The following is a 57,671-nucleotide window of genomic DNA, read 5'->3' on the forward strand; positions in this document are numbered from 1 at the left end:
CGAATGGTTCACCCTCACGTTCATCATGGGTGCCTTCTTCGTTGCCGGCCAGGCAACCGAATACGCCATGCTCGTCTCGGAGCATGTGTCGCTCTCGTCGAACGCGTATGGCTCAGCCTTCTACATGACCACCGGCTTCCACGGCCTGCACGTCATCGGCGGCCTCATCGCCTTCCTCTTTATCATCGGCCGTTCGTTCGCCGCCAAGAAGTTTGGTCACTTCGAAGCTACGTCCGCGATTGTCACCTCGTACTACTGGCACTTCGTCGACGTCGTGTGGATCGGCCTCTTCCTGGTCATCTACGTCCTCAGGTAGCCCCGACTTGACTCTTTTTCTACAAGAGGCAGAATTTCAAGAAGCGGCTCCCGGAGCCGACGCAGGATCGAAAAAAGGAACCACCACGTGAAGGCACTCTCGCAGAAGCGACGTCACCCACTGGCAGCCATTGCGCTGCTGCTGATGGGCCTCCTCCTCACTGGTGGGCTGTACGCCGTTGCCACCACCGTCAACGAGGCCAAGGCTTCCACCACCAGCTTCAGTGCCAATGACACTGAAGAGGGCGGGAAGCTTTTCGCCGCCAACTGCGCAACATGCCACGGCATGGGTGCGAGCGGAACCAAGGACGGACCCTCACTTGTGGGCGTCGGTGCTGCCGCCGTTGACTTCCAGGTAGGCACGGGGCGCATGCCCATGCAGATGAATGGCCCGCAGGCCTACAAAAAGCCCGCACAGTTCAACGACGAACAGACCCACCAGCTGTCCGCTTACGTCGCTTCGCTCGGGCCCGGCCCGTCCATCCCCGAAGAAGGCCTCCTGGACGCGCAGGGCAATGCTGCCGAAGGTGGCGAGCTCTTCCGCGTCAACTGCGCCATGTGCCACAACGCAGCGGCCGCCGGCGGTGCGCTCACCCGCGGCAAGTTCGCTCCGGCCCTCGCAGACGTCTCCGAGAAGCACATCTACGAGGCCATGGTCACCGGACCGCAGAACATGCCGGTCTTCAACGATGCCAACGTCTCCCCCGAAGGCAAGCGTGACATCATCACCTTCCTCAAGCAGATCGAAGCTAACGGTTCACCCGGCGGAGCCGATCTCGGCGCACTGGGCCCGGTTTCTGAAGGTTTGTTTGTCTGGATCGCCGGCCTGGGCGTCATCATCGCCTTCACCATCTGGCTGACGTCCCGGACGTCCTAGCGCGTCCGCAACTGTAAGAACTCCTGCTGACAAGTCAGCAGTATGGAATTGAAAACTAACCCGGCACAGGCCGGGACGAGAGAAGGATGAGGCGAATTATGGGCAACCATAGTGACGGCAGTCCGAACCACTCGGGCACCGTAGCTACGGCTGGTCAGAATGAGGTGGAGAAGTTCCAGGATCCTGGAATTCCCCCGCATCGTTTGCGCCTGGCTGACACGGACCCGAAGGCCGCAAAGCGTGCAGAACGGCAGGTTGCCATTCTCTTCGGCAGCTCGGTCGTGGGCACCGTGATCTTCCTGGTGGCGTACTTCGCCATCGATCTTGGACCCGACTCCACGATCGCCACCATCCGGCTGCAGAATGCCCTGCTGGGCATCGGCACCGCCTTTGCCATGCTCGGCATCGGCACCGGCATCGTCCACTGGGCCAAGGCCCTCATGCCGGACCACGAAGTCTCCGAAGAACGCCATGCCATCCGCACCGAGGAGGACCGCCAGGCGGCAGTCCGCATCGTTGATGACATTGTCGAAGAAACGGGCATCAAGCGCCGGCCGCTGATCCGCAACACCCTCCTCGGCGCCGTAGCGCTGGCTCCGTTGCCTGCACTGGCCGTCTTCGGTGACCTTGGTCCCCGCCCGGACGACAAGCTGGCACACACCATGTGGGCCCCGCAGGAAGGCAAGCTCAAGCGCCTCACCCGGGACCCCGATGGCACGCCCATCAAGGCCTCTGACGTCACCATCGGCTCTGCTTTCCACGTGATTCCGGAAGGCCTGAACGAACTGCATGAAGGCAAGCTGAACGAAAAAGCCAAGGCTGTCGTCCTGCTCATGCGCCTTAACCCCGAGTCCCTCAAGCCCTCCGCGGGCCGCGAGGACTGGAGCTACAACGGCATTGTTGCCTACTCGAAGATCTGCACCCACGTTGGTTGCCCTGTTGCCCTGTACGAGCAGCAGACCCACCACCTGCTGTGCCCGTGCCACCAGTCAACCTTTGACCTGACCCAGGAATGCAAGGTTATCTTTGGCCCGGCCAGCCGGCCTCTCCCCCAGCTGCCCATCGCAGTTGACGCCGAGGGCTACCTGGTCGCTACGAGCGACTTCAAAGAACCCGTAGGACCGAGTTACTGGGAGCGTGATGAGCATGAGCGCAACATCAACAGCTAATGCCCCCGCCTTCGTCGCCAAAACCAAGGGCGGCCGCATTACCGACTTTGTTGACCAGCGCGTTGGCGGTTCGGGAATTCTCCGCGAATTCGGCCGGAAGGTCTTCCCGGACCACTGGTCGTTCATGTTCGGCGAAGTTGCCCTGTACTCCTTCGTCATCCTGCTGCTCTCGGGCACCTTCCTGACGTTCTTCTTCGATCCCTCCATGGCGGAGACGCACTACGACGGCTCCTACACGCCGCTGAAGAACGTCGAAATGTCCGTCGCATACAGCTCTTCGCTGGATATCTCCTTCGACGTCCGCGGCGGCCTCTTCATGCGTCAGGTGCACCACTGGGCCGCACTGCTGTTTGTGGCTTCCGTTTCCGTGCACATGCTGCGCGTGTTCTTCACCGGCGCGTTCCGCAAGCCCCGCGAACTGAACTGGGTGGTGGGCGGCGTCCTGCTCATCCTCTCCATGGCGGCAGGCTTCACCGGCTACTCGCTCCCCGATGACCTGCTCTCCGGCAACGGCCTGCGCATCATCGACGGCGTTATCAAGTCGATTCCGGTGATCGGCACCTACATCTCGTTCTTCCTCTTCGGCGGCGAGTTCCCGGGTACGGTCATCATCAGCCGGCTCTACATGCTGCACATCCTCCTGGTACCGGCACTGATCCTGCTGATGATCGTGATCCACCTCTTCATGGTGGTTGTTCACAAGCACACCCAGTACCCGGGCCCGGGCCGCAACGACGGCAACGTCGTCGGCTACCCCCTTGGCCCGGTATACGCGGCCAAGGCCGGCGGCTTCTTCTTCATCGTGTTCGGTGTAATCGCCCTCATGGCGGCGTTCTTCACCATCAACCCGATCTGGAACTACGGCCCCTACGACCCCTCCCCGGTTTCCGCAGGCACGCAGCCTGACTGGTACATCGGCTGGGTTGACGGCGCCCTGCGCCTCATGCCCGGTGTTATCGGCGACTTCCACTTCGAGTACGTCATCTTCGGCCAGGTGCTGACCCTGAACGTGCTGCTCCCGGCCTTGGTGCCTGCCGGCCTCGTTTTCACGATCCTCTTCATGTACCCGTGGATCGAACGCTGGATCACCAAGGACGACCGCGAGCACCACGTCCTGGACCGCCCGCGCAACGCTCCCACCCGGACCGCGATCGGCATGGCCGGCTTCACGTTCTACTGTGTGATGTGGGCCGCTGCGAGCTCGGACCTCATTGCAACGCACTTCCACGTTGCCCTGAACGATGTCACCTACTGGCTGCGCGCACTGTTCTTCATCGGCCCGGTCATCGCTTTCATCGTGACCAAGCGCGTCGCCCTGGCTCTTCAGCGCAAGGACCGCGAAATCGCCCTGCACGGCCGCGAAACCGGCCGTATCGTCCGCTTGCCGCATGGTGAGTTCATCGAGGTCCACGCCCCGCTGGACGACTACAAGCGCTACAAGCTGGTGGGCTTTGAGTCACCGGTGCCCCTGCCTGCGGTTCCGAACGAACACGGCGTAGTTACCCGCAAGGAAAAGCGCCGCGCGGCGCTCTCGCGCTGGTTCTTCGAGGACAGGGTTGCTCCTGCCTCGCCGGCTGAGCTCGAGGCTGCCCACGGGCACCACGGCCAGCACGAAGCGGTCGAGTCGGCCGAGGGACAGAAAACCCTCAGCCACTAGCTAACGGTTTGACAGCACCACAGAAGAGGCCCGGTCCGAATGGACCGGGCCTCTTCTGCATCCCCTATGGATTCCGGTAGCCGGAGGCGTAGTTGCGCGTAGGACGGACGCCGGGTCGCTGCAGCGGAACCCACAGCTTGTAGCGGTCTGCACGGTAGTAGGAAACGGAGTAGTCCACCATCGAGCGTGCGACAAAGGCGTGCCTCTGGATCTTGAGCAAAGGCGAACCGACCTCAACGTTGAGCAGCCTCGCTGTGGACGGCGACGCTGCCGTGGCCTCGATCATGTCCTCCCCCCACTCCATGACCAGGCCAAAGCGCTCGCTCAGCACGTTGTACAGCGAGGTGGGGGGTTCGCCGTCGAGCAGGCCAGGCACCCGGTGCGCGGGAATGAAGTTCTCATCCACGCTCATGGGTTCATTGTCAGCCAGCAGGAGGCGCCTGAAGCGAACCAGGGGGGTTCCCTCGTCCAGCTGGAGCTCCCGGGCCAGGAACGCGCTCGCACCGATCTGTTCGAAGCTGAGGACCTTGGCCGCAGGTACCATGCCCCGGCGCTGCATTTCCTCACTGTAAGACGTCAGCTTTACCTGCAAATCGAGTTTGGGTTTCCGGACGAAAGTCCCCAGACCCACTACCCGTTCAATGACTTCCTCGCCCACCAGGGCGTCAATGGCTTGCCGGACCGTCATGCGGGCCAGGCCGAATCTCTCGGCAAGGTCACGTTCCGAGGGCAGCGAAGACCCGGGAGGGCAGGAAGCCGTGATGTGCGTGCGGAGGAGCTCCCGCAGCTGGACGTAGATGGGCGTCCCGCTGTCACGGTCGATCTCCCCTACCATTCTGCTCGCGTCAGACGCCGCCATGGCCACGTTCCAGATCTAGATTCATGCTTTAAGGGTAGAGCAACAACGAGGCAGGTCTAGACCACCCGTATCGCGGTTTCAGCCACCGGACACCCCGGCACTACGCTTGTTCAGGAATGCAGTCGTGACGGCCGAGTCCCGTCGGAACAAAGGAGTCCTGTTGCCAGTGCGCAAGGCAATCGTTCAATCACCCATAGGCCTGCACGCGCGGCCGGCCGCTGTCTTTGTGCGGGCCGTGACGGAGTCCGGCCTGCCGGTCAGGATCGGCAAGGCGGGAATCGCGCCGGTCGACGCACGGTCCTTACTCGAGGTCATGACTGCCGACTTCTACTGTGGCTGCGAAGTGGAACTCTCGGTTGATCCGGAGGCCCTTCCCGCCCGCCACAGCGTTGAATCCGCAGAAGCGGCACTGGAAGGCCTGACCCTTTTGCTTGAGGCTGGAGCGGCCGCCTGACGGCTCCCAGGCGCCGACCGGCCACTCAGCGTCCGCTCGTGGAAGGACGCGGTCCCGGCTTTTTTGATTGAATGACAAAACCACGGCGGGCCCCACCATTTGGTGGGGCCCGCCGTCGTTGATTTTGCTGCTAGTGCGCGTGGTCGCCGCGGCTGTATTCGTAGACCCAGCCGACCAGGGCGATGACGGCCAGTCCGCCGGCGATGAACGTGACCCAGAATCCTACGGCCAGGCCGAGGAATCCGCCTGCGCAAGACAGGCCCAGGACCAGGGGCCACCAGCTCCAGGGGCTGAAGTGGCCCTGTTCACCGGAACCCTCGTGGATCTCGGCGTCGTTACGGTCCTCGGGACGCATGCCCACGCGCTTGGCGGTGAACCCGAGGTACGCGCCGATCATGCCGGCGAGTCCGCCCACGAGCAGGACACCGAGGATACCGACCCATTCAGTCCAGTTGGTCAGGAATCCGTAAACCACGGAGACCGGTACGAAGAAGAAGACTCCGGCTCCAAAAATCCATGATTCGATCTTCACTTGGCGGTGTCCTTCTGATCTGCGTTGCCGAGCACGGACGCTGCCGGTGCCGGTGACTCAACGGTGTGCGACTGTGCGAGTTCCGGGTGGTGGAGGTCCAGGGCCGGACGCTCCGAACGGATACGGGGCAGCGACGTGAAGTTGTGCCGCGGCGGCGGGCAGGATGTGGCCCACTCGAGCGAAGCGCCGAAGCCCCAGGGATCGTCCACCTCAACCTTTTCGTTGCTGCGCCAGGTGATGTAAACGTTCCAGAAGAACGGGATCAGCGAAGCGCCCAGCACGAACGAGGAGATCGTGGAGAACTGGTTCATCCAGGTGAAGTTGTCCTGCGGCATGTAGTCCGCGTAACGGCGGGGCATGCCTTCAACACCCAGCCAGTGCTGGATCAGGAAGGTTCCGTGGAAACCGAGGAACAGGAGCCAGAAGTGGATCTTGCCCAGGCGCTCGTTGAGCATCTTGCCCGTCCACTTCGGCCACCAGAAGTAGAAGCCGGCGAACATTGCGAACACCACGGTGCCGAACACCACGTAGTGGAAGTGCGCCACCACGAAGTAGGAATCCGAGACGTGGAAGTCAAGCGGCGGCGAGGCCAGGATGATGCCCGTCAGACCACCGAACAGGAACGTGGCCAGGAAGCCGATGCTCCAGAGCATGGGCGTTTCGAAGGTGATGGAACCCCGCCACATGGTGCCAATCCAGTTGAAGAACTTCACGCCGGTAGGTACGGCGATCAGCATCGTCATGAAGGAGAAGAACGGCAGCAGCACCGATCCGGTGACGTACATGTGGTGTGCCCACACGGTGACGGACAGAGCCGCGATGGCAATCGTCGCGTACACGAGGCCCTTGTAGCCGAAGATCGGCTTGCGGCTGAAGACCGGGAAGATTTCCGAGACAATGCCGAAGAACGGCAGCGCGATGATGTACACCTCGGGGTGGCCAAAGAACCAGAACAGGTGCTGCCAGAGGACGGCGCCGCCGTTCTCGGGATCAAAGATGTGTGCACCGAAGCGGCGGTCGGCGCCGAGGGCGAACAGGGCTGCTGCCAGCGGCGGGAAGGCCATCAGGACCAGGATCGCCGTCACCAGGGTGTTCCAGGTGAAGATCGGCATGCGCCACATGGTCATGCCCGGGGCGCGCATGCAGATGATGGTGGTGATGAAGTTGACCGCACCGAGGATGGTGCCGAAGCCGGAGAGCGCAAGGCCGAAGACCCAGAGGTCACCGCCAACGCCGGGGCTGAAGGTGGTGTTGGACAGCGGCGCGTAAGCGAACCAGCCAAACGACGCCGCACCCTGCGGGGTGATGAAGCCGGAGACGGCGATCGTGGAGCCGAAGAGGAAGAACCAGAAGGCCAGTGCGTTCAGGCGCGGGAAGGCGACGTCGGGTGCACCGATCTGCAGCGGCATGATGACGTTCGCAAAGCCCGCGAACAGCGGGGTTGCAAACATCAGCAGCATGACGGTGCCGTGCATGGTGAACAGCTGGTTGTACTGCTCTTTGGTCTGCAGGATCTGCATGCCGGGTTCGAACAGCTCGGCGCGGATCAGCAGCGCCATGACGCCGCCGAAGCAGAAGAACACGAAGGACGCGATCAGGTACATGTACCCGATGGTCTTGTGGTCGGTCGAGGTGATCCAGTTGACGACGATGCGTCCCTTGGACTTCGGGACAACGGGCGCCCCAAGGGCCCCGGCAGGTGCGGATTGAGTGTATGTAGCCACGTCGCTCCCCTTACTTAATTTCGTTCAGGTTCGGGTTGCGGTCGTACTCTTCGCCGAGCAGGCCGGTGTTGCCGTCCTGGCGCAGCTGGTCCATGTGCGCCTGGAACTCCGTTTCGGAGACAACCTTTACGCGGAACAGCATTTCGGAATGGTATTCGCCGCAGAGTTCGGCACATTTGCCGTCGTAGGTGCCCTCTTTGGTGGGGGTAAACCTGATGTAGTTCGTCTTGCCCGGGATCATGTCGCGCTTCTGCAGGAAGGCCGGGACCCAGAAAGAGTGGATGACGTCGCGCGAGTTGAGCTCCAGGTCAACGGACTTGTTGACGGGGAGGTACAGGGTGGGCAGCTTTTCCTTGTCCACTTCGGCACCCGTAAGGTGCGCCTGGACTCCGGCTTCGTGGACGTCGGCGTTGATGACGTCGCCCTGCTTGTAGTTGAAGTCCCATGCCCACTGCTTGCCACGGACGTCAACGACGACGTCGGCCGGCTCGGAGCGGTTGTCAATGGCCTGCTGGTCCCGGTCGGTGAAGTAGAAAAACACCAGCACCATGAACAGCGGGATGGTCAGGTAGAACACCTCAAGGGGGAGGTTGAAGCTGGTCTGCCGCGGGAATCCAACGGTGCCCTTGCGGCGGCGGTAGGCGACGATGCACCAGACCATGAGTCCCCAGGTAATGATGCCGACGACCAATGCGGCAATCCATGAGTTGACCCAGAGGTCCATGATGCGGTCAGTGTGATTGGTGGTGCCACGCTCGGTGGGCAACCAGCCTTTCTGTACCTCTGGTGAACATCCAGTCAAAGCCAACGCGCCGGCTAGTGCCAAGCCAGTGATCGTAGTGATCTGTTTGCGTCGGCTGCCGGTTCGGTTCTGCGAACTCACAGACGGCCCTTCCTACTTGTTGCTGTTGCCCGGGCCGAAGATGGCTCCCCGGGCACACTAAAAGTTTTACTACTCGATGTAGAGCTTACCGCTCCCCGGGGGTTTTCGCTCACATGTCGGCACCGTGCGTCGGCACCGGTTTAAACCGGTGCCGAAAGCAAGCTGTCATGAGGCAAAAGAGCCAGGTTAGTGGAAAGAATCTCCACAGGCGCAGGATCCGCCGGCGTTGGGGTTGTCAATGGTGAACCCCTGCTTCGAGATGGTGTCCTCAAAGTCGATGCTGGCGCCGCTGAGGTAAGGGACGCTCATCTTGTCGACAACAACCTCAACGCCGTCGTAGTCACGTACGGCGTCTCCGTCGAGCAGCCGCTCATCGAAGTAGAGCTGGTAGATCAAGCCGGAGCAACCGCCCGGCTGGACAGCAACGCGCAGGCGAAGGTCGGTGCGGCCTTCCTGCTCCAGCAGGCTGCGGACCTTGCCCGCAGCGACGTCGGTCAGCTTGACCTCGTGCGTGGGCAGCTCTTCGCTGGCGGTGCCGGTGGCTGCGGCGCTGTTTTCATTGGTTGTAGTGCTCATTGGCCTACCTTCTTACGACGGTGGTGGCGACTCGGCTTGCGCGTTGCCCGCCCCTACGGAAACGGTATGGGCTATAGCTACATGCTACGTCGATCCTGCGTGTAGCTCTAACTCCTGACGTAACCGTGGCCATACGCTGAATGTTCCCTGACGGCTCCGAAACAGAACCGCCAGGAAACCTTCACGCCAGCGTGCTTCCGGTGCTGGCGTCAGGCGAGACCCTCATGGTTGAGCCGTGCCAGCAGCAGGGCTTCGGCCACGACGGCGTTGCGAAAGTCCTCCAGGTGTAGCGACTCGTTGGCACTGTGGGCCCTGGAATCGGGATCCTCGACGCCGGTTACCAGGATCTGCACTTCGGGGTAGACCTCCGTGAGGTCCGCAATGAAGGGAATCGAACCCCCGATGCCCATTTCCACCGCGGGAACGCCCCACGCTTCCCCCAGCGCCCACATCGCCATGCCGGCGGCAGCGGAACCCGTGTCAGTCAGGAAGGAGCTGCCGCTCTCCCCCGGCGTGAATACCACCTTCGCGCCGAACGGCGCATTCGACTCGACGTGGTTCTGCACTGCGGCCATGGCGTCGGCCGGGTCCTGGCCCGGGGCCAGCCGCAGGCTGAACTTTGCCCGCGCCCGCGGCAGCAGGGTGTTGGAGGCCACGTCCACGGCGGGAGCATCGAAGCCGATGATCGACAGCGCCGGTTTGGTCCATAGCCGGGAGGCGATCGTTCCGCTGCCGGCGAGGCGGACGCCGTCCAAAACGGACGCGTCGGCTCGGTACTCCGCTTCCGTCAGGTCGACCGAGACGTCGTCCCGGCTGACCAGGCCCTTCACGGCGACGTTCCCTTCGTCGTCGTGCAGGGTGGCGATCAGGCGGGAGAGCAGGGTGGGTGCATCGAGGACGGCCCCGCCGAACATTCCGGAATGGACGGCGTGTTCCAGTACCTGCACCTCAATGGTTCCGTCCACTAGGCCGCGCAGGCTGGTGGTCAGGGCCGGTACGCCAACCTTCCAGTTGCTGGAATCCGCCACCACAATGACGTCGGCGCGCAGCAATTCGCGGTGGGTTTCCAGGAACGTGCGGAACGTGGGCGATCCGGCTTCCTCCTCGCCCTCAATGAAGAACGTCACGCCGAGTCCCAACTCATCGGCCAATACTTCGGTAACGGCGGCATAGGCGGCAATATGTGCCATGATGCCGGCTTTATCGTCGGCCGCACCCCGGCCGTACAGCCGGCCGTCGCGTTCGACAGCGGTAAACGGTTCGGTCTCCCACAGCGCCAGATCGCCGGTCGGCTGGACGTCGTGGTGGGCATACAGCAGAATGGTGGGCTTTCCCTCGGCGGCGGTTCGTCGCGCCACCACAGCGGGACCGCCCGGCGTGCTGTCCTCTTTGTTGCAGCGCAGGATCCGCACGTCGTCGATGCCTGCGGCCCGCACCAGTTCCGCCACAGCCTCCGCGCTGCGGTCCAGCGGGGCAGGATCGAAGCTGGGCCAGGCAATGCCCGGAAGCTTCACAAGGTCTGTCAGCTGCCCAACGGTGGTGTCAAAGGACGCGTGTACGGCCCGGCGCAGGGCATCGACGTCGATCCCGTCGATTCCTGCACTGATTTCTTGCGGGGTCCCCGCCGGTGATGAAGTCATGGCCAAAACCCTACCTGTGTCCGTAACCACAGGAAACACTCCGGAACCGCCGGCGGCCTCCCCCGGTTCCGTCGCTGCGGGGCCCGCGCGACACATGACTTTCCGCCTGCGCGTGCAAGGTATTCTTTAGGAGTGTTTGGACGTAAAAAGGAAGCGCCGTTGGCGCAGGACGTAGTTGACCAGCAGGCAGCCGAGGCGTTGGCCCGGCAGGACGCAGCCCTCGGCAAGGGTGCGCCCACGCCCAAGCGCAAAGCACAGGAAGCGGCGCGGAAGCGCCCCCTGGTGCCGGAGGACCGAAAGGCCTCCAAAGCAGCGGAGCGGGCAGCCGTGCAGGAGCAGCGGATCAAGATGCGCCAGGCACTGGACACGGGTGACGAAAAGTTCCTTCCCCTTCGGGACAAGGGTCCGCAGAAGCGCTATGCCCGCGATTACGTTGATGCCCGCTTCAGCCTCGGCGAGTACCTCATGTTCGGCGCCCTGCTGTTCGTGATTATCTCCCTGCTGGTTCCCTCCACCAGCGAATCAATGATCTATGTTTTGGGTGGCTTCTGGGTGATGTTCCTGGCCGTCTTCGTCGACGTGTTTATCCTGTCCCGGAAGCTCCGGAAGCGCCTCACGGAAAAGTTCGGCGAGGTGGAACGCGGCACTGTCTGGTACGGATCCATGCGTTCCCTCCAGTTCCGCCGTCTGCGCCTTCCCAAGCCGCTCGTCAAGCGCGGAGAGTTTCCCGCCTGATCCAGGCACGAAGAAGCCCCCGGCGGTCTCCCGACTGCCGGGGGCTTCTTCTTTCGACGGCGCTTATGGCCGGGGTTCCGCCTAGGCGTTGGCCCGGCGGCGGCTGGGGTGCTTGGCCAGCTGGCGGTTAATCCGAGCCGCCCAGAAGGGGCCCTCATACAGGAACGCCGTGTAGCCCTGCACCAGGGTGGCGCCGGCGTCGAGCCTTTCCTGGACATCTTTCGCCGTCTCCACGCCGCCGACGGAAACCAGTGTGAGGGTGGTGCCGGCTGCTTTCCTGAGGCGGCGCAGCACTTCCAGCGACCGTGCCTTCAGCGGGGCGCCGGACAGCCCGCCGGGCCCGCAGTCCCGGATTTTTTCGGGGTCGGAGGTGAGCCCCTCCCGGCCGATCGTGGTGTTGGTGGCGATAATACCGTCCAGCTTGAGGTCCAGGGCGAGCTGCGCGACGTCGTCGATGTCCTCGTCGCTAAGGTCCGGCGCGATCTTCACCAAGAGCGGGACGTGCCTTCCGGCGGACTTGTCCGCTTCCTCGCCCACTGCTTTGAGCAGCGGGCGGAGGGTTTCGACGTTCTGAAGCAGCCGGAGACCCGGCGTGTTGGGAGAGCTGACGTTGACCACGAGGTAATCGGCTGCGGGGGCCAGGTTCCGGGCGCTGATGAGATAGTCACCCACTGCGTCCTCGAGTTCCACCACCTTGCTCTTGCCGATGTTAACGCCGATCACCGGACGGACGCCAGGGTGGCGCCGCTGCAGGGCAGCCCGGGCGGACTTAAGCCGGGGCGCAACGGCGGTGGCGCCGTCGTTGTTGAATCCCATCCGGTTGATGACTGCCTTGTCCTCGACAAGGCGGAACAGTCGCGGCTTTTCGTTCCCGGGCTGGGCCTGCCCGGTGATGGTACCCACCTCCACGTGGCCGAACCCCAGCTCGGTCAGAGCTTCAATTCCGTGCCCTTCCTTGTCAAAGCCGGCAGCGAGCCCGAAGGGTGAAGGGAAAGTGATGCCGAAGGCAGTGGTCTGGAGCGACGGCGCCGGGGCCGTGAATTTCGCGAGCACCCTGCCCGCCCCTGAGCTGTGGGCCAGCCTGATGGCTCGAAACCCGATCTTGTGGGCGCGTTCGGCGTCCATCCATGAAAAGGCAAGGCGAAAGAAGGTGGGATATACGCGCATATATCCAGTTTTCCGCTTCAGGCTCCGCAGACCAAACCGGCGCGCATGCTGTCCCGCGGTGTGACGCGCTTGGGAGGCACCGAGGGTTTGTTCGCTGCTGAAGCAGCCGTTGTCTAGGCTAATCAAATGGAGTGGCACACAGATATCCTGGGGGACGATTTCGAAGCCTGTTCGTACCAGGCCACGGGCGCCGACGGCGTCGAGCGTACGGCTACCCTTGTGCGCCACGTGCCCCAAGGCGAAGCCCGCGGGACAGGCACCTCAGGACCCGCGCCCCTCCCCCGCCGGGCTGTCCTCTTCCTGCACGGCTGGAGCGATTATTTCTTCAACGTGGAGCTCGCCGAGTTCTGGACAGGTAAGGGATTTGAGTTCTTTGCCCTGGACATGCACAACCACGGGCGGAGCCTTCAGCCTGATACGCATGGCGGCTACGTGGCCGACCTCGACGACTACGACGCCGAAATCAGTAAGGCCATCGGGATCATCGGCTCCCTCTGGCCGGAACACGGCATCAAGCCCTCCCTGACCCTGATGGGCCACTCAACGGGAGGCCTGATCGCCGCCCTGTGGGTCAGCCGGCATCCTGGCGTGGCTTCCCAGTTGGTCCTGAACAGCCCGTGGCTGGAAATGCACGGCAGTTCACTGGTCCGGCGCGCCGCCAGGTCCATGGTGGGGCCGCTGGCACGATACCGGCCGGAGGCCGTGCTGCGGCTGCCGGAGCGCGGCTTCTATTGGCGAAGCATCAGCAGCGAGGCCGAGGGTGAATGGACCCTGGACAACAAGTACCGGCCGCCCCTCGCGTTCCCCGTGCGGGCCGGCTGGCTTAGTGCGGTCCTGGCCGGGCATTCCCGGGTGGCCCGCGGGCTGCGGATCGACGTCCCCATCCTGGTCCTCCTGTCCGGGGCCAGCGAGAACGGCATGTTCTGGACGGAGGCCATGCGACGGACGGACGCCGTGCTCGATGTGAATACCATTGCTATCCGGGCCATGGCCCTTGGCCGGACGGTCACCCTGGAACGGATCGACGGCGCCCTCCACGACGTCTTCCTGTCTCCGCCGCATGTCCGGGCGGATGCGTACGCCCGGCTGAACCGCTGGATCCGGGGCTACGTCCTCGACGACGGCGGCGAGGAGTGAAAGCGGCGGCGCCGGAGGCATCTCCGTGGCAGCCCGATCAGCTCGGGGACGGATTCGAGTCCTTGGAGCTGCCCCTGCCCGACGACGACGAAGGCGCGGTGTGTGCCACGCTGGTCCGGTACCTGCCGGCGGGTCCGCCTGATTTCCTTGCGGGGCTGCGCAGCACGGTCTTCCGGCCGTTGGCGTGGCCGGCCGGGGACGCCCGGGCGCAGAACGGTTTTGTACGCCCTGGAGCAGTCCTGTACCTTCACGGCTGGGCGGACTACTTCCTGCAATCCGAATTGGCCAGGTACGTTGGCGCGCGCGGCTTGCACTTCTACGCGCTGGACCTTCGCAAGTATGGCCGCAGCCTGCGGACCTGGCAGACGCCCGGCTACACCACTGACCTGGAAGTCTACGACGCGGACATTGCCGCCGCGCTCGCCATGATCAGGACGGATGTGGCAGCGCGCACCGGCGTGGATCCGGAACCCGCTGTCCACATGCTGGCACATTCACTGGGCGGCCTGATCGGGGCGCTGTGGGCCGACCGCCACCCGGGCGCGCTCGAAACGCTGGTCCTCAACGCACCATGGTTGGAGCTTCAGGGCAGCAGCCTGATCCGGAACATCGCCATGCACCTCGTCGAACCCATTGCGCGCGCGGATCCGCGACGGCCGTTCCATTTTCCGGAAATGCCCGGCTATTGGGAGAGCGTCAGCGACCAGGCCCACGGCGAGTGGTTCCTGGATCCGCAGTGGCGCCCGACGGCGTCGTTCCCGATCCGTGCCGGATGGACCCGGGCGGTCCTTGCCGGACATGCGGCCGTGGAACGGCGCCTGGACATCGCGGCTCCCGTCCTGGTGATGCTCTCGGACCGAACCAAAATCCAGGCCGAGTGGTCCGAGGAGTTGATGAGCGCGGACGCCGTGATCGACGTGGAGCAGACAGCGCACCGGGCGCTGGGCCTGGGACGCCGGACAGCCGTCTTCCGCTACCCCGGGGCGATCCACGATGTGTTCCTCTCACGCCGGGAGGTCCGCCAGGAAGCGTACCGTGACCTGGTCGCCTGGCTGCATTCGCATCCGGGCTGACCGGTGGTCAGGGCTGCCCGGACTCCGCGGGTTGCGGTTCCTCGGGGCGGCGGTCCGGCCGGGCCGCATCCACGGCGCCGCCGTACCTGCGGTCCCGCCGGGCATAGATTTCGACGGCGTCCCACAGGGTGCGGCGGTCCACGTCGGGCCACAGCGTGTCCATGAAGACGAACTCCGCGTAGGCCGACTGCCACAGCATGAAGTTGGAGAGCCGCTGCTCACCGGAGCTTCGGAGAAAGAGGTCGACGTCGGGAAGGTCCGGTTCGTCCAGGTACTTCTGGATGGTCCGTTCAGTGATGGCACCAGGCTTCAGCCGGCCGGCCGCGACGTCTTCGGCGATGGCCGAGACCGCATCCGCGATTTCCGCACGGCCGCCGTAATTAACACACATGGTCAACGTGCAGGTGCTGTTGCCCTGGGTGTATTCCTCCGCCTCTTCCAGTTCCCGGATCACCGATCCCCAGAGCCTGGGCCGGCGTCCCGACCAGCGGATCCGGACGCCCCACTCGTCCAACTGGTTCCGCTGGCGTCTTAGCACGTCCTTGTTAAATCCCATCAGGAAGCGGACTTCCTCCGGGGAACGCCGCCAGTTCTCCGTGGAAAAGGCGTACACCGTGACGTACTTGATGCCGAGTTCAATGGCTCCCGCGACGACGTCCAGCAGCGCAGGCTCCCCCGCCTTGTGGCCCTCGATCCGCGGCAGCCCGCGCTGGTTCGCCCAGCGGCCGTTGCCGTCCATGACGATTGCCACGTGTTGCGGGATAAATTCCCCGGGAATCGATGGCGGCACGGCCCCGGAACTGTGCGGATACGGCGCCGTCACCGGTGCGGTCCGCTGCCGGACGGGAGTCTTTTTCTTTCCAAGGGCCACTGTCAGCTACGCTCCACATGTTTGAGTGATTTCAGCACCCGTTCAAGATGCCATTGCAGATAGGTGGCCACCAAACCGGCCGCCTCGCGCCGGTGCAGGGCCAGGGACGCATCCGCCGTCGTCCAGTCCCCCGTCAGCAGTGCACCCAGCAGGAACACTGTTTCCGCCGCGGGTGCGGGCGACCCAGGCGGACGGCAAGTGCTGCACACCATGCCGCCCAGCGGCGCCGAAAAGGCCGTATGCGGGCCGGGTGCGCCGCAGCGGGCGCACACCGTGAAGCTGGGAGCCCACCCGCCGGTAGCCAGGGCGCGCAAAAGGTATGAGTCGAGGATGAGCTCCGGGGTGTGTTCTCCCCGGCTCAGCGAGGCGAGGGCCCCCACCAGCAGGTTGTATTGCGCGGTGCCGGCCTCGCCGTCCACGTCCGTCAGCTTTTCGGCCGTCTCGGTCATGGCCGCCGCCACCGTGTAGCGGCCGTAGTCGGCCGCGATGCTGCCGCCGTAGGCTCCCTTGGCCACCGCCTGGGTGACGATGTCCAGTGTCCGTCCGGAAATCAGCTGCAGGTCCGCCACCATGAACGGTTCCAGGCGGGCGCCGAAGCGGCTGCTGGTGCGGCGCACTCCCTTGGCGACCGCCCGCACCTGGCCGTGGTGTTTTGTCAGGAGCGTGATGATCCGGTCTGCTTCACCCAGTTTGTGGGTGCGCAGCACCACGGCGTCGTCACGGTAGGCGCGGGCGGAGAAGGAGGATTGTTGGGCCACGGTTAATCTTCGCACTGACCTTCGGGAAAACGCGGCTGCTGCGCCTCCGGAGTGGTCCGGGGGCGCAGCAGGTCAGCGGTTCGAATGATTGGCCTAGGCCTGTGCGTCCCGGATGGCGCGGTTGACGGCCGAAATGACGGCCTTCAGCGAGGAGGTGGTGGTGTTGGAGTCAATGCCAACGCCCCACAGCACCCGTTCGCCGACTGCGCATTCAACATACGCCGCGGCACGGGCATTGCCGCCTTCAGAGAGCGCGTGCTCGCTGTAGTCCAGGACCCGTACGTCCACGCCGTCCTGGCCGAGGATCGCCAGGAGCGCGGCGATCGGGCCGTTGCCGGTGCCGGTGCGGCGGACCTGGGCGCCGTCGACGGTGACCGTGGCGTGCAAGGTCATGGCGCCGTCGTCGTCCGTTTCCGTGCTGAAGGACCCCAGCGAATAGCGTCCCCACTGGCCGTCCTCCTTGCTGGAGGGCAGGTACTCGTCCTGGAAGATCTGCCAGAGCTGGGCGCCGCTGACTTCGCCGCCCACGGTGTCGGTCCGCTTCTGGATGACGCCGGAGAATTCGATCTGGGCGCGGCGCGGCAGGTCCAGGCTGTGCTCGTTCTTCAGCAGGTAGGCCACGCCGCCCTTGCCGGACTGCGAGTTGACCCGGATGACAGCCTCGTAGCTGCGTCCCAGGTCCTTGGGGTCGACCGGCAGGTACGGAACCTGCCAGGTGTACTCGCCCACGTCCTTGCCGGCGGCCGCCGCGTCACGCTCGAGGGCTTCGAAGCCCTTCTTGATGGCATCCTGGTGCGAGCCGGAGAACGCGGTGAAGACGAGGTCGCCGCCGTAGGGGGAACGCTCGGCCACCGGCAGCTGGTTGCAGTACTCAACGGTGCGGCGGATGTCGTCGATATTGGAGAAATCGATCATGGGGTCGACGCCCTGGACGAACATGTTCAAGCCCAGCGTGACCAGGTCCACGTTGCCGGTCCGCTCACCGTTTCCGAACAGGCAGCCTTCAATGCGGTCCGCCCCGGCGAGGTAGCCGAGCTCGGCGGCGGCAACACCGGTGCCGCGGTCGTTGTGCGGGTGCAGCGAGAGGATGATTCCCTCGCGGGGGTGCAGGTGGCGGCTCATCCACTCGATGGAATCGGCATAGACGTTGGGGGTGGCCATTTCCACCGTAGCCGGCAGGTTGATGATGACCTGGCTGTCAGCCGAGGCCTCGAAGACGTCAGCCACGGCGTTGCAGACGCGGACGGCGTATTCGAGCTCCGTACCGGTAAACGATTCCGGTGAGTACTCGTAGGTGATGTGGGTGTCAGCCAGCGTTTCTTCGTACTTCTTGCACAGGCGGGCGCCCTGGAGGGCGATATCCAGGATGCCGTCCTCGTCCTGGTTGAACACGACGCGGCGCTGCAGGACCGACGTCGAGTTGTAGAGGTGGACGATGGCCTGCTTGGCGCCAACCAGGGACTCGTAGGTCCGCTCAATCAGGTGCTCGCGGGCCTGCGTCAGCACCTGGATGGTGACGTCGTCGGGGATGTGGTTGCCTTCAATCAGCTGACGGACGAAGTCGAAGTCAGTCTGCGAGGCGGAGGGGAAGCCCACCTCGATTTCCTTGTAACCCATGCGGACCAGCAGGTCGAACATTTTCATTTTGCGGGCCGGGCTCATGGGGTCGATCAGCGCTTGGTTGCCGTCCCTGAGGTCCACGGCACACCAGCGCGGGGCTTGGGTGATGACTTTGTCCGGCCAGGTCCGGTCAGGCAGTTCAACGGTGATCTGGTCCTGGAACGGCAGGTAGCGGTGAACGGGCATTCCGGAGGGCTTCTGTGCGTTTCGCATTACTATCGGGGCCTTTTCTGTGGTTCCTGTGTGAAAGGTGGCCGGGCAACACTAACTCCGCGACGAGGATTGGCCTTGCGCTAGATCGCGTCTGAGGCCTCGCCGCGGCAGCTAAGAAGAAGCAGTTCTGCGCGCACCATTTCACAGTAACACGGGTGCGTAAGATGAAGGAGCATCACCTCCAGCAACGTCCACTATGCAGACGCTGCCACCGGGGCCAGCGCCGGCGGCAGCCTTCACCTGAAGGAGCACTTGTGCCAAACTCGGGGATCGACCTGTCCAACATCGACCACACCGTGCGGCCGCAGGATGACCTGTACCAGCACATCAACGGCGCGTGGCTGAAGAGCACCACCATCCCGGATGACCGGCCCCTTGAAGGCACCTTCACGGCCTTGCGGGACGGGTCCGAGCTGGCGGTCAGGGAAATCATCGAAGAGGCCGCCGGGCGCGGCGAAGAAGCCACCGGCATCGAACAGAAGGTCGGGGACCTTTACAACAGCTTCATGGATGAAGCCACTGTCGAGGCCAAAGGTATGGAACCCATCCGGGAACGGCTCGCCTCGGTGTATGCCACGAAGTCCGCGGCGGACGTCATCGAACTGGCCGGAAGGCTCTTCCGTTCCGATGTATCCGGGCTCTTCTACATCTACCCGGCGCCTGACGCGGGAAACCCGGACCGAATCCTGCTGTACACCGGGCAAGGCGGCCTCGGCCTGCCGGATGAGTCGTATTACCGCGAAGAGAAGTTCGCTCCCATGGTGGCGGCCTACCGCGGGCACGTCGGGAACATGCTCGGCCTCGCCCGTAACCCGGACCCGGAAGACGCCGCGGAACGCGTGGTCCGTCTGGAGACAGCTTTGGCCGCCCACCACTGGGACAACGTGACCCTGCGGGATCCGCAAAAGACGTACAACCTGAAATCCGCCGCGGAGGCCCGGGAGCTTTTCCCGCTGATGGATGCCTGGTTCGAGGCCGCCGGAATCGTGCCGGACAAGCGGCAGGAGATGGTGGTCAGCACGCCCGATTTCTTCTCCGGGGCAGCGAGCCTGCTCGAATCCGAGCCTGTGGAGGCCTGGCAGGACTGGCTGGCCATGCGCGTTGTCAGCTCAGCAGCCCCCTACCTCTCGGCAGAATTCGTGGATGCGAACTTCGCGTTCTACGGCACCACCATTAGCGGCACACCCCGTAACAAAGACCGCTGGAAGCGCGGCGTCGCCGTCGTCGAAGCAGCCCTCGGCGAAGCGGTGGGCCAGATTTACGTCTCACGGCACTTTCCCGAAACCCACAAGGCCCGCATGCAGTCGCTCGTGGCCAATCTCATCGAGGCCTACCGGCAGAGCATCACCGGGCTCGCCTGGATGGGCGAGGACACCAAGCTCGAAGCCCTCAAGAAGCTTGAAGCATTCCGGGCCAAAATCGGCTACCCGGACGAGTGGATCGACTACTCCGCGGTGGAGATTGACCCCGCCGACCTCCTCGGAAACGTGGAGCGGGCCCACAATGCCGACGTCGACCGGCACCTGGACGAGGTGGGCAAGCCCGTTGACAAGAACAAGTGGCTCATGACGCCCCAGACCGTCAACGCGTATTACCACCCGCTGCTGAACGAAATCGTGTTCCCGGCGGCCATCCTGCAGGCTCCGTTCTTCACCGCGGACGCCGACGACGCCGTCAACTACGGCGGCATCGGCGCCGTTATCGGACACGAGATCGGGCACGGTTTCGATGACCAGGGCTCACAGTTCGACGGCGGCGGCGCCCTCCGGAACTGGTGGACCGAGGATGACCGGACCGCTTTCGAGGCCCTGACGTCCAAGCTGGTGGCCCAGTTCGATGCATTGTCGCCCACCGCGGCCCCTGGCCACCACGTCAACGGCAAGCTCACCCTGGGCGAAAACATCGGCGACCTCGGCGGCCTCACCATTGCCTACAAGGCCTACCTGATCAGCCTTGACGGAGCGGAACCGCCGGTGCTGGACGGCCTGACGGGTCCGCAGCGGTTCTTCGCGTCCTGGGCTGCCGGTTGGCGGCAGGTGATCCGGAACGAGGAGGCCATTCGCCGGCTTGCGACGGACCCGCACTCCCCCAACGAGTTCCGTACCAACGCCATCGCCAGGAACCTGGATGCCTTCCATGAAGCATTCGATGTGGCAGAACAGGACGGCATGTGGATGCCTGCGGCGGAACGCGTCAGCATCTGGTGACCGACACGTCTCGATGAGGAAAGCGGGGCCGGCCACAGAACGTGGCCGGCCCCGCTTTTCTCTTGCTATCGACCGCTGCTAGCGAACAATCAGTTCAGGGTTCGCCTGCTGGCAGACCGTGTCGCCGGCCGTCTGGTTGACAATGTCGGACGGAAGCGGCGCCGAGTCCATTTTTGTTCCGGACATGAAATCGGCGCCGAGGTAGACCTGAACTCCGCTGACGCCGGCTGCCGGGAGAACCTGCGTGGCCGGTATTTCCAGCAACGCCGCGACGTCCGCGGCCACGTCCTCGAAACCGGGTGCGTAGTAGACCGCCGTCTTCTCGACCGGCTGCGCCGCCAGCGGGGCCACCTGGGTGAAGCCGCCGGCAATAATGGCCTGGGTGATTTCCTGGGTCCGTGCCGGAACTCCCGTTCCGTTCGCCACCGTGACCGGCTGCAGCGCCTTGTTATATGCAGGCGGCGGTGTTTCGGCAGGCGTGGACGGTGAAGGGGCGGGAGCCGACTCGGTCGGTTCCGCCGTGGGACTAGGGGTGGCTGTCGGGTCGGTCAGGTCGACGTCCTTGCGCAGCGCGGCGAAAAGCTGTGACGCAGCCGGCTCAGCAACGGTGAGTCGGTTGGGATCGGTGGGCGCGGGCGTGGTGGGCACGGCCACGAACGCCACCTTGCTGATGTCGATGTTCTTGAGCCGGTTACCGATGGTCAGCAGCGACGGCACGGACGCCAGTCCATCATCCACCGTAAGGTTCCGGGTTACGACGTCGGCAATCTTGAGCATCTTCTGGGGGTCCGACAGCGTGCCGTCATCCTTGATCTTGCGGGTAAGGGATGACAGGAAGCCCTGCTGCGCCTTGATGCGGCCCAGGTCACCGCCGTCCGCGAAGGCATGCCTGGTCCGGAGGTAGGCCAGCGCCTGCTCGCCCTGCACCTGCGAGTTTCCCGCGGGGAGGCGCAGGCGGGAGTCGGGGTCGTAGACGGCGTCACTGACGCAGACTTCCACGCCGCCCACGGCGTTGGAAAGTTCCTTGACCGCGTTGAAATCCGCCATCATGAAGTGGTCGATTTCCAGTCCCGTGATTTTGTTTACGGTATCCACGGCACAGCCAATGCCGGCCTCTTTCATGGCTTCGTTGATCATCACGCCGCTTCGGGCCGGAAAAACCTGCTTGGTCTTCTGGTCCGTGCATTCGGGAATGTCCACCAGCAGGTCCCGCGGGAAGCTAATGACGCTGACACGCTTGTTGTCCGCCGAGATGTCCATCATCATCATGACGTCCGACTGGCCGTAGCCGGTGGAGTCCTCGGCCGTTCCGTAGTCGGAGTTTTTGCCATCCCGGGTGTCAGAGCCCAGGATCAGGATCTGCATCCGGTCCTTGGAGTCGTTGACGGGATCTTCGGTACGGCTGCTGCCGGCACCGAGCGGGGCTTTGCTGATGTTCATCTGCAAACGGATGACCCAGAAGGCGGCGAAAGCCACAGCGCCCACAAGAACGAGGGCCACAACGGCAGTAGTCACCTTGAACCACACCGGCTTTCCGCGCATTGCGCCGAGGTGCCGGGCGGGGCCCATGTCCTTCGTGTCCGAATGCCTGGCAGCGGCGTCGGACGCTGGCGAACCAATGCCTTGTCCGGGAGTGTCTCGGCGTCGCACCACGTGGTGTTACCTTCCTCTATAAAACGGGGTTCGGTCCATTTTAGTGGTCCTGGCTGGGAAAACACCCGATGGGCGGGCGCAGCGGGACAGCCGGGAGCGGCCGTCCGGTCCGGCACCCGCGTCGAACCGCCAGGCAGCCGGGTGGCTCGATGCAGTCTAGAAACCGAGCTTGACCAGCTGCTTTGGATCCCGCTGCCAGTCCTTGGCCACCTTGACGTGCAGGTCCAGGTAGATCCGCGTTCCGAGCAGCGCTTCGATGCCCTTGCGGGCATTGGTGCCCACTTCCCGCAACCGGGCGCCGCCCTTGCCGATGATGATGGCCTTCTGGGAAGGCCGCTCCACGTAAAGGTTGACCCTGACGTCAAGGAACGGGCTGTCCTCGGGCCGGCCCTCGCGGGGAACGATCTCCTCAACCACAACGGCCAGGGAGTGCGGAAGCTCGTCCCGGACCCCTTCCAGCGCGGCTTCGCGAATGAGCTCCGCGACCATGACGGCTTCGGGCTCGTCCGTCAGGTGCCCGTCCGGATAGAGCGGCTGCGACGGCGGCATGTGGCTGATGAGGACATCCGCCACGGTGTTCACCTGGAACCCGTCCGTTGCCGATACCGGCACAATGTCCTTCCACCCGTCTTCGCCGAGGACTTCGCGCCCCAGCGCGGCAACGGCAAGCAACTGCTCAGTCAGTGCCTGCCGGTCCACCAGGTCGGCCTTGGTGACGATCGCAATGATGGGCTTTTTGCCGACCGCGGCCAGCTGCGCGGCGATAAAGCGGTCGCCGGGGCCGATCTTTTCGTTGGCCGGAAGGCAGAAGCCAATGGCGTCCACTTCGGAGAGGGTGTCTGCCACCAGGTCGTTGAGGCGCTTGCCCAGCAGTGTCCGCGGCCGGTGCAGGCCGGGAGTGTCGACGAGGATGAGCTGGGCGTCTTCGCGGTGGACGATGCCACGGATCGTGTGGCGCGTCGTCTGCGGCTTGGCAGAGGTGATGGCCACCTTCTTGCCCACCAGTGCGTTCGTCAGCGTGGACTTGCCGGCATTAGGCCTACCCACGAGGATCGAAAATCCGGCGCGGAAGCCGCCAAAGGCCTCGCCGCCGTCCGCTTTATTCTGCTTGCTCACGTGGAACTCCCTGTTGCGTTGTTTCGGCCTCGTCGAGTAGGTCTTCAAGGTCAGTCTGTTCTGGAAAGGCGCCCTTTGCAACGGGCGCCGCGATGATGTGGCTGACCCTGTTGCGGCGGCCTTCCAGGCGTTCTGCCCGCAGCGAGATCCCGTCCACCTCGACGGTGCTGCCGACAATGGGAACCCTGCCGAGGGCCTTGGCCAGCAGGCCGCCCACGGTGTCCACTTCGTCGTCGTCGAGTTCCACATCAAAAAGCTCACCGAGGTCGTCGATGCCCATCCGCGCACTGACGCGGTAGCTCCCGTCGCCCAGTGCCACGGCCTCCGCGCTCTCGGTGTCGTATTCGTCCACAATCTCGCCGACGATTTCCTCGATCAGGTCCTCCAAGGTGACCAGTCCGGCCGTTCCGCCGTACTCATCGATCACGATCGCCACGTGGGTGGATTCCTTCTGCAGTTCGCGGAGCAGGTCGCTGACCTGCTTGGACTCCGGAACGTAGCGGACTTCGCGGGCAAGGTCGTCGACGATGGGGGGTTCTTCGTCCGGGCCCAGGCTGTGCAGCGCGGCGGCGACATCCTTGAGGTAGATGATGCCCAGGATCTGGTCCGTGTTGTCCCGGATGACGGGGATCCGCGAGTATCCCGACCGCAGGAAGAGGGACATGGCCCGGTGCAGGCTCGAGCCGGCGTCGATGCTGAGGATGTCCGTGCGGGGCACCATCACGGCCCGGACCAGGGTGTCGCCGAAGTCGAACACGGACTGGATCAGTTCGGCCTCGTTGTCCTCGATCATGTCCGACTCGGTGGCGCGGTCCACCAGTTCGCGGAACTCCTCCTCGCTGAAGGAAGCCTCATCGCCGCCGCGTGCAGCAGGTGCCACGGCGCTGCCCAGGGCGACAAGCCAGCCGGGGATGGGGCCCAGTACCCAGCACAGGAACCGGATGATCGGCGCGCTGAACCGGACGACGCCGCCCGCGTGGGCACGGCCAAGCTGCCGCGGTGAAACCCCGACGATCACGAAGCCTACGAGGGCCATGATTCCGGTGGCGGCCAACCCTGCAAGCCATACACTGTCCAACAAGCTGTGCAGAAGGACCGCCACTGCCACTGCCGAGGCCATTTCGAACCAGATCCGCCAGAACCTCAGGGAGCGCATGTGCGCCACCGGTTGGTCCAGGATGCGTTTGAGGGCCTGGCCGTTGCTTCGAAGCACTGCCTCTTCGGCGTCGTGGCGGGGCAGGAAATTAAACGCGGACTCGGCCGCTGTCAGCAGGGCGGCGAAGCTGAGGAAAACCAGCGCCATGCCAACGAGGATCAGTGGGGTCACTGCATCGTCTCTGACGGGGCTTCTTTACCGGTGAATCCCTCAAGCAGTTCCCGCTGCAGGCCGAACATCTCTTCTTTTTCCTCGGGATCGGCGTGGTCGTATCCCAGCAGGTGCAGGATGCCGTGGGTGGTGAGCAACAGCATCTCGTCCTGGGTCGAATGACCGGCGTTGCGTGCCTGGACTTCCGCCACCTGCGGGCACACGGCAATGTCCCCGAGCATGCCCTGGGGTGTCGGCTTGTCAGGTGTGCCCGGGGTCAATTCGTCCATGGGAACGGACAGGACGTCGGTGGCACCGGGCTCATCCATGAGTTCCAGGTGCAGCTTTTCCATGGCGGTTTCGTCCACCAGGAGGATGGACAGTTCAGCCTGGGGGTGGATGTACAGGCGTTCGAAAACGAACCGCGCCAGGGCAACCAGCTGGGCTTCGTCCACCGTGACGCCGGATTCGTTGTTTACCTCGATGCTCATGCGTGCTCTCCCCGCTTCTCCCGGCTCACGGAATGCTTTACCCGGTTCCTCTGTGCCTCGTCCCAGACGCCGTACGCATTGACAATGTCTCCCACCAGCCGGTGGCGGACCACGTCCGAGGCGTCGAGCACGCTGAAGTTCACGTCCTCGATGCCCTGCAGGATCTCTTCCACGATCCGGAGCCCGGAACGCGTGCCGAAGGGCAGATCCACCTGGGTGACGTCCCCGGTGACCACCATTTTGGAGCCGAATCCCAGCCGGGTCAGGAACATCTTCATCTGCTCGGGCGTGGTGTTCTGGGCCTCGTCGAGGATGATGAACGCATCATTGAGGGTTCGGCCGCGCATGTAAGCCAGCGGAGCCACTTCAATCGTGCCGGCCGCCATCAGGCGGGGAATGGATTCAGGGTCCATCATGTCGTGCAGGGCATCGTACAGCGGACGCAGGTAGGGGTCGATCTTGTCGCTGAGCGTCCCCGGAAGGAACCCCAGCCGTTCACCGGCCTCCACCGCGGGCCTGGTAAGAATGATGCGGCTGACTTCCTTCTGCTGCAGTGCCTGGACGGCCTTCGCCATGGCGAGGAAGGTCTTGCCGGTACCGGCCGGTCCGATGCCGAAGATCACCGTGTTGGCGTCAATGGCATCGACGTAATTCTTCTGGTTCAGCGTCTTGGGCCGGATCGTCTTGCCGCGGCTGGAGAGGATGTTGTACGTCAGCACCTCGACCGGGTTTTGGAGCGACTGGCTCCGGAGCAGGGCGGCGAGCTGCTGGAGCACTGCCGGTGTAATGACGGTTCCCCGGTCAACGAGCCCGCGCACTTCGTGGAGCAACCGCATGATCCGTGGAACATCGGCGGCGGGGCCGCTGATGGCCAGTTCGTTGCCGCGTACGTGGAAGTCCACAGCCGGGAACTGTTCCTCGATGAAGCGGAGCGCCTCATCATGGCTGCCAAGGGACTGAACCATCTGTTCGGAGTTGTCAAAGATGACCACCTCCGTCCTGACACCGGGAAGACTATGGGGAAATTCACCTGTGGTGCGCTCTCCGGCGCTGAACCGGGGCCTTCCGTTTGTTGCTTCAGTCATGGTGCCGGCCTGCGGGCCTCTGGTCCCCTCCAGTTAGGAAATGTGTCTCTCTGGCCGGTCAGTTCGCCGTTGCTGCTTTAGCGTCGGGCTCCGCGCCCGGCCGAGTCCTTACATCTTACGCCAGTACGCTGTCCGGGAGCCGCGGACTGCGGGCGCCCGCCGTGCGGATGCAGCCTTTTCGTTGCAGGTTCCCGTCATTAGGTATCAACTTCGTATCGGCCGCATATCGTTCCCGTTGCAGTTCGGGCGACCGCCTGCAAACGCCGCTGGGGGCCGCGCACTCTATGTAATGCTGGAATTCGCTGGCGTTGCGCCGGCCAAAAGACGACTTCACCACCAACGGTGGCAGGGACAGGGCGGGGTACCCGGGAGCACTATGGAGATCAGGAATCCACGACGCCGGAAGGCAGCAGGAGGCGGGCGGACGCGTTCCGCCGTGATGCTTCTTGTGCTGCCCGCCGCCATGGTGCTTTCCGGCTGCGTAGCCACTCCCCAGCCTTCCGCAACCACCGCGGACAGCACGCCTCAGTCGGTGACCGGATCCGCCACCGCCGGAGTGCCCAGCACGAGTGCACCGCTGGAAACCACACAGGCTTCCAATAAAGCTCCGGTGTATTGGATCGGCCGGAGCAACGAGAACGTCTTCCTTTACCGTGAGTTCCGGGACGTCCCCGAAGAGGAAAATCCCGTCACCAGGGCGCTGCGCTCGATGATGTCGGACAAGCCCCTCGATCCCGACTTCTTCACCCCGTGGCAGAATCCGAAGAAGCTCGCCACCTCAATCTCCGGCAAGAATGTGATCACGGTGGACGTCTCACCGGATGCCTTCAACAGCAACCTCGACGAAGACATGGCCAAGCGCGCCATCCAGCAGCTGGTGTACACCGCAACGGCCGCAGGGGCCAGTTCGGGGCTGGTGGACTCCGGCCAGCAGATCCAGGTGGTCATCCTCGTCGACGGACACACGGATTACCTCGCTTTCAACCACGTGAAGCTGGGTGCTCCCACTCCCCGCAGTGCGGGCATGGTGGCCCCGGTCTGGATCATTGATCCACAGGAAGGCGTGGGCGTTGCGCACGGGAGCGTCAAGATCAGCGGCCGAAGCACTCTCCCCGGCGGCAAGCTCCGGTGGAAGATCCTGAAAGTTGAAGGCAGCAGCGACAAGGCGGCCTACTTGAGCGGCGACGTCACCGCATCAGCCGAACCGGCACAATCCGGACTTTTCGCGCTGAACGTGAACCTGGCCCCGGGGAACTATGAAGTGCGGGTGTCACAGATCGATCCGGGTAAACCGGACCGGGAAATGAATGTGGACACCCGCGGCTTCAAGGTCGAATAGCTCCGCCTTTAGCGTCGAATAGCAGCTACCAGCGTCCAAGGATGTCGCTGGCAAGCACGGTGGCGGCCGGCCCTGCCGTGGAGGACCTGAGCACATGGTGGCCCAGCAAGGCCGTCACGGCACCGGCGCCGCAGAGTTTGGTGACCTCACGCGGACTGATTCCGCCCTCCGGTCCCACAATAAGGAGGATCTCGCGCGGCCCCGGCCCCGGTGTGCCGCCGCCGTCGCCGTCGCCGTCGCGCCACTTCTCCAGTACGGCGCGCAGCGGTCGGACGGCATCCTCGTGGAGGATGATGGCGAGGTCCGCCGCGGAGACGGCGGACTGCAGCCCGGCACCGTCCACGGCGGCGCGGACCTCCGGAATCCATGCCCGCCGTGCCTGCTTGGCCGCCGCGGTCACCACGGACTGCCATTTGGCATGCGCCTTGGCGGCACGCTCGCCTTTCCATCGGACGATGGAGCGTTCCGACTGCCACGGAATGATGGCGTCGATCCCCAGTTCAGTCGCGGTTTCGGCAGCCAGTTCGTCGCGGTCACCTTTGGCCAGCGCCTGGACCAGGACCAGGCGGAGGTCCGGGCGCTCCTCGGATTCCAGGGCCGAACACTCCACGGTCAGTTCACCCGGCGCGACGGCGGCGACGGTACCGGAAAGCCGCTTGCCCGCGCCGTCGGCTATGTCAACGGACTCCCCCACGGCGATCCGCTTGACGGTGACCGCGTGCCGGGCCTCGGGACCCTGCAGCACGAAGTGCGAACCGGGAACCTGCTGGTCCAGGGCTCCGGGGGTTGCAAAAAAGACCGGGTTGCTCACCGCTACAGGTTACCGAGCCTGTCCCGGAGCTTTGCGAAGACACCGCCGCTGGCGGCAAGTTTGCCCTCGGTATACTGCTCGCCGCGCAACTTGGCCAGCTGCCGCAGCAGGTCTTCCTGCGCGGCATCAAGCTTCGCCGGGGTTTCGACCTGCAGGTGGACCTTCAGGTCGCCGCGGCCGTAGCCCCGGAGGTGGGTGACGCCAAGCCCGCGCAGGGTGATGATCTCCCCCGACTGGGTGCCGGCCTTGACGTCGATTTCCTGCTGCCCGTCGAAGGTGTCCAGGCTGAGCTCAGTGCCAAGGGCGGCGGCGGTCATCGGGATGTTCAGGGTGGCATGGAGGTCGTCACCGTCACGCACGTATGTGGCGTCGTTGTTGACGCGGATCTCGACGTACAGGTCACCGGAGGGGCCTCCGGCAGGACCGGCCTCGCCCTGGCCGCCCAGCTGGATGCGGGTTCCGGTGGCTACACCGGCGGGTACCTTGACCGTCAGCGAGCGGCGGCTGCGGATGCGGCCCTGGCCGTTGCACTCGTTGCAGGGATCCTTGATGACCGTTCCGAAGCCTTCGCAGGAGCCGCAGGGGGCGGCCGTCATGACCTGGCCCAGGATGGAGCGGACGGCCCGCTGGACCTGGCCGCTGCCGCCGCAGATGTCGCAGCGCTCAGGGTGGGCGCCGGGCTGGCAGCACGACCCCTCGCAGGTGGGGCACGTTACGGCGGTGTCGACCTCGAGTTTCTTGTTGACGCCGAATACGGCGTCGCGAAGGTCGATCCGGACGCTGATGAGGGCGTCCTGCCCGCGGCGGACGCGCGAGGCCGGCCCGGAGGAACCGCCGGCGCCGAAGAAGGTGTCGAAAATGTCCTGGAAGGCGAAGCCCTGTCCCGAATAGCCGGTGCCGCCGAAGCCGTTGTCCGTGCCGTTTTCGTTACCGGTGGTGTCGTAGACACGGCGCTTCTGCGGGTCGGACAGTACTTCATAGGCGTGGGTGACAGCCTTGAAGCGGTCCGAGGCATCCTCACCGGGGTTGACGTCCGGGTGCAGGGTGCGCGCAAGCTTTCGGTAGGCCTTCTTGATCTCTTCGCCCGTCGCTTCGGGTGAGACTCCAAGAACGTCGTAGTGGCTGCTCAAAGTTCGTATCTCTTCCTGGTTGTACTGCCTGTAATGCCTTGGGTGTCCATGATGCTGCTGCCGCGTCCCGGAAGCCGGGACTCGGAGGCCTGGTTGGCTGATGAAGGACCGGTCATGGTCCAAGGATCCTGGAAAGGTAGCGTGCCACGGCGCGGACCGCGGCCATGGTGGTGGGATAGTCCATCCGGGTGGGCCCGAGGACGCCCACCTTGGCGCTGGAGCCCGGGCCGTAGCCCGTGGCCACCACCGAGGCTTCCGCGAGCCCGTCGTAGGGATTCTCCCGGCCAATGCTGACGGTGACGCCGCGGGGGTCCTGCGCCATTTCACTGAGCAGGCGCAGCATGACCACCTGTTCCTCGAGTGCCTCAAGGACCGGGCCGATGCTCAGCGGGAAGTCAACGTTGGACCGCGCCAGATTGGCGGTACCGGCCATGACCATCCGCTCCTCCCGTGTGCTGCTGGCAAGGGCATCCAGTCCACGGGCCAGCGCCTGCGCGGCCTGCCGGCGCGAGGGTTCACAACCGGCGACGACGGCGGGCAGCGCCTGCGGGAGCAGGCTCAGCGGAGTCCCCGCCAGGCTCTTCAGGAACCGTGCGCGGAGGCCGGCGAGGGCCTCATCGCCGAGTTCCTGACCGACGTCGATGACCCGCTGCTCGACCTTGCCGGTGTCCGCGATCAGTACGAGAAGCACCTGCCGCGGCGCCAGCAGCACGAACTCAATGTGCCGCACCATGGCACGGCTGAGGTGCGGGTACTGCACAACGGCCACCTGGTTGGTCAGCTGCGACAGCAGCCGCACGGTGCGCTCCAGGACATCGTCCAGGTCCTCCGACCCTTCCAGAAGCGTCTGGATGGCTCGGCGTTCAGCCTGCGACAGCGGCTTGACGGCGGATATCTGGTCGACGAAAAGCCTGTAGCCCTTGTCCGTGGGGATTCGACCGGCGCTGGTGTGCGGGGCGGTGATCAGTCCCTCATCTTCCAGCGCCGCCATGTCATTGCGGATGGTGGCACTGGAGACCCCGAGATGGTGCCTTTCCACCAAGGCCTTGGAGCCCACGGGTTCGCGGGAATGGACGTAGTCCTCCACGATGGCCCGCAATACTTCAAGCTTGCGTGGCTCGCTCATTCTCCACCTCCGATCGGCTTTCCCGGGCCCGCGGCCCGGCATTGCGCCAAGCGCATGCCCCGTCACGCGTTAGCACTCGTCATGTCTAAGTGCTAACCAGTCTAATATGAGTCGCCGCGTTGTTAGCATTGGTACCGCTCCGGGCGAAACCCGGAGCGGGACGGGACAAGCAACTCCGCGAAGCCGCGGCCGTCCCGTTTCACTTTTCTCTAGCGCAAGGCTGTGTCTATCCGATGTCGTACCAGAACTGGGGCCCGCAGGACATCACTGCTCCGAAGAAATCCGAGCTGCCCGAGGTGCCGGTCGAACGAGGGATGGTGCTGGAGGACGTACAGTCCGGCTGGGTTGGCGCTGTCACCAGGGTGGAAAAGTCCGGCGGCATGCACGTTGTGGCACTTGAGGACCGGCGCGGTAAGTCGCGCACGTTCCGTCTCGGCTTCGGGTTCCTCCTGGAGGGCCTGCCGATCCGGCTGATGCCCCCGGCGCCCCGTCCGCAGGCAGCCGCCGCCGCGTCCGCCAGGACCGCCTCCGGTTCCGTGCGTGTGGCAGGCCAGCGCGCGCAGGTGGCCAAGGCCAGCCGCATCTGGGTGGAAGGCAAGCACGACGCCGAACTCGTGGAAAAGGTCTGGGGTGACGACCTCCGGGTGGAGGGCATCGTCGTCGAACCCCTGCACGGCATTGATGACCTCGCCGCGGCGGTAGCCGCGTTCCGCCCCGGCCCGGCCCGGCGGCTTGGCGTGCTGGTGGACCACCTGGTTGCCGATTCCAAGGAGTCCCGGATCGCCGACGCCGTGATGGCCTCCCCCGGCGCCGCCGGCAACGTCCTGATTGTGGGCCACCCGTATGTGGATGTATGGCAGGCCATCAGGCCCGCCGTCCTCGGCATTGACGCGTGGCCGGTCATTCCCCGGGGCATCGACTGGAAGACCGGCATCCTGACGGCCTTCGGATGGCCGCACGAGACCAAGGAGGACATCGGCCTGGGCTGGCAGAAGCTGCTGGGAGCCGTCCGCAGTTACGCGGACCTGGAACCGTCGCTGCTGGGTCGTGTAGAAGAGGTCATCGACTTCCTCACGGTCCCGTAGGGCGGAGCGGACAACGCCGCAGGCCGAAGTACACGCCACGGAAGGCGCCTGTTGAACTCTTCGAATGCACGCCTGACCCAGTATTCTTGATACGGCGGTTGTTGCTGTTCAAGCAGTGCCCGCTTATCCGGGTACCACCGCACCACTGCAATCCGAAGGACGAGACCGTGGCAGAGAACGCACGTGAACAAAGGGACAACCAGGCCGGCCATGGCCAGCCCCAGTATCATGGCGTCCCCGCCAACGCCCTGCCGCTGACGGCCAACGAAGACCGGCAGTGGGCAACGCTCGCGCACTTCGGCGGCATCCTCGGATGCGTCCCGTCCCTTTTGATTTACCTGATTTTCAAGGACCGCGGACCGTTCACCGCGCAGGAGTCCAAAGAAGCCCTGAATTTCACGCTGCCTCCCACGATCGCCGCGGTCATCTGCAACATCCTGGTGATGCTGCCGGTGGTCGGCAACATCTTCGCAGTGCTGGCCACGCTGATTTGGATCGCTGTGACGTGCTTCTCCGTGGCGGCCGGGATCCACGTGAACCGCGGGCAGCCGCACCGCTACGACTACAACCTGCGCTGGATTAAGTAGCACCGGCCAGGCTAACCGCGCAGCCGGTTCGGCCCGTTAGTCGTGCAGGATCCTTCGGACCACGGCGTCGGCGAGGAGCCTGCCTTTCAGGGTGAGGACGAGCCTGCCCTTGAATGCCAGCGCGGGATCCACCAAACCGTCCGCGATCAGTCCGGCGACGGCGTGCCGCCCGGACTCTCCCAGCCCGGACACCCCGAGTCCGCTGCTCAGCCTGGCTTCAAGCATGACCCGCTCAACATTCCGGGTTTCGGCGTCGAGCGTCTCCCGGCCTGCCGCCGGAGACGCCCCGCCGGCAAGCCTCCCGGCGTATGCCGTGGGGTGCTTGACGTTCCACCAGCGGACTCCGCCGACATGTGAGTGCGCGCCCGGCCCGATGCCCCACCAGTCATCGCCGCGCCAATAGGCCAGATTGTGCCGGCAGGCCTGCTGGGGCGTGCGCGACCAGTTGCTGACCTCATACCAGCCAAGGCCTGCCGCGGTGATGAGTTCGTCGGCGAGTTCGTACTTGGCGGCGTGGTCGTCGTCGTCGATGCCGGGGACTTCGCCGCGGCGGATCTGGGCGGCCAGCTTGGTGCCGTCCTCCACGATCAGGGCGTAGGCGCTGATGTGGTCCGGGCCGTAGGAGAGGGCCGTCTCAAGCGAGTACCGCCAGTCCGCCAGCGACTCCCCCGGGGTTCCGTATATCAGGTCCAGGCTGACGGCGAGTCCGGCGTCCCTGGCCCACTGCACCACTTGCGGCACCCGGCTGGGGGTGTGCGTACGGTCAAGGACCTTCAAGACGTGCGGCACGGCCGACTGCATCCCGAAGGAAACACGGGTAAAGCCGGCATCCGCGAGCAGCTGCAGCGACTCGGGCGTGACGGAATCGGGATTGGCTTCGGTAGTGACCTCGGCGCCCGGCTCCAGGCCCCATTCCGCTACCGCCGCTGCCAGGATACGGGCAAGGTCCTCCGCGGGCAGCAGCGTTGGCGTGCCGCCGCCGAAGAAGACCGTGCCCAGCCGGCGCGGGGGCAGTCCGCTGCCTTTCAGCACCCTCGCGGCAAACTCCACCTCGGCAATGGCAGTCGAGGCGTAGGCGTCCTGGGACGCGCCGCCACCGAGCTCAGTGGCGGTGTACGTGTTGAAGTCGCAATAACCGCAGCGGACGGCACAGAAGGGAATGTGGACATACAGTCCGAATCCCCGCTGCGCAGCGCCGTCAGCGGCCTGCGCAGGCAGCAGGCCGTCCGACGGCGCGGGGTCACCCAGGGGCAGGACGCTAGGCATGGGTGCGGCCCCCGGAGGTTCCGGCCACGGTCATCACTACTTCTTGGCCTTGTCCTTGGATTCGTCCGTGGTGAGCGCTGCGATGAAGGCTTCCTGCGGCACTTCCACGCGGCCCACCATCTTCATGCGCTTCTTGCCTTCCTTCTGCTTTTCCAGCAGTTTGCGCTTGCGGGTGATGTCACCGCCGTAGCACTTGGCGAGGACGTCCTTGCGGATGGCGCGGATGCTTTCCCGGGCGATGATGCGGGAGCCGATCGCAGCCTGGATCGGCACCTCGAACTGCTGGCGGGGAATGAGCTCGCGCAGCTTGCCCGTCATCATCACACCGTAGGCATAGGCCTTGTCCCGGTGGGTGATGGCGCTGAAGGCGTCCACCTGTTCGCCCTGGAGCATGATGTCCACCTTGACGAGGTCGGCAACCTGGTCGCCGTCGGCTTTCCAGTCCAGCGAGCCGTAGCCGCGGGTCTTGGACTTGAGGATGTCGAAGAAATCGAAAACGATCTCAGCCAGCGGGAGGCGGTAGCGGATTTCCACCCGGTCCTCGGACAGGTAGTCCATGCCGCCCATCACCCCGCGCCGGCTCTGGCACAGCTCCATGATGGCCCCGACAAACTCATTCGGCGCCAGGATGGTGGCGGACACCATCGGCTCGCGGACTTCGGCGATTTTGCCGGTGGGGTATTCGCTGGGGTTGGTCACATGGACAACCCGCTTGTCCTCCAGGGTCACTTCGTATTCCACGTTGGGGGCTGTGGAAATCAGGTCCAGCTTGTACTCGCGTTCGAGCCGCTCCCGGGTGATTTCCAGGTGCAGCAGGCCCAGGAAGCCAACACGGAAGCCGAAGCCGAGCGCGGCCGAAGTTTCCGGCTGGTACACGAGCGCGGCGTCGTTGAGCATCAGCTTCTCCAGCGCATCGCGGAGCACCGGGTAGTCCGTGCCGTCCAGCGGGTAGAGGCCGGAGAAGACCATGGGTTTGGCGTCCGCATAGCCCGGGAGGGATTCGGAGGCAGGCTTGGCCAGGTTGGTGACGGTGTCGCCCACCTTGGACAGGCGGACGTCCTTCACACCGGTAATGAGGTAGCCCACTTCGCCCACGCCCAGGCCCTTGGAGGGGGTGGGTTCCGGGGAACTGACGCCGATCTCAAGGAGCTCATGCGTGGCGCGGGTGGACATCATCTGGATGCGTTCGCGGGGGTGCAGCATGCCGTCCACCACCCGCACGTACGTGACCACGCCACGGTAGGTGTCGTAGACCGAGTCGAAGATCATGGCGCGGGCAGGAGCATCCGGGTCACCCACGGGGGCAGGCAGGTCGCGGACAATCTTGTCCAGCAGGACTTCGACGCCCATGCCGGTCTTGCCGGAGACACGCAGAACCTCATCGGGGTCGCCGCCGATCAGGTTGGCGAGCTCCTCGGCGTACTTTTCGGGCTGGGCCGCCGGGAGGTCGATCTTGTTGAGGACCGGGATGATGGTGAGGTTGTTCTCCATCGCCAGGTACAGGTTGGCGAGGGTCTGCGCCTCGATGCCCTGGGCCGCGTCCACGAGGAGCACTGCACCTTCGCAGGCGGCCAGCGAACGGGAAACCTCATAGGTGAAGTCAACGTGCCCGGGGGTGTCGATCATGTTCAGCGCGTAGCTGGTGCCGTCAACTTCCCACGGCATGCGGACAGCCTGGGACTTGATGGTGATGCCGCGCTCACGTTCGATATCCATGCGGTCCAGATACTGGGCCTTCATGTCGCGGGACTGAACGACGCCGGTGTACTGCAACATGCGGTCGGCCAGAGTGGATTTACCGTGGTCAATGTGCGCAATGATGCAGAAGTTCCGGATGATGGCCGGATCTGTTGCGGCGGGCACCGGGGCGGTGCGGGCCATGGGAGACACGCAGGGTCCTTACTGTTGGCATTTCCGCGGCTGTGCTCAGGACGGCCGGAGCCGTCGCGGGACCTGCCGCACGTGAACTTATAGTGTCCCACGTCCTGCCGCCACTCGGTGCATTGTTTGCGCACCCGGACGGCGCGGCCGCCAAACGTCCGCCCCGGGCAGTCGAAGTATCGTTGCAGGATGGCATTTAACCTCCGCTCACTCGGCCGGGCTGTCCGCACCGCATTCCGTCTTCTGGAAGGGCGCCCCGGCACGGATCAGCCGGCCCGCCCGGCGCCGTCCCGTTCCAAGCCCGCCCGCTCGACGCCGCCCACCACCGCCGCAGGGGGCATCGGTGGAAAATATCCGGGCGACTTCAAGGGTGCGACGACTATCAAGTACGCACCCTCCCCCAACGGCAAGCCGGAACCGGGCGAAGTTGTGTGGACCTGGGTCCCCTATGAGGAGGACCATTCGCAGGGCAAGGACCGGCCCGTGCTGCTGATCGGCAGCCGCGGGCAGTACCTGCTGGGGCTTATGCTCACCAGCAAGGACCACGACCAGGACCGGGACCGCCGGAACGACGATAGCTATGTGGACATCGGCACAGGCAGCTGGGACCGACAGCGGCGCCCAAGTGAGGCCAAACTGGACCGCATCATCCAGATCAGCCCGGCGGACATCCGCAGGGAGGGCGCCGTCCTGGACCGGAAGCGCTTTGACAGCGTCGCTTCGGCACTCCGCGAACTTCACGGCTGGAGTTGACGAAGGACCGGCACAACCACAACGCAACGCCGCCTCAGCGGGGAGGCGGCAGCATTGCAGGGCGTCTGCTATTATTGACAGCTGTGTGTCCGTGCAGGTCGACGGCCACTGATGGTTGGCCGCCATAGGTATCCCCACGCCGCTCAGTCAATGGCCAATCTGAAAGCCCTCTAGACCATTTCCGCATTAAAAAGAGAGTTCACACGTGGCTAATATCAAGTCCCAGAAGAAGCGCATCCTCACCAACGAGAAGGCTCGCCTGCGTAACAACGCAGTCAAGTCCGAGCTGAAGACGGCCATCCGCGCCGTCAACACCGCCGTTGAGTCCACCGACAAGGATGCTGCTGCTGCTGCGCTGGTTGCTGCAAGCCGTAAGCTCGATAAGGCTGTCAGCAAGGGCGTTCTTCACAAGAACAACGCTGCAAACCGCAAGTCGGCGATCTCCAAGAAGGTCAACGCACTCTAAGGTTTTCCAGTTCAACTGAACTGATGATCGTGGCCGGCACCCCATGCGGGGTGCCGGCCACATCCAGTTAACGGACTATCGGCGGCAGCAGACCGGCGGCGGCTGCCGGCCGCCTGCCCCCTGCCCCGGACCGCACGCCGGCCTGCCGGAACTCAGTTGCGGCGGACCGACGTAGCGATGACGGTCACCGCATGCTCCACCGCGTAGACCGGATCCCGGGAGAGGCCTTTGACCTGGGCGTCCGCCTCGGCAGTCACCTGGATGGAGCGGACGAGGCCTTCAGGCGTCCAGCGCCGGACGTCCCGCTGCGCCTGTTCCACCAGCCAGGGCTGCATGCCAAGCTGGCGCGCTATCTGGGCCGAGGATCCCTGTGCACCGGCAACCTTGGCCACAGTGCGGAGTTTTGCGGCCAGTGCAGCGACGAGCGGGACGGGGTCAGCACCCGTTGCGAGGGCGTGGCGGAGAGTGGATAGTGCCAGCGGACCGTTGCCGGCCAACGCGGCGTCGGCAACCTTGAACGCTGTTGCCTCGATCCGCCCCCCGTAGTACCGGTCCACCATGTCCGTATCAACAGCCGTGGCAGCGTCCGCGATGAGCTGGCTGCAGGCGGCAGCAAGTTCCGACAGGTTGGCTCCCACCGCATTGACCAGCGCATGGACGGCTTCGGGCTCGATGCGCCGCGAGGCAGCCTTGAATTCAGCTGCGACGAATGCCGATTTCTCCGCATCCTTCTTGAGCGGCTGGCAATCGACCACCGGCCATCCGGCGGACTTGATGGCCTCGAGCAGCTTCTTTCCCCGGACGCCTCCACCGTGGCGGACCACGAGGACGGCGTCGGGTTCAGGGTCCGCCAGATACTTGAGGGCGTCAGCGAGGAACGCGTCGTTCATTGCCTCGGCGGACTCCACCTCGATCAGCTTGGATTCCCCGAAGAGCGAAGGACTGACGTTCATGGCGAGGGCCCCGGGTTCATAGCTGCCTGCGTTGAGCCTGGTGATCTCGACATCCGGCTGGGCTGCGCGGACCTGGGCCCTGATGCGGTCCATGGCGCGGATTCCGAGGTATTCTTCGGGCCCGCCGATCAGCACGATGCGGGCCGGGGTCACATCGCGCCAGGTGGCGGTCGCTGACGTCGCCGGCTTGGATCGTGCTTTTTGCGCAGCGGCCACTCTTGGTTCCTCCCGGACATCGGATTAGTACTCCTAAGACTCCCACGGCCCGGGCGCTCATCCAAGCCAGTGAATCGCGGGCACAGTTCCAGCAGATCGATGGTTTTTCGATGCGCCGCCAGGACCAGCGCCCACGCGGCCCGCGGGTGCAGCACAAGCCACAGCGCAAGCACGGTGCAGGCCGACAATGCCACCATGGTGAAGGCGCCGTACGGCCCTTCCGGCCACGGCAGGGCAGCGCCGGGCAGGCCGGCGAAGAACCTGGCAACGGCCGCCACTCCGGCCGAGCAGCCGCCCGCAACCGCCATCGGAGCCACTGCTGCCCATGGGGCCAGCGGCACCACGGGCACGGCGGCCGTGCCGAGGATGGTCACCGGTGCCACGAGGGGGGCCGCCACCATGTTCGCGAGCAGGGCGTAGGTCGAAAACTGTGGTTGCAGCAGGACGATCACCGGGCCGCAGAAGAGCTGGGCCGAGAGCGGAACAGCAAGGCCGGCAGCCAGCCACCGTGGCACTACCGGCGGCAGCCATTCCATGATCGGGGCGCCGGCCACGACGATGCCGAGGGTTGCCAGCACGGACAACAGGAAGCTGAAGCTGGTCCCGAGTGCCGGATCGGCCATGAGAAGCCCGACCACAGCAAGGCAAAGGAAGCTCAGGCCGCGTCCGGCCCGTCCGCCGGACAGGGACACCAGCCCGATCGCCCCCATGAGTGCTGCCCTGAGGACGCTGGCGTCGGGTCCCACCATCAGGACGAACAGGCACAGGCCCGCGACTGCGGCCGCAGCGGCAGGAGCCCGGGGCAGGCGGAAACTCCGGGCGGCGAGCAGCAGCGCCCCCAGGATGAGGCTGCAGTTTGCCCCGCTGACTGCGGTCAGGTGGGTCATGCCGACAGTCTTCATGGCGCTTTCCAGCTGGTCGTCGAGGTAGCTGGTGTCACCCGTCACCATTCCCGGCAGGAGACCGCGGGCATCGCCGCCAATCCATTCCGCAGCATCTGCAAACCCGCTGCGCAGGGCGCCGGGTCCCTCCTGCCATGTCGAGGGACCGACCATCGTCACGGGGCCCGTAGTGGCGGAGAGGGTGCCCGCCTGCGTTTGGCCCCCATCGGCCGGCTTCAGTTTTCCCGTCGTCCGGATCCGCTCTCCGGGCACCACGTGCTGCCAGTCGGCACCGCCCACAATCATCAAGCGGGCGTCCCCCTTGATGAGGCCGCCGTTGGCAGTAATCGCGAAGGCGGTGGCCTGGACTGCCCAGCGGTCCGACCCGGCCCGGCCGGGAACCTTCAGCGGGCGCGGCGCACCAGTAATTTCAGCTTCGACCACCACAGCGGAACGGGCCGTGACGGCATCCGCAACAGGCCCGTCATGCTTCTGGGATGCGGCGATGGCAGAGTGGGAGGCAATGGCTGCCGACAGCACCGCGGAAATGGCGAGCGTGGTCAGGAAACTGCGGGGTGCCCGCCCGGCCCCAGGGCCCCGGAAGCGGCGACGGCGTATCGCCACGAACAGCACCACGGCAGCAAGGAGCAATCCCGCCACCAAGCCACCGAGCGCGGGCAACGGCATCCAGACACCGGCAACGGCTGCCGCCCAGGCGAGGAGGGCAGGAGCCGCCAGGCGCAGGTCGGTCCGGCGCCGGGGCCTGTCACCGGTCGAGGACGCAGCGGGTTGCCGGGCAGCGTGGGCCCGGCCCTCCGGGGCAGGTAGGAGTCGGGCTGCCAGCAGTTCACGGACGCCCGATGCGGTTCGCGGCAGGATGCCCCGGATGCCGGCGGCGCGGACGTCCGATGCGGCACGAGGGGCCGTCCCTGAGTCCCCGGGAGCGAGGGTCGGCGATCGTTGGGCCACATCCGCTTCGCCCCGGACAGCTGCGTCGACGAATCGATGCCAGGGACTCGGACTGCCCATCTCAGGACACCCGCACGAGTGGCAGCAGTGCTTCCAGCATCTTGGGGCCGACGCCGTCCACGGCGTCGAGTTCCTCAACCGTGCTGAACCGGCCGTGTTCCTTGCGCCAGTCGACGATGCGCCGGGCCAGTACCGGACCTACCCGGGGCAAGGCGCCCAGCTCCTCCGCGGACGCCGAATTCAGATCGATTTTCGCGGCGCCTGCTCCCGTGTGGCCGGTTCCTGCTTCACCAGCTCCCGCGGGGCCGGACCCGGATTCGCCGGCCCCGGTCCCGGAGGCATCCAGCGGTTCGCCGATCTGCGGAACGTGGAGCTTCTGGCCGTCGGCCAGGACGGCGGCCAGGTTCAGCCGGTCCAGATCCGCCTCCGGCGTACTGCCTCCGGCGGCCGCAATGGCTTCGTGGACCCGGCTGCCTTCCGGCAGTTCCACGACGCCCGCCCTGTTGACGGCTCCCGCTACATGGACCACGATTTTCGCACCCGCGGCGTCATCCGGCGCCTTCTCCGCTGACGGGCCGCCGGACTCCGCCGGCGGCTCCGCGCCCTGTTCTCCCCCGGGCTGCCCGCGCGCCTCCGGGCTGCTGACCTCGCTGAGCGGCACCACGTGCGGACGACTGGCTGCAACGTCCCACCAGAACCAGCCGCCCAGCAGGAGACTGAGCAGTCCCAGCAGCACGGCAACGCGGAGCCCCGTGCGCCACCGGACTTTCGCGGGTCCCGGCGTCCCGCCGCCGGCAGGGCCGTCAACCACGTGCGGTTCCGGCCGCGGGCCGCCGTCGTACGTAAAAGTTCCTTGGCCGGGAACACCGGCACCGTGCTGCAGCAGCCCCGGAAACCCTGCGTCCCCGGTTCCGTGACCATCGCTCCCGTCACCCTCATCGTCGAGCCCAAGGGAAGCCGTGAGGCGCCGCCGCGCACGGCTGGCCGCGGCAGGGGCTCCCGCTTCCGCGTTCCGGCGTGACATACCCACCACGCTAGGCAAGTGCGCGCAGGACGGACAGCACCAATGGCTGTATGTGGAAACTGCGGCCCGCGGGTGTTCCGGCGACGGCCCCGGGCGGGACGGCTACTTCTGGTAGGTGATGTAAGCCTCGTATTGGACCCGCCAGGCCTCGGGTGCCTTCGGATCGGGAACCGTCGTCGTCAGGAACTGGACGCTGGTCACCTGGCCCTTGAGGTACTTCAGCCAGTTGGTGACTTCTTCGGATACGTCCTTGTCGAGCTGGGCAACGTGGTGCACCTGCATTGTCATGGGAGCCTCCTTGCTTGGTGGGGAGACTGTACTACCGGCGCCGCTATTGGGCCAGAGGGGGATCGTTCTGCGGGGTACTGCTCTCCCCCACGATCACCGCCAGGACTCCCAGTCCCGCGTGGGCAGCCAGCACGGCCGGCAGCGAACTGATTTGCGCCGGGGGCACGTCCGGAAGCGCGGCGGCCAGCCGGTGCGCAAGCTCCGCTGCCTCACCGGGGTTGCCAAAATGGTGGACGGCCAGCCTGGCCTGGCCGGCGGGCCGCGCTGCGGCATCCGCAACGACGATTTCCTCTAGGCGCGCCACGGCCCTCGCCGCGGACCTGACCTTCTCCAGCGGGACGATCTTCCCGTCGTCCACGGCAAGGATCGGCTTGATGGCAAACATCGTTCCCCACAGCGACGCCGCCGCCCCGATCCGGCCGCCGCGGCGCAGCTGCTCCAGGCTGGGTACATAGAAATAGACTTTGGTGCGGGCCATGCGTTCTTCGGCAAAGGCGCGCACTTCGGCTGCCGGGCGGCCGTCCGCGGCAGCTACCACGGCGCTTTGCACGCCCATTCCCAGCGCCATGCCGACGGTTTTCGAATCGACCACTTCCACCGGGATGCCTACGCGGGATGCGGCGAGCCTGGCGGAGTCGGCAGTGCCGGACAGTGCCCCGGAGATGTGCACGGAGACCACTGCCTCGAAGCCGCGGTGCAGCGCGGCGGAATACGCCTGCTCGAACTGGCCCGGGGACGGCCGCGACGTCTTGACCGGCGTTCCGCTGGCCAGCGCCACCGCGATCGTGTCCGTGATGTCGTCTTCGCCTTCGCCGTAAATCTCCGCCCCCACCATCACCGGCATGGGCACCACCGTCAGCCGCCCGTCGGCGGCGAAGTCCCTGACCCAGTCCGCAGGCAGCGCGGCAGCAGAATCTGTCACCACCGCGGTGCGCACGACGGCGGCAGGAACCACTGCTTCCGGCGCAGCCTCCGGCCTGGAAACCTGCCGCAGGCGGACAAGCCGTTCCTTTAGCCACGGCCATCCGGCCGGCTCCCGGTCGTTCACGGCGTCCCCCTGCTGCTGCGGTCAAACATCATGGCCGGCCGCCGGCGATACCGGCGGCCGGTGCCCCGGCTAGGCCGGGACGATGTTGACCAGTTTAGGGGCACGCACGATGACCGTGCGGATACCCCGCCCGTCGAGGGCGCGCTGGACGTTCTCCGACGCCAGGGCCAGTTCACGCAGCTCGTCCTCGCCGATGCCCGGGGAGACCTCCAGCCGGTCGCGGACCTTGCCCTGCACCTGGACCACGGCGGTCACAGTTTCCTGCACCAGGAGTGCTTCGTCATGCGCGGGCCAGCCGGCGTTCGCCACCGAGGCGGGATGCCCCAGCACGTTCCACATGTCCTCGGCCGTGTAGGGCGCAAAGAGGCTCAGGATGACCGCGACGGCTTCCGCCGCTTCGCGGACTGCGGGATCCGCCCCGCCTGCACCCGAGTCGATGGTCTTGCGGGTCGCGTTGACCAGCTCCATCAGTTTGGCCACCACCACGTTGAACTTGTTGCTGTCCAGCAGCGTGGCGGCGTCGGCAATGGTGCGGTGCGTGACGGAGCGCAGCGCCCGGTCGCCCTGCGCGGCGTCCGCGCCGGGCGCGCTGGTGACGTCCTGCGCCAGGCGCCAGGCCCGGGCCAGGAACTTTGCAGAGCCCGACGGCGAAACATCCGCCCAGTCGACGTCGTCCTCCGGCGGCGAGGCGAAGATCATGGTCAGGCGCACGGCGTCCACGCCGTACTTGTCCAGCTGCTCGCCGAGGTCGACGCCGTTACCCAGGGACTTGCTCATGGCTTTGCCCCCGTTAAGGACCTGGCCCTGGTTCAGCAGCGCACTGAACGGCTCGTCGGCGTCGATCATGCCGAGGTCGTGGATGACCTTGGTGAAGAATCGCGCGTACAGCAGGTGCAGGATGGCATGTTCCACGCCGCCCACGTACTGGCCGACGGGCATCCAGTCGTTGATCTTCTCGGGGTCGAACGGACCCTCGGTGTACTCCGGGGACACGAACCGCAGGAAGTACCACGACGAGTCAACGAACGTGTCCATGGTGTCGGTGTCGCGCTTGGCAGGACCCTGGCAGTTGGGGCACTCAACGTTGACCCAGGCTTCGGCGGCGGCGAGCGGCGACGTGCCCTTCGGGGACAGGTCTTCGCCGCGCAGGTCGGCCGGCAGGGTGACGGGCAGCTGATCGTCGGCAACAGGAACCTCGCCGCAGGCAGGGCAGTGGATGATCGGGATGGGCGTGCCCCAGAAGCGCTGGCGGCTGAGCAGCCAGTCACGCAGGCGGAAGTTGACGAACTTTTCGCCGGTGCCCTGCTTCTCCAGCATGTCGATTGCGGCCGGAATGGCCTCGGCCTTGGGCAGGCCGTCCAGGACGCCGGAGTTGATCAGGGTGCCTTCTCCTGCAGTCGCCGTGCCGGTCACAGCGGGGTCGTCCTCCCCCGTGTCCAGTACGGCGCGGACGGGCAGGTCGAAGGTCCTGGCAAAGTCGAGGTCGCGCTGGTCGTGGGCCGGGACCGCCATGATGGCGCCCGTTCCGTAGTCCGCCAGCACGTAGTCTGCAGCCCAGACCGGCAGCTTTTCGCCGTTCAGGGGGTTAACGGCGTACCGGCCGGTGAACACGCCGGTCTTCTCCCGCTCGGTGGACTGGCGTTCGATTTCGGAGAGTGCCTTGACCTGTTCGCGGTAGGCGTCCAGGGCAGCGGCGTGCTCGTCCGTGACCAGCTCCACTGCCAGCGGCGCATCTGCTGCCACCACGAAGAAGGTGGCACCGTACAGGGTGTCGGGGCGCGTGGTGAAGACGGTGACATCCTTGGCGGGCTTGTCGCCGGCGGCCTCGATCACGAAGTTGACGTGGGCCCCTTCGGACCGGCCGATCCAGTTCTTCTGCATGGCCAGGACGCGTTCGGGCCAGTGGCCGCGCAGTTCGTCCATGTCGTCCAGCAAGCGGTCGGCGTAGTCGGTGATCTTGAAGTACCACTGGTTCAGGGACTTCTTGGTCACCGCGGTGCCGCATCGTTCGCAGGCACCGTTGACAACCTGTTCATTGGCCAGCACCGTCTGGTCCTTGGGGCACCAGTTGACCGGGGAATCCTTCCGGTACGCCAGGCCGCGCTCGTAGAAGCGCTTGAAGAGCCACTGGGTCCAGCGGTAGTACTCCGGGTCCGAGGTGTGCAGGCGGCGTGACCAGTCAGCCGAGATCGCGTAGCGCTTGAAGGACGCCGCCTGGGTGTCGATGTTGGCGTAGGTCCACTCGCTGGGGTGGGCATTGCGCTTGATGGCGGCGTTCTCGGCGGGCAGGCCGAAGGAGTCCCAGCCGATCGGGTGCAGGACGTCAAAGCCCTTCTGGCGCAGGTAGCGCGCGACGACGTCTCCCATGGCGAACGCTTCGGCGTGGCCCATGTGCAGGTCGCCTGAGGGGTAGGGGAACATGTCGAGGACATAGCGGCGCTCACGCGAGCCGTCGTCGACGGGGGTGAACACCTTGAGGTCTTCCCACACCTGCGGCCACTTGGCCTCCATCGCGGCGAAGCTGTAGGTGCCCTCCTCGGGACCTTCCGTTGCGACTGCTGCTGTTCCGGTCTCTGTCTCCGGCTGAACGCTCACTGCTGCCCTCTTCTGTTCTGTACCGCTTTTCGTACGGCCGGGCTTTCTGTTTCAGCCCCGGCCCCTGATCCCCTGCTGCCGGCCCCGAGGGGCTCCAGACACACAAAAGCCCCTCGACATGGAGGGGCTGCCGCGCGGTAATCCGAGATGGTTCCGGGATACCGGGCGGCTAGCTAAGCAGAAGGATCGCACGCATAGAACTACTTTAGCGCACCTCCACCATCACCTAAACGTAAGTCGCCACGAGCGGCTGAATAGACGGGCTCGGACATGCCGAGCTGTCAAGGGGGCCCGGGAGCGGCTTCGGGCGTCCGCGAAGCGGGCGGGGCCCCCTTGACAGCGAAGGCATAGGCTCGCCGGGTCTACTTCACGTCCTCGTCGACCCAGTCCATGGACTTCGTCACTGCCTTCTTCCAGAGGCGCATCTGGCGGTCCCGCTCGGCGTCGTCCATCTGCGGTTCCCAGCGCTTGTCCTCGGACCAGTTGGCCGAGCACTCCCCGAGGTCCTTCCAAAAGCCGACGGCCAGGCCGGCAGCGTAGGCGGCACCGAGCGCCGTGGTTTCCACGACCTTCGGCCGGATCACCGGAACGCCCAGGATGTCCGCCTGGAACTGCATGAGGGCGTCGTTGGCAACCATGCCGCCGTCGACCTTCAACTCCGTCAGCGGAACACCGGAGTCGGCGTTGACGGCGTCGAGCACCTCACGCGTCTGGAAGGCGGTGGCCTCCAGCGCCGCACGGGCGATGTGGTTCTTGTTCACGAAACGCGTCAGGCCAACGATGGCACCGCGGGCATCCGACCGCCAGTACGGTGCAAACAGGCCGGAGAACGCCGGGACGATGTAGACGCCGCCGTTGTCCTTGACCGAGGCGGCGAGAGTCTCCACTTCGGGGGCGCTGCTGATCATGCCGAGGTTGTCCCGCAGCCACTGGATCAGGGAGCCGGTGACGGCGATGGAGCCTTCCAGGGCGTAGTGCGGTGCAGCGTCCCCCAGCTTGTAACCAACCGTGGTCAGCAGGCCGTTCTTGGAGTGGACGATTTCCTCGCCGGTGTTGAAGATCAGGAAGCAGCCTGTGCCGTAGGTGTTCTTGGCTTCGCCGGCATCAAACGCCGCCTGGCCGAACGTGGCTGCCTGCTGGTCGCCGAGGATGCCGGCAACCGGCACTTCCCGGAGCAACTGTGAGGTGTGCACGGTGCCGTACACCTCGGAGGAGGACTTGATGGCGGGCATCATGGAGGCGGGAACGCCGAATGCGTCCAGGATCTCCTGGTCCCAGGACAGCGTGTCGAGGTCCATGAACATGGTCCGGGAGGCGTTGGTGACGTCCGTGACGTGCACGCCGCCGTCCACTCCGCCGGTGAGGTTCCACAGCACCCAGCAGTCCGTGTTGCCAAAGACCAGGTCGCCGGCTTCGGCCTTGGCGCGGGCGCCTTCCACGTTGTCCAGGATCCACTTGATCTTGGTGCCGGAGAAGTACGTGGCCAGCGGCAGGCCCACCTGCTGCTTGAAACGCTCCGGTCCGCCGTCCTTGGCCAGTTCATCCACGATGTCCTGGGTCCGGGTGTCCTGCCAGACGATGGCGTTGTAGATCGCCTTGCCCGTTGTCTTGTCCCAGACAACGGCCGTTTCGCGCTGGTTGGTGATGCCGACCGCGGCGATGTCGTGCCGGGTCAGGTTCGCCTTGGACAGTGCGGAGGCAATGACCTCGCGGGTGTTGTTCCAGATTTCGGCGGGGTCGTGCTCCACCCAGCCGGCCTGCGGAAAGATCTGCTCGTGTTCCATTTGGCCGGAGGAGACGATGCTGCCGCTGTGGTCGAAGACGATGGCGCGGGTGCTGGTGGTGCCCTGGTCGATGGCGATTACGTACTGGTTCATGTTGACGTCCTTGTCTGTTGTCTGAAGGGCTTGACGGGGGTGTTGAAACGCGGGGGGATCAGGAAGCTGCCGAGGCGATGATGGGCACGATTGCTGCGACAGCGCCGGCCAGGGTTCCGCCTACCAGCGGCCCGACAACCGGGATCCAGGAGTAGCTCCAGTCGCTGGAACCCTTGCCCTTGATGGGGAGCAGAGCGTGCGCAATGCGGGGACCAAGGTCACGGGCGGGGTTGATGGCGTAGCCGGTGGGACCGCCGAGGGATACGCCGATGCCAACAACCAGAAGGGCCACTGCGAGCGGGCCGAGGCCCGAGGGGGTGCCGCCGAACGTCAGGATGACGAAGACGAGCACGAACGTGCCGATGATCTCCGTGATCAGGTTCCAGGGGGTGGAGCGGATGGCAGGGCCGGTGGAGAACACGGCGAGCTTGCTGGCGGGTTCCGGTTCGGCGTCAAAGTGCTGCTTGTGAGCCAGCCACATGACCACAGCGCCCAGGAACGCGCCCAGGAGTTCTCCGCCGAAGTAGGTCAGTGTGGATGCGAAGTCGACGCTGACGCCGGGAGCATATTCCGCCTTGCCGTTGACCAGCAGGCCAAGGGTCACGGCCGGGTTCAGGTGCGCGCCGGACCTGGCGGCAACATAGACGCCGGCGAAGACTGCGATGCCCCACCCCCATGTGACCATTAGGAATCCGCCGTTGTTGCCCTTGGTGCCTTTGAGCGCGACGTTTGCCACAACGCCGCAACCCAGCAGGGTCAGCATTGCGGTTCCGAATACTTCGGAAAGGAAAACAATTCCAAGAGACATCTTTGACTCCTCTATTTTCTGTTGTCAGCCCTTCGCGATTTGAAGGGCTGTTGGGCCGGCAACGCTGTTGCGTTGCCGGCCGGCTACTGCGCCGGCTGCTCCTCCAGCGGAACCGCGCAGTCCTTGCGCCCGGGCAATTCCTCCCCGGGCACGCAAGATTTCTAAGCGACCAGGCTGTGGACCTGGACGCCGTGGAAGCGTTCAAGCACCTCCTGGGCATAGTGAATTTCGGCTGACCTGGCTGCGGCGTCCCAGCCCAGCGGAGCAGCGAGGACCTCCGCCACCTCGTTGAGCAGTTCACCCGTGACCAGCCCGCGGAAGGCCAGGGAGGTGCGCCGGATCAGTACGTCGACGAGGTGTCCCACCTGCTCGTTCCGGGCCATGAACTCCAGTTCGCGGACACTGAGTTCACGGGTGGAGTGCAGGAGCCGGTCCGGGCCGGCGTCGAGGTACCGGAGAACTTCTTCGGCGCGGGTACCGTAGCGTGTCAGCAGTCCGGAGATCCGGTCAGCGTCGCGGCCGGCGGACATGTGGGCCTTGATCCACTGCTGGACTCCGGCCTGGCTGTCGGGGAACCCGGCGCCGCCGCCAATGGCGAGTTTCGCCGTCGAGACTTTCCGCTCCAGGCCCAGTTCTTTGAGCACGTCGTTTGTGAGGTGCTCGGCCAGCGCCCGGAACGTGGTCCATTTGCCGCCCACCAGGCTGAGTACGACGGCGCCGCCGGCTGTCGTTGCCTGTCCGCTGGACACCGTTTCCTGCCCGCCGGCCCGGCGTTCGATGCGGTAGTCGCGGCTGACGAAGCCGGGCTGGGTGGCGTCGTGCTTCGGCAGCGGCCGAACACCGGCGAAGGTGTAGACGATCTGGTCCCTGTGCACTGTGACATCCGGGAAGACGTGGCCGATCAGGTCGAAGAAGTAGTCGATCTCGGTGTCGGTGCAGACGGCGTCCTCTGCCATGTCCGCGTCCACATCGGTGGTGCCCACAAGGACGCGGTCGCCCATCGGGTAGATGAGCACGATCCTGCCGTCAGTGTGTTCGAAGAAGATTTCGCGGCCGTTGCAGGCGTCAAGCAGCTCGGGGTGGTCCAGCACGATGTGCGAGCCCTTGGTGCCGCCCATGAAGGTGGATGCGGCGCCCATGGCCTCGTTGGTCAGGTCCACCCACGCACCCGTGGTGTTGACGATGACGTCAGCCGTGAAGTCGAAGACCTCGCCGGTGAGCTCATCGCGCAGCTGGACTGTGCTGCCGCCGGTGGAACCGGCGGACGTGCCGGCAGTTCCGCCCATGGCGACGAGTGAGAGGTAATTGCTGGCCCGCGCGTCGCTCTGGCCGCTGGCGCCGGCTTTCTCTCCGTCCTGGAGCACGTCCAGGGTGAGGCGTTCCGGGTTGTGGACCGAGGCGTCGAAGTACGTCGCCGCATATTTGATGCCGGGGTGCAGCCGCGGCAGCTCTGCCAAGGCGCGTTTGCGGCCGCGGAACTGGTGGCGCGGAACTGTGCCGCCGTCGCGTGAGAAGAAGTCGTACATGCTCAGGCCAAGCTTGATGAGGAAGGCTCCGCGTTCCTTCGGCTTGCCCTGCTGCTTGTGGGTGAGGAACCGCAGCGGCGCCGACAGCACGCCGGAGAAGGTGCTGAAGATGGGGATGGTGGTCTGGAGCGGTTTGACGTAGTGGGGAGCGATGCGCAGGAGCCTGTTGCGTTCGACGACGGACTCCTGGACCAGCCGGAACTCACCGTTTTCCAGGTAGCGGATTCCGCCGTGGATCATGTGCGACGACGCACCGCTGGCCCCCTGGCAGTAATCCCCCCGTTCAACGAGTGCAACGTCCACACCCTGCAGGGCCAGGTCGCGGAACGTGCCGACTCCGTTGATCCCGCCGCCGATGATCAGGACTTGTGCGCGGGGCCGCTTTCGCAGGCTCTGCACTGATGACCGCTGGTGGCTGGACGCCTGATGGCCGGATGAATCGTTGGTTCCCAAATCTGCTCCTTTGGGTTTGGTCCTGTGCGGCGCGCCTCACAGCGCGGCGCCGTTCATCACTATTGTTTGGAGTAATGGAAAATGGAGTCAAGCACTATGCACAAACGTGCAGAACGGAAGCCGAATGCCGCGCTCACGCCACTCAGAAGCCCTCAGGGCTGCACAACTGTATTACCTTCAGGACCTCACGATGGACGCCATAGCCAGGGAGCTCCGGACCTCCAGATCCACGGTTTCCCGCCTTCTTTCGGCTGCCCGGGAGACCGGCTTGGTGCAGATCCAGATCCGCAATCCGCTCGACACCGGACCGGAACTGGAAAACATGATCCGCGCCCAATACCGGGTGGATGTCCACGTCGTTCCGGTGGTGGACACACTGAATGAGGCGGAAACCCTTGACAGGGTGGCCATGCAGGCTGCAAGGACAATCGGGCCGCTGGTTGACTCCAACGCGATCATCGGTGTCGCCTGGGGATCCACGCTCAGTGCCGTCAGCCGCCACCTCACCCGCAAGATCACCCACGACAGCGTCATCGTCCAGCTCAACGGCGCCGGCAACATGCAGACCACCGGCATCACCTACGCGAGCGACATCATGCGCAGGTTTGGCAGCGCCTACGGTGCGCGCGTTGAACAGTTTCCCGTTCCGGCCTTCTTTGACCACGCCGCCACCAAAACCGCCATGTGGAATGAACGCAGCGTCCAGCGCATCCTTGAATTGCAGTCACGCATGAGCATTGCCATTTTCGGCGTGGGCTCGGTGGACGCCGACTACCCGAGCCACGTCTACGCCGGCGGATACCTGGACGAGAGCGACCTCAACATCCTGGCCAACTCGGACGTGGTGGGTGACGTGGCCACGGTGTTTTTCCGCGGGGACGGATCCTCTGATGGCATCACGCTCAACGAACGGTCCACCGGGCCTGCGCTGGCGCAGCTGCGGCAGGTCAGGCGGCGGATCTGCGTTGTCTCCGGGGCCTCGAAGATCAATGGACTGCGCGGCGCGCTCGCGGCAGGCCTGGCCACCGACCTGATCCTCGATGAAGCTACCGCCCGGCGCCTGGTCAGTTTTGACGGGCTCTCTTGAAGCCTGCCGCCAGCCTCGCCCGGCCTGTCCCCGGGAGCGGACGGCGCCGAGTCGGTAGAGTCAGTCCTATGAAAAACTCGCCCCGGCTTAGCCTCAACAATGGTGTGCTGATCGACCAACTGGGCTTCGGGCTCTACAAGGTTCCCCCGGCAGACGCTGCCGGCCTGGTGACGATGGCCCTCGAGGCCGGATACCGGCACTTCGACACCGCTGCCATGTACGGGAACGAAACCGGGGTAGGCAAGGCTATCGGCGCGCTTGCCGGATTTGCTGGCGGAGGTCCCGCAGGAGGCTCCGGCGAGGCAGCACCGGCGCTCTCCCGCGAAGACCTCTTCGTGACCACGAAGGTGTGGAACGACGACCACGGCTACGACGCCACCATGCGGGCTTTTGATACGTCCATGTCCAACGTCGGCATGGAATACGTCGACCTCTACCTCATCCACTGGCCGTGCGCCCGCCGCGGACTGTTCGCCGAAAGCTACCGGGCCATGGAAACCCTCTATCGTGAGGGCAGGATCCGGGCGATCGGCGTGTCCAACTTCCAGCCTGCCCATCTGGAGCGGCTGCTCGAGACTGCCGAAGTGGTCCCCGCGGTGAACCAGATCGAACTCCACCCCTGGTTGCAGCAGGACGAGCTCCGCCAACTCCACGACCGGATTGGCATCCGCACCGAGGCCTGGAGCCCGCTGGGCAGGGGCCAGGTGCTGGAGGATCCGGTGGTCCTGGAGCTTGCGGCGGCGCACCGCCGGACCGCGGCGCAGATCATCCTCAGGTGGCATGTGCAGCTGGGCAATGTGGTGATCCCCAAGGCCAGTTCCTATGCCCGGATCCGGGAGAACCTGGACGTCTTTGGCTTCACCCTGGACCCCGCGGACATGGCCGCCCTCGCCGCTTTGGAACGTGGCCACCGCACGGGTTCCCACCCGGACAACGTCAACTAGGATTCGACACCATGGAACAAGTGGACACGGGGCCGGCACAGGCCCCGCCCCTCTTCAGCGGGCAACTGGATGGCAGGACGCGGGCGGCCAGCGTGGACCTGCACGGCTGCAGCGTGGACTACTGGGTATATGAACCGGTGAGCGTCACGGCAGAGACCAGGACCATCCTGGTGGTCCACGGTTTCCGGGGCGACCATCACGGCCTGCTCCGGGTGGCGGACCAGCTCCCCGACATGCGGCTCATCATGCCCGACCTGCCCGGCTTCGGCAGCTCGGATGCGTTTACTGACGGTGAGCACAGCGTCAGGCGCTACGGGCAGTTCATCAGTGATTTCATGGCTGCCCTGGGCCTTGGAGCGGAAACGGTACTCCTGGGGCACTCCTTCGGATCCATCATTGCCAGCCATTTCGTGGCGGCCAACCCCGGCGCGGTGTTCCCCCTCATCCTCGTCAACCCCATTGCCGCACCGGCCTTGGAGGGGCCCAAGGGCGTCATGACCAAACTGGCCGTCCTGTACTACGAGGCCTCGGCCAGGCTCCCCCGCGCACTGGGCCTCTACCTGCTCCGCAGCCGGCTCATAGTCAGGGTCATGAGCATGGCCATGGCAAAGACCAGGGACAAGCAGCTCCTGCAGTTCATCCATGGCCAGCACAACGCCTACTTCTCCGCCTTCGCCAACCGGGACAGCCTGCTGGAGTCGTTCAAGGCCTCCGTGGGGAGCAACGTCTCGGAGGTTGCTCCGGAGCTTGGCCTGCCGGTGCTGCTGATTGCCGGGGAGAAGGATGAGATCGCGATGCTCCCGGACCAGCACAAACTCGTGGCGCTCCTGCCGGATGGCACCCTCGAGGTGATTCCCGGCGTGGGGCACCTCATCCACTACGAGACCCCCGGGCCGGCCGCCGGTTTCATCAGACGTTTCCTAAAGGACCATCCCGCGTGAAAATCATTATCGACGCCCGATTCACCCGCCTGGACCACCACGACGGCATCAGCCGGTACGGGGCCAGCCTGATCGCGGCTACGGCCAAAGTCGCCGACGTCTCGATGCTCATCAGCGACCCCCGGCAGCTGGCTCTCCTCCCGGACGTGCCCTACACGCTGATCAACAGCCCGCTGTCCCCCGCGGAGCTGTTCGTGGCCGGCAAGGTCAACAAGCTGGGCGCCGACGTTGTGGTGTGTCCGATGCAGACGATGGGGACGTTCGGCCGCAAATACGGCCTGGTGCTGACACTCCACGACCTCATCTACTACGAGCACCCTGCCCCGCCGGGATTCCTGCCGGCACCGGTGCGCCTGCTCTGGCGTCTCTACCACAAGGCGTACTGGCCGCAGCGGCTGCTCCTGAACCGGGCGGACGTGGTGGCCACCATCAGCCACACCACCGAGGCACTGATCGCGAAGCACCGCCTGACCCGGCGGCCGGTCCGGATCGTTGGCAACGCGCCGCAGCACGGCCATACGCCGCGCGATCCCGGTGCCGGCGCGGACAGGACCCTCCTCTACATGGGTTCGTTCATGCCGTACAAGAACGTGGAAACCATGGTGCGGGGAATGGCCGAACTGCCCGACATGACGCTCCACCTGCTGAGCCGCATCACGCCGCAGCGGCGGGCGGAGCTCGAAGCGCTGGTGCCGCCCGGTGCCGACGTCGTGTTCCACAACGGCGTGACGGACGCCGAATACGAGGCGCTGCTGGGCAGGACAACTGCCCTGATCAGCCTTTCCCGGGCCGAGGGTTACGGCCTCCCGCTCGTGGAGGCCATGTCCCACGGAACACCCGTGATCGCAAGCGACATCCCGATCTTCCGCGAAGTAGGCCACGACGCCGTGAGTTACGTCCACCCCGATTCCCCGTCGGAGTTCGCCGAAGCCGTCCGAAGGCTGGAAGAGCCGGGAGTGTGGAAGGAACACTCACGCCGTTCCGTGGAACGGGCCGCGGAATTCAGCTGGGACCATTCGGCCCGGCAGCTTGTGCAGCTGGCCGAGGAAGCCGCCGCCATCAACCGCCGCTGAGGCCCTGCCCGCCGGGGCGCATCCAACACGGCACGTCAGCTACAGCACATCCACGCCGTCGAGCCTTAACTGGACGGGATCGTCGCTGCGCCGCGCCGCTGCAGCCGACTTGACTGCCCGCATCACCCGCGTGGCGCCTGCCGCCTGGGCGTAGGGAATGAACAGCAGCGTCCGGACATCCTCGCCGGCCTCCCGCCGGGGTGCGCGTGCTTCCGTCAGCACCAGCGGCGCCGGTCCGGCGGTGCGAAGGGTGATCCCCTGCCGGGCAAGGCTCTGTTCGATGGCGTCGGTAAAGTGCCCGACGGCGGTCCGGCCGCCGGTCACAGAGGCTATCCTCACCGCCGGGGGCAGCTGGAGCTCGTGCCGCAGTGAGAGTTCCCGCTGTGCGTACCCCCCGGCATCCCAGCGAAGCAGGGCGCCTACCCCTGCTGTGTCATCGGCGGTGATAACCACCAGGCCGCCTTCGCGGGCCGGCCTGACCAGCGCGGCGGCATTGAACCAGCGCCGGACGGCGTCCTCCCCCGCGCGGAGGTTTTCGCGGCGCAGGAGCGAGTCCCCGTCCAGGAGCACTGCTGCGGCATAGCCGCCGGGCGCCACGGGCTCCGCTCCCACGGTGGCGACCACCAGGGATTTCGTGTCCGGGACAGTCGCTTTGACGTGGTCCCCTGACGAGGTGATCACAGGCTTGCCGGGAAACGCGCGGCCCAGTTCCTCCGCGGTCCGCAGCACGCCGGTAGCGGAGCGGCGCAGCCTGGGGCTGGTGCAGTGGCTGCAGCGCCACTCCGGAGCAGAAGCGGAGCACCAGCGGCACTGCGGAACTGCCGAGCTGCCGGCGGCACCGGCCACAGCAAGGGGCCCGCTGCAGGCCGTGCACCGGGCCGGCTCCCGGCAGGAATCACAAACCAGTGACGGCGCATAGCCGGAACGGGCCACCTGGACCAGCACGGGGCCGCGTTCCAGGCACTCCTTGGCCGCACGCCAGGCCGCACCCGGAAGCCTCGCGATCCTGGCCAGGGGGTCGCGCTCCTGCTCGAAACTGTCCGCCGTGTTCACGACGCGCGGCACGGTCCGGCGGACTTCCGGGCGGTCGGCTTCCACCGGCCGGGCCCAGCCTGCCTCCACCAGCCGCTGGAGTTCGGTGCTTCGTGTGTGGGCCGCCATCAGGCACGCCGCGCGGTCCTGTTCCGCCCGCAGCAGTAGGACCTCCCGCGTGTGGGCATAGGGTGCCCGCTGTTCGATATGGAGGTCGTCGCCGTCGTCCCAGCACACCACCAGGCCCGGGTTGTGCACGGGAGCATAGGCCGCCGACCGGGTGCCCACCGCAACACCGGCACTGCCGGTGAGCACCCGCAGGTAGTTGCGGTAGCGGGGTGTAGGTCCGTCGTCGGCGGTGAGCCGCGCGATGTCTTCCCGGGGCAGCAGCTCCGCCAGCGCCTCCTCGACGCGGTCCAGGTCGCGGTAGTCCGGAACCACCACCACAGCGCCGCGGCCCGAGGCACGCACGGCCGCGACGGCTTCGGCGATGAGCGCGGGCCAGCCGGCGGGACCGAATCCCTGCAGCGCGCTCAGGACGGCCCGCGGCGACTCGCCGGCCGCAAGATGCTGCAGGAACGCCGCACCGTTGACGTAGCGCGTCCAGTGGCCGGGCGAGGGAGGAATACGGGCCTCCGCCGGTTCCGGGTTCGCCGCGGCTTCCACGGCGGGGACCGGGCTCGGGGCGAGGGTCCCTTCAGCGGCCAGTTCCTTCTCCAGCCTGGCGACCCGCGGCGGAATGGCCACCCGCAGCACGTCGCTGACGGTGCCGGCGTAGCGGGCGGCCACTTTACCGGCGAGTTCGGCCAGTTCGGGTGTAAGCACGCGCACGGGTGAGACCACCTTGTGGAGCGGCACCAGCGTATGCCCGGCGTCGGACTCGGCCAGCCGGTCCAGGATGAAGCCGCTGAGCTCCTGGCCGTTGAACTTGACCTTGACCCGGACGCCCGGCTGCGCGGCGTCGTCAATCGCTGCCGGCACGCTGTAGTCGAAGGGCCTGTCCAAGTGGGGCAGCGAAGACTCGATCAGCACCCGGGCAACAGGCAGCGACGCGGCGAGGGCCGGTCCGGTTGAAGCCGCCGGACGGCCCGGCGGGAAACCATGCAGGAGTGACAGCTGGAGCGGCTCGTCGGTGGCCGATCCGTCGCCGGAAGAAGTAGCGATGGGACCAACCTCCGTTCAGCATCCAGCCAGTAATGGTGCCAGTGGTTGCGGTGCGGGAGCCCGGCAACCACCGGCCGGAAAGCACTGTAGCAGGGCCGCCCGGACGGCGGCCCTGCTACAGCCAAACACGTGGCACCGACATTTACTCCATTGCCACAAAATGCGGGCACTCCGAATTGGGTGCGCCGCGGATGTTTGCGGGCGGCGGTTCTCAGGCGTTGAAGAAAGCCTTAAGCTCGTCCACGCGGTCAAGCCGTTCCCAGGTGAAGTCGGGATCGTCGCGGCCGAAGTGCCCGTGCGCCGCAGTCTTCGTGTAGATGGGGCGCTTGAGGTCCAGCGCGTCAATGATCGCGCGGGGACGGAGGTCGAAGATTTCCGCAATCGCGGCGCTGATGCGCTCGGGATCCACCGTTTCCGTGCCGAAGGTCTCAACGTAGGTGCCCACGGGGCGTGCCTGGCCGATCGCGTAGGCGATCTGGATCTCGGCGCGCTTGGCCAGTCCCGCAGCCACCACGTTCTTGGCAACCCAGCGCATCGCATAGGCCGCGGAGCGGTCAACCTTGGACGGGTCCTTGCCCGAGAAGGCACCGCCACCGTGGCGCGCCATGCCGCCGTAGGTGTCCACGATGATTTTGCGGCCGGTCAGGCCGGCGTCGCCCACGGGGCCGCCGATCACAAACGCACCGGCAGGATTAAGGATGTTGCGGGTGCGGGAGATGTCCAGGTTGGCTGCCGCCAGTACGGGATCGATCACGTGCGTGGCGAGGTCAGCACGCAGCTGCTCGAGGCTGGCGCCTTCCGCGTGCTGGCTGGAAATGACGATGGTTTCGACGGATACGGGCTTGTCCCGGGCGTAGCCGATGGTCGCCTGGGTCTTGCCGTCCGGGCGGAGGTAGGGCAGTTCGCCGTTCTTGCGCACTTCAGTGAGCCGTTCCGAGAGGCGGTGCGCAATCCAGATCGGCACCGGCATGTAGGACGGCGTCTCGTCGCTGGCGTAGCCGAACATCAGGCCCTGGTCACCGGCGCCCTGGAGGTCGTAGTCGTCCTCCTGGCGGCCTTCGCGGGCCTCCAGGGAGTTGAACACACCGCCGGCGATGTCGTTGGACTGCTGGCCGATGGAGACCGACACGCCGCAGCGGGCGCCGTCGAAGCCGTTGGCCGAGGAGTCGTAGCCGATCCCCAGGATGGTCTCGCGCACGATCTGCGGAATTTCAACGTAGGCGTCGGTGGTGACTTCGCCCGCTACGTGCACCAGCCCGGTGGTGGCCAGCGTCTCGACTGCCACACGGGACTCGGGATCCTTCGCCAGCAGGGCATCCAGGATCGCATCGCTGATCTGGTCGCAGATCTTGTCCGGATGGCCTTCAGTCACGGACTCCGACGTGAAGAGACGAAGGGATGGCGGCGTCGCGCCATGGGAAGCGGGAATGTGCAGCGGTAAAGTCACTCAACTACCTTACTGGTTGGGAATCGGTCAGGCTTCAGCATGTGTCCCCCTGCTAAGCAGGCTTTGCACACGCCCGCCTCTCAGGCTCTGGAAAACAGTTACGCCAAAATCAGGATCGCGGGAAAACGCGGCTCAACTCGAAGCTGATGCGGTCAATGACAGCGGCCGCAACATCATCCTTTGAACCGGAAGCCGCTTGTGGTTCGGAGCCGGCACGGGAAAGGATGACCACTGAGTTGTGGTCCTGACCGAAGACCAGGCCCTCACCCACATGGTTCACCACCAGCAGGTCGCAGCCCTTCTTGCGCAGCTTGGCCTCGGCATAGCCGAGAACGTCACCGTCGGCGTCTCCGGTTTCGGCCGCGAAACCCACGATCAGCTGCCCGGGCTTGTTCGCCGCGCGCACTTCCACGAGTTCCTGCAGGATGTCCGGGTTGCGCAGCAGGCTGATCACCGGATCGGCGGTGTCGTCACGCTTTTTGATCTTGGTGTCCGAAACGTCCGCGGGGCGGAAGTCCGCCACGGCCGCGGCCATAATGACGACGTCGGAATCAGCTGCCGCGCGCAGCGCCTCTTCCCGGAGCTGCAGCGCCGTTTCCACCCGGACCACCTCCACGCCGTCGGGCACCGGTACCTCCATGTGGGCGGCGAGCAGCCGGACGCTTGCGCCCGCGTCGCGTGCCGCCACGGCAAGCGCGACGCCCTGCTTCCCGGAGGAGCGGTTACCGAGGAACCGCACCGGGTCCAGTGGCTCACGCGTGCCGCCGGCGCTGATGGTGACGG

At 65.5% G+C, this 57,671-nt stretch carries 50 protein-coding genes (2 of these 50 only partly in view); 18 read left to right on the forward strand and 32 right to left on the reverse strand.

Features of this window, described 5'->3' with window-relative positions; genetic code table 11:
- The 4 genes from ctaE to qcrB all read left to right on the forward strand — a co-directional run.
- On the forward strand, positions 1 to 316 hold the 3' portion of the coding sequence (gene ctaE / locus TV39_RS11310; RefSeq protein ID WP_011692053.1) for an aa3-type cytochrome oxidase subunit III. 323 nt of this gene lie to the left of the window's left edge; 316 of the gene's 639 nt are visible here — the last part of the coding sequence; the start codon falls outside the window, past its left edge; it ends in the stop codon at positions 314 to 316.
- 87 nt (positions 317 to 403) lie between these two features.
- A complete protein-coding gene (gene qcrC, locus TV39_RS11315; protein ID WP_043481688.1) occupies positions 404 to 1,192 on the forward strand; it encodes a cytochrome bc1 complex diheme cytochrome c subunit in 789 nt (262 codons plus the stop codon).
- Between the two features lie 98 nt (positions 1,193 to 1,290).
- A complete protein-coding gene (gene qcrA / locus TV39_RS11320; protein WP_043481691.1) occupies positions 1,291 to 2,361 on the forward strand; it encodes a cytochrome bc1 complex Rieske iron-sulfur subunit in 1,071 nt (356 codons plus the stop codon).
- Positions 2,339 to 4,018 carry a cytochrome bc1 complex cytochrome b subunit gene (gene qcrB, locus TV39_RS11325; RefSeq protein ID WP_043481693.1) on the forward strand — a complete coding sequence of 560 codons (1,680 nt, stop codon included), beginning with the start codon at positions 2,339 to 2,341 and terminating at the stop codon, positions 4,016 to 4,018. Before qcrA ends, qcrB begins: the two co-directional genes overlap by 23 nt.
- Before the next feature lie 64 nt (positions 4,019 to 4,082).
- On the opposite strand, the gene TV39_RS11330 is transcribed toward qcrB, so the two are convergent.
- The gene (locus tag TV39_RS11330) at positions 4,083 to 4,877 is read right to left on the reverse strand and encodes a GntR family transcriptional regulator (protein WP_043481696.1); all 795 of its coding nucleotides are present in this window, start codon (positions 4,875 to 4,877) and stop codon (positions 4,083 to 4,085) included.
- Positions 4,878 to 5,037: 160 nt separating this feature from the next.
- Here TV39_RS11330 and TV39_RS11335 point away from each other — a divergent pair, with 160 nt between their 5' ends.
- Positions 5,038 to 5,331, forward strand: coding sequence for an HPr family phosphocarrier protein (locus TV39_RS11335; protein WP_200891002.1), 294 nt, complete (start codon positions 5,038 to 5,040; stop codon positions 5,329 to 5,331).
- Between the two features lie 130 nt (positions 5,332 to 5,461).
- Here TV39_RS11335 and TV39_RS11340 read toward each other — a convergent pair whose 3' ends face one another.
- From TV39_RS11340 to TV39_RS11360, 5 genes are all read right to left on the reverse strand, one after another.
- A complete protein-coding gene (locus TV39_RS11340; protein WP_043481700.1) occupies positions 5,462 to 5,863 on the reverse strand; it encodes a cytochrome c oxidase subunit 4 in 402 nt (133 codons plus the stop codon).
- Positions 5,860 to 7,587 (reverse strand): aa3-type cytochrome oxidase subunit I, encoded by a 1,728-nt coding sequence (gene ctaD, locus TV39_RS11345; protein WP_043481702.1) that lies wholly within the window; start codon positions 7,585 to 7,587, stop codon positions 5,860 to 5,862. The genes TV39_RS11340 and ctaD overlap by 4 nt, the downstream gene beginning before the upstream one ends.
- Positions 7,588 to 7,597: 10 nt before the next feature.
- Positions 7,598 to 8,470: an aa3-type cytochrome oxidase subunit II gene (ctaC, locus tag TV39_RS11350; protein ID WP_043481703.1), complete on the reverse strand. Its 873-nt coding sequence runs from the start codon at positions 8,468 to 8,470 to the stop codon at positions 7,598 to 7,600.
- Positions 8,471 to 8,656: 186 nt separating this feature from the next.
- Positions 8,657 to 9,046, reverse strand: coding sequence for a HesB/IscA family protein (locus tag TV39_RS11355; protein ID WP_011692062.1), 390 nt, complete (start codon positions 9,044 to 9,046; stop codon positions 8,657 to 8,659).
- Between the two features lie 209 nt (positions 9,047 to 9,255).
- Entirely contained in the window at positions 9,256 to 10,686 is a 1,431-nt protein-coding gene (locus TV39_RS11360) for a dipeptidase (protein WP_043481706.1), read from the reverse strand.
- Between the two features lie 132 nt (positions 10,687 to 10,818).
- On the opposite strand from TV39_RS11360, the gene TV39_RS11365 reads away from it, so the two are divergent.
- Positions 10,819 to 11,421, forward strand: coding sequence for a DUF3043 domain-containing protein (locus TV39_RS11365; protein WP_043481708.1), 603 nt, complete (start codon positions 10,819 to 10,821; stop codon positions 11,419 to 11,421).
- 81 nt (positions 11,422 to 11,502) lie between these two features.
- On the opposite strand, the gene TV39_RS11370 is transcribed toward TV39_RS11365, so the two are convergent.
- On the reverse strand, positions 11,503 to 12,588 hold the full coding sequence (locus TV39_RS11370) for a quinone-dependent dihydroorotate dehydrogenase (RefSeq protein WP_043481710.1): 1,086 nt from the start codon (positions 12,586 to 12,588) through the stop codon (positions 11,503 to 11,505).
- 126 nt (positions 12,589 to 12,714) lie between these two features.
- Between TV39_RS11370 and TV39_RS11375 the strand changes: the two genes are divergently transcribed.
- Together TV39_RS11375 and TV39_RS11380 are read left to right on the forward strand one after the other, a co-directional pair.
- Positions 12,715 to 13,725, forward strand: coding sequence for an alpha/beta hydrolase (locus TV39_RS11375; RefSeq protein WP_043481712.1), 1,011 nt, complete (start codon positions 12,715 to 12,717; stop codon positions 13,723 to 13,725).
- Complete coding sequence (locus TV39_RS11380; protein ID WP_043481714.1) at positions 13,722 to 14,798, forward strand: alpha/beta hydrolase; 1,077 nt, start codon at positions 13,722 to 13,724, stop codon at positions 14,796 to 14,798. The genes TV39_RS11375 and TV39_RS11380 overlap by 4 nt, the downstream gene beginning before the upstream one ends.
- 7 nt (positions 14,799 to 14,805) lie before the next feature.
- Here TV39_RS11380 and TV39_RS11385 read toward each other — a convergent pair whose 3' ends face one another.
- The 3 genes from TV39_RS11385 to leuA all read right to left on the reverse strand — a co-directional run bounded on the left by TV39_RS11385 (position 14,806) and on the right by leuA (position 18,260).
- On the reverse strand, positions 14,806 to 15,669 hold the full coding sequence (locus TV39_RS11385; RefSeq protein ID WP_043481717.1) for an isoprenyl transferase: 864 nt from the start codon (positions 15,667 to 15,669) through the stop codon (positions 14,806 to 14,808).
- 2 nt (positions 15,670 to 15,671) lie between these two features.
- Positions 15,672 to 16,427, reverse strand: coding sequence for a DNA repair protein RecO (gene recO / locus TV39_RS11390; protein ID WP_043481719.1), 756 nt, complete (start codon positions 16,425 to 16,427; stop codon positions 15,672 to 15,674).
- 93 nt (positions 16,428 to 16,520) lie between these two features.
- Positions 16,521 to 18,260 carry a 2-isopropylmalate synthase gene (gene leuA / locus TV39_RS11395; protein WP_043481720.1) on the reverse strand — a complete coding sequence of 580 codons (1,740 nt, stop codon included), beginning with the start codon at positions 18,258 to 18,260 and terminating at the stop codon, positions 16,521 to 16,523.
- 254 nt (positions 18,261 to 18,514) lie between these two features.
- Here leuA and TV39_RS11400 point away from each other — a divergent pair, with 254 nt between their 5' ends.
- Positions 18,515 to 20,467, forward strand: a complete 1,953-nt coding sequence (locus TV39_RS11400; protein ID WP_043481722.1) for a M13 family metallopeptidase — start codon at positions 18,515 to 18,517, stop codon at positions 20,465 to 20,467.
- Between the two features lie 78 nt (positions 20,468 to 20,545).
- Here TV39_RS11400 and TV39_RS11405 read toward each other — a convergent pair whose 3' ends face one another.
- The 5 genes from TV39_RS11405 to TV39_RS11425 all read right to left on the reverse strand — a co-directional run bounded on the left by TV39_RS11405 (position 20,546) and on the right by TV39_RS11425 (position 26,118).
- Positions 20,546 to 22,120, reverse strand: coding sequence for an LCP family protein (locus tag TV39_RS11405; RefSeq protein ID WP_200891004.1), 1,575 nt, complete (start codon positions 22,118 to 22,120; stop codon positions 20,546 to 20,548).
- A gap of 156 nt (positions 22,121 to 22,276) precedes the next feature.
- On the reverse strand, positions 22,277 to 23,236 hold the full coding sequence (gene era / locus TV39_RS11410) for a GTPase Era (RefSeq protein WP_043481724.1): 960 nt from the start codon (positions 23,234 to 23,236) through the stop codon (positions 22,277 to 22,279).
- Positions 23,220 to 24,563, reverse strand: a complete 1,344-nt coding sequence (locus tag TV39_RS11415) for a hemolysin family protein (RefSeq protein ID WP_043481727.1) — start codon at positions 24,561 to 24,563, stop codon at positions 23,220 to 23,222. Before TV39_RS11415 ends, era begins: the two co-directional genes overlap by 17 nt.
- Positions 24,560 to 25,033, reverse strand: coding sequence for an rRNA maturation RNase YbeY (gene ybeY, locus TV39_RS11420; RefSeq protein ID WP_043481730.1), 474 nt, complete (start codon positions 25,031 to 25,033; stop codon positions 24,560 to 24,562). Before ybeY ends, TV39_RS11415 begins: the two co-directional genes overlap by 4 nt.
- Complete coding sequence (locus TV39_RS11425) at positions 25,030 to 26,118, reverse strand: PhoH family protein (RefSeq protein ID WP_043481732.1); 1,089 nt, start codon at positions 26,116 to 26,118, stop codon at positions 25,030 to 25,032. The genes ybeY and TV39_RS11425 overlap by 4 nt, the downstream gene beginning before the upstream one ends.
- Before the next feature lie 439 nt (positions 26,119 to 26,557).
- Here TV39_RS11425 and TV39_RS11430 point away from each other — a divergent pair, with 439 nt between their 5' ends.
- Positions 26,558 to 27,457 carry a GerMN domain-containing protein gene (locus TV39_RS11430; RefSeq protein WP_442853496.1) on the forward strand — a complete coding sequence of 300 codons (900 nt, stop codon included), beginning with the start codon at positions 26,558 to 26,560 and terminating at the stop codon, positions 27,455 to 27,457.
- 25 nt (positions 27,458 to 27,482) lie between these two features.
- On the opposite strand, the gene TV39_RS11435 is transcribed toward TV39_RS11430, so the two are convergent.
- From TV39_RS11435 to hrcA, 3 genes are all read right to left on the reverse strand, one after another.
- Positions 27,483 to 28,268, reverse strand: coding sequence for a 16S rRNA (uracil(1498)-N(3))-methyltransferase (locus TV39_RS11435; protein WP_043481737.1), 786 nt, complete (start codon positions 28,266 to 28,268; stop codon positions 27,483 to 27,485).
- Positions 28,269 to 28,270: 2 nt separating this feature from the next.
- Positions 28,271 to 29,398 (reverse strand): molecular chaperone DnaJ, encoded by a 1,128-nt coding sequence (dnaJ, locus tag TV39_RS11440; protein ID WP_043481739.1) that lies wholly within the window; start codon positions 29,396 to 29,398, stop codon positions 28,271 to 28,273.
- Positions 29,399 to 29,510: 112 nt separating this feature from the next.
- Positions 29,511 to 30,524: a heat-inducible transcriptional repressor HrcA gene (gene hrcA, locus TV39_RS11445; protein WP_043481740.1), complete on the reverse strand. Its 1,014-nt coding sequence runs from the start codon at positions 30,522 to 30,524 to the stop codon at positions 29,511 to 29,513.
- A 233-nt stretch (positions 30,525 to 30,757) separates the two neighbouring features.
- On the opposite strand from hrcA, the gene TV39_RS11450 reads away from it, so the two are divergent.
- Positions 30,758 to 31,609: a DUF3097 family protein gene (locus TV39_RS11450; RefSeq protein ID WP_043481742.1), complete on the forward strand. Its 852-nt coding sequence runs from the start codon at positions 30,758 to 30,760 to the stop codon at positions 31,607 to 31,609.
- Between the two features lie 167 nt (positions 31,610 to 31,776).
- Positions 31,777 to 32,196: a DUF4870 domain-containing protein gene (locus tag TV39_RS11455; protein WP_043481744.1), complete on the forward strand. Its 420-nt coding sequence runs from the start codon at positions 31,777 to 31,779 to the stop codon at positions 32,194 to 32,196.
- 36 nt (positions 32,197 to 32,232) lie between these two features.
- Here the strand turns inward: TV39_RS11455 and hemW are convergent, their stop codons facing one another.
- A complete protein-coding gene (gene hemW / locus TV39_RS11460; protein ID WP_043481745.1) occupies positions 32,233 to 33,462 on the reverse strand; it encodes a radical SAM family heme chaperone HemW in 1,230 nt (409 codons plus the stop codon).
- A gap of 36 nt (positions 33,463 to 33,498) precedes the next feature.
- Positions 33,499 to 35,352 (reverse strand): translation elongation factor 4, encoded by a 1,854-nt coding sequence (gene lepA / locus TV39_RS11465; protein WP_200891005.1) that lies wholly within the window; start codon positions 35,350 to 35,352, stop codon positions 33,499 to 33,501.
- Between the two features lie 180 nt (positions 35,353 to 35,532).
- On the opposite strand from lepA, the gene TV39_RS11470 reads away from it, so the two are divergent.
- Both TV39_RS11470 and rpsT read left to right on the forward strand, forming a co-directional pair.
- Positions 35,533 to 36,096: a type II toxin-antitoxin system PemK/MazF family toxin gene (locus tag TV39_RS11470; RefSeq protein WP_043481749.1), complete on the forward strand. Its 564-nt coding sequence runs from the start codon at positions 35,533 to 35,535 to the stop codon at positions 36,094 to 36,096.
- Between the two features lie 205 nt (positions 36,097 to 36,301).
- Positions 36,302 to 36,562 carry a 30S ribosomal protein S20 gene (rpsT, locus tag TV39_RS11475; protein WP_011692086.1) on the forward strand — a complete coding sequence of 87 codons (261 nt, stop codon included), beginning with the start codon at positions 36,302 to 36,304 and terminating at the stop codon, positions 36,560 to 36,562.
- Between the two features lie 152 nt (positions 36,563 to 36,714).
- On the opposite strand, the gene holA is transcribed toward rpsT, so the two are convergent.
- The 9 genes from holA to TV39_RS11520 form a co-directional block, all read right to left on the reverse strand.
- Complete coding sequence (gene holA, locus TV39_RS11480) at positions 36,715 to 37,731, reverse strand: DNA polymerase III subunit delta (RefSeq protein WP_043481751.1); 1,017 nt, start codon at positions 37,729 to 37,731, stop codon at positions 36,715 to 36,717.
- On the reverse strand, positions 37,665 to 39,641 hold the full coding sequence (locus tag TV39_RS11485) for a ComEC/Rec2 family competence protein (protein WP_043481753.1): 1,977 nt from the start codon (positions 39,639 to 39,641) through the stop codon (positions 37,665 to 37,667). The genes holA and TV39_RS11485 overlap by 67 nt, the downstream gene beginning before the upstream one ends.
- 1 nt (position 39,642) lies before the next feature.
- Complete coding sequence (locus TV39_RS11490; RefSeq protein ID WP_043481755.1) at positions 39,643 to 40,605, reverse strand: helix-hairpin-helix domain-containing protein; 963 nt, start codon at positions 40,603 to 40,605, stop codon at positions 39,643 to 39,645.
- Positions 40,606 to 40,707: 102 nt separating this feature from the next.
- On the reverse strand, positions 40,708 to 40,893 hold the full coding sequence (locus tag TV39_RS11495; protein ID WP_043481757.1) for a hypothetical protein: 186 nt from the start codon (positions 40,891 to 40,893) through the stop codon (positions 40,708 to 40,710).
- A gap of 43 nt (positions 40,894 to 40,936) precedes the next feature.
- A complete protein-coding gene (locus TV39_RS11500; protein WP_043481760.1) occupies positions 40,937 to 41,941 on the reverse strand; it encodes a DegV family protein in 1,005 nt (334 codons plus the stop codon).
- Between the two features lie 69 nt (positions 41,942 to 42,010).
- The gene (gene leuS, locus TV39_RS11505; protein ID WP_043481763.1) at positions 42,011 to 44,536 is read right to left on the reverse strand and encodes a leucine--tRNA ligase; all 2,526 of its coding nucleotides are present in this window, start codon (positions 44,534 to 44,536) and stop codon (positions 42,011 to 42,013) included.
- A 362-nt stretch (positions 44,537 to 44,898) separates the two neighbouring features.
- On the reverse strand, positions 44,899 to 46,413 hold the full coding sequence (glpK, locus tag TV39_RS11510; RefSeq protein WP_043481765.1) for a glycerol kinase GlpK: 1,515 nt from the start codon (positions 46,411 to 46,413) through the stop codon (positions 44,899 to 44,901).
- 58 nt (positions 46,414 to 46,471) lie between these two features.
- On the reverse strand, positions 46,472 to 47,221 hold the full coding sequence (locus TV39_RS11515; protein ID WP_043481767.1) for an MIP/aquaporin family protein: 750 nt from the start codon (positions 47,219 to 47,221) through the stop codon (positions 46,472 to 46,474).
- A gap of 161 nt (positions 47,222 to 47,382) precedes the next feature.
- Entirely contained in the window at positions 47,383 to 49,200 is a 1,818-nt protein-coding gene (locus TV39_RS11520; protein ID WP_043481769.1) for a glycerol-3-phosphate dehydrogenase/oxidase, read from the reverse strand.
- Between the two features lie 124 nt (positions 49,201 to 49,324).
- On the opposite strand from TV39_RS11520, the gene TV39_RS11525 reads away from it, so the two are divergent.
- The 4 genes from TV39_RS11525 (at position 49,325) to TV39_RS11540 (ending at position 53,245) form a co-directional block, all read left to right on the forward strand.
- Entirely contained in the window at positions 49,325 to 50,287 is a 963-nt protein-coding gene (locus tag TV39_RS11525; protein ID WP_043481771.1) for a sugar-binding transcriptional regulator, read from the forward strand.
- 68 nt (positions 50,288 to 50,355) lie between these two features.
- Positions 50,356 to 51,231, forward strand: coding sequence for an aldo/keto reductase (locus TV39_RS11530; protein ID WP_043481774.1), 876 nt, complete (start codon positions 50,356 to 50,358; stop codon positions 51,229 to 51,231).
- An 11-nt stretch (positions 51,232 to 51,242) separates the two neighbouring features.
- Positions 51,243 to 52,172, forward strand: a complete 930-nt coding sequence (locus tag TV39_RS11535) for an alpha/beta fold hydrolase (RefSeq protein WP_043481777.1) — start codon at positions 51,243 to 51,245, stop codon at positions 52,170 to 52,172.
- On the forward strand, positions 52,169 to 53,245 hold the full coding sequence (locus TV39_RS11540) for a glycosyltransferase family 4 protein (RefSeq protein WP_043481779.1): 1,077 nt from the start codon (positions 52,169 to 52,171) through the stop codon (positions 53,243 to 53,245). Before TV39_RS11535 ends, TV39_RS11540 begins: the two co-directional genes overlap by 4 nt.
- A 39-nt stretch (positions 53,246 to 53,284) precedes the next feature.
- Here the strand turns inward: TV39_RS11540 and TV39_RS11545 are convergent, their stop codons facing one another.
- The 3 genes from TV39_RS11545 to coaBC all read right to left on the reverse strand — a co-directional run.
- Complete coding sequence (locus TV39_RS11545; RefSeq protein WP_043481781.1) at positions 53,285 to 55,441, reverse strand: primosomal protein N'; 2,157 nt, start codon at positions 55,439 to 55,441, stop codon at positions 53,285 to 53,287.
- A gap of 211 nt (positions 55,442 to 55,652) precedes the next feature.
- Positions 55,653 to 56,888 carry a methionine adenosyltransferase gene (gene metK, locus TV39_RS11550; RefSeq protein WP_043481783.1) on the reverse strand — a complete coding sequence of 412 codons (1,236 nt, stop codon included), beginning with the start codon at positions 56,886 to 56,888 and terminating at the stop codon, positions 55,653 to 55,655.
- Positions 56,889 to 56,997: 109 nt separating this feature from the next.
- Positions 56,998 to 57,671, reverse strand: the 3' portion of a protein-coding gene (coaBC, locus tag TV39_RS11555; RefSeq protein WP_043481785.1) for a bifunctional phosphopantothenoylcysteine decarboxylase/phosphopantothenate--cysteine ligase CoaBC. It continues 562 nt past the right edge of the window; only the last 674 of its 1,236 coding nucleotides appear in the window; the start codon falls outside the window, past its right edge; its stop codon occupies positions 56,998 to 57,000.

The organism is Arthrobacter sp. SPG23 (genome assembly GCF_000876655.1).
Taxonomy (GTDB): Bacteria; Actinomycetota; Actinomycetes; order Actinomycetales; family Micrococcaceae; genus Arthrobacter.

Coding starts and splice junctions, on each gene's coding strand:
- hemW (WP_043481745.1), bottom strand. CDS start 33,462: ATGCCTAGCGTCCTGCCCCTGGGTGACCCCGCGCCGTCGGACGGCCTG.
- TV39_RS11490 (WP_043481755.1), bottom strand. CDS start 40,605: ATGTCACGCCGGAACGCGGAAGCGGGAGCCCCTGCCGCGGCCAGCCGT.
- glpK (WP_043481765.1), bottom strand. CDS start 46,413: ATGAACCAGTACGTAATCGCCATCGACCAGGGCACCACCAGCACCCGC.
- TV39_RS11485 (WP_043481753.1), bottom strand. CDS start 39,641: ATGGGCAGTCCGAGTCCCTGGCATCGATTCGTCGACGCAGCTGTCCGG.
- TV39_RS11515 (WP_043481767.1), bottom strand. CDS start 47,221: ATGTCTCTTGGAATTGTTTTCCTTTCCGAAGTATTCGGAACCGCAATG.
- TV39_RS11535 (WP_043481777.1), top strand. CDS start 51,243: ATGGAACAAGTGGACACGGGGCCGGCACAGGCCCCGCCCCTCTTCAGC.
- TV39_RS11370 (WP_043481710.1), bottom strand. CDS start 12,588: ATGCGCGTATATCCCACCTTCTTTCGCCTTGCCTTTTCATGGATGGAC.
- TV39_RS11450 (WP_043481742.1), top strand. CDS start 30,758: ATGTCGTACCAGAACTGGGGCCCGCAGGACATCACTGCTCCGAAGAAA.
- TV39_RS11495 (WP_043481757.1), bottom strand. CDS start 40,893: ATGACAATGCAGGTGCACCACGTTGCCCAGCTCGACAAGGACGTATCC.
- TV39_RS11330 (WP_043481696.1), bottom strand. CDS start 4,877: ATGGCGGCGTCTGACGCGAGCAGAATGGTAGGGGAGATCGACCGTGAC.
- TV39_RS11355 (WP_011692062.1), bottom strand. CDS start 9,046: ATGAGCACTACAACCAATGAAAACAGCGCCGCAGCCACCGGCACCGCC.
- qcrB (WP_043481693.1), top strand. CDS start 2,339: ATGAGCGCAACATCAACAGCTAATGCCCCCGCCTTCGTCGCCAAAACC.
- TV39_RS11525 (WP_043481771.1), top strand. CDS start 49,325: ATGCCGCGCTCACGCCACTCAGAAGCCCTCAGGGCTGCACAACTGTAT.
- TV39_RS11425 (WP_043481732.1), bottom strand. CDS start 26,118: ATGACTGAAGCAACAAACGGAAGGCCCCGGTTCAGCGCCGGAGAGCGC.
- ybeY (WP_043481730.1), bottom strand. CDS start 25,033: ATGAGCATCGAGGTAAACAACGAATCCGGCGTCACGGTGGACGAAGCC.
- leuA (WP_043481720.1), bottom strand. CDS start 18,260: ATGCGAAACGCACAGAAGCCCTCCGGAATGCCCGTTCACCGCTACCTG.
- TV39_RS11375 (WP_043481712.1), top strand. CDS start 12,715: ATGGAGTGGCACACAGATATCCTGGGGGACGATTTCGAAGCCTGTTCG.
- hrcA (WP_043481740.1), bottom strand. CDS start 30,524: ATGAGCGAGCCACGCAAGCTTGAAGTATTGCGGGCCATCGTGGAGGAC.
- qcrA (WP_043481691.1), top strand. CDS start 1,291: ATGGGCAACCATAGTGACGGCAGTCCGAACCACTCGGGCACCGTAGCT.
- TV39_RS11430 (WP_442853496.1), top strand. CDS start 26,558: ATGCTTCTTGTGCTGCCCGCCGCCATGGTGCTTTCCGGCTGCGTAGCC.
- TV39_RS11470 (WP_043481749.1), top strand. CDS start 35,533: ATGGCATTTAACCTCCGCTCACTCGGCCGGGCTGTCCGCACCGCATTC.
- TV39_RS11360 (WP_043481706.1), bottom strand. CDS start 10,686: ATGACTTCATCACCGGCGGGGACCCCGCAAGAAATCAGTGCAGGAATC.
- TV39_RS11530 (WP_043481774.1), top strand. CDS start 50,356: ATGAAAAACTCGCCCCGGCTTAGCCTCAACAATGGTGTGCTGATCGAC.